The sequence below is a fragment of the Aetokthonos hydrillicola CCALA 1050 genome (genome assembly GCF_017591665.1).
Taxonomy (GTDB): Bacteria; Cyanobacteriota; Cyanobacteriia; order Cyanobacteriales; family Nostocaceae; genus Aetokthonos; species Aetokthonos hydrillicola.
Map to the genome: position 1 here is coordinate 1 of NZ_JAAKGC010000037.1, position 57,671 is coordinate 57,671.

Genomic DNA, 57,671 nt, shown 5'->3' on the forward strand with positions numbered 1-57,671 from the left:
GCCTCGACGCTGGGTGTCCGGGACTGGAAGCTGTGCGCGAGATCAAGTGAAAAGTATAAAGTAAACAGTGACCAGTCACAAGTGAGCAAACACCAGGGAACAAGAACCAGTGAGCAGAGACTACGTCACAGTTAACAGTCACAAGGTAGCAGTCAAAAGTCACAAGTCACAAGTCACAAGTCAAAAGTTGCAAGTTACCAGATGCCACATGCCCCATGCCCCATGCCCTATGCCCCATGCCCCATGCCCTATGCCCCATGCCCCATGCCCCATGCCCCATAACCAACTGTTACAGACTATGACGTAATCGCAATATAAGACTGCAAGCAGTGTTACTATGCCGTAAAAACCTTGAGAGAGAAACCTTATGGCAGAAACACTTTCTGGACAAACTCCAATATTTGGCGGCAGCACAGGTGGCTTACTGACAAAAGCAGAGAGAGAAGAGAAGTACGCTATCACTTGGACTGCACCCAAGGATCACTACATCGAATTGCCTACTGGTGGTACTGCACTTGCACGTCAAGGGCAAAACCTGCTGTACTTAGCTCGTAAAGAGTATGCTATCTTTCTTGGCGGTCAGCAACTCCGGAAACAAAAAATCACAGACTATAAGATTTACCGGATTTATCCTAACGGAGAAATTCAGTACATTCACCCAGCTGATGGTGTCTTCCCTGAAAAGGTTAATCCTGGTCGGGAGAAAGTGCGTTACAACGACCGTAGAATTGGTCAAAACCCCAGCCAATCAAAGGTTAAATTCAGTGGCGTAGCCACATATGATGCTCCTTAACTAAGTAATTAGTAGTTAATCGATTGCCTAGAGACGCGATATATCGCGTCTCTAAGTCTGTCATTCAAAAAAATTATGATTTTTCCCGAATTTTCCGAATTTTCCGAATTAGCTTCCCATGGCAATTTTGTGCCGGTGTATCAGGAATGGATAGCCGACTTAGAGACACCTGTATCTGCTTGGTATAAAGTTTGTGCTGGTCGACCATATAGCTTTTTGTTGGAATCGGTAGAAGGTGGGGAAAAACTAGGGCGTTATAGCTTACTTGGTTGCGATCCACTGTGGATTTTAGAAGCAAGGGGTAATCGTACTACTCAAACAAATCGTGACGGTTCCCAAGTTGTATTTGAAGGAAACCCCTTTACAGCTTTAGCTAACTGTTTGGAACCTTATCTGCCAGTAAAGTTACCTCAATTACCACCAGGAATCGGTGGATTATTTGGGTTTTGGGGTTATGAATTGATTGAGTGGATAGAACCGCGTGTACCTATTCATCCACCCGATGAGAGAAATCTTCCTGATGGGTTGTGGATGCAGGTGGATCACTTGTTGGTTTTTGACCAAGTGAAACGGAAAATTTGGGCAATTGCTTATGCTGATTTGCGTGAGCAACAGAATTTGAGTACTGCGTATCAGCAAGCGTGCGATCGCGTTACCCAAATGGTGAGCAAATTATCTATACCTTTATCACCGGAAAATACTTTATTAGAGTGGACACCACAAAATAAGAGAACTGCAACATTAGAGGAGTATAAGAGTAACTTTACCGAAGCAGAGTTTTGTGCGAGCGTCCAAAAAGCTAAGGATTACATCAAAGCCGGAGATATTTTTCAAGTTGTTCTTTCTCAACGTTTAACAACAGAATATAAAGGTTCACCTTTTGCCCTTTACCGTTCCTTGCGCCAGATTAATCCTTCCCCTTACATGGCATACTTTCACTTCTATGATTGGCAAATAATCGGTTCTAGTCCTGAAGTGATGGTCAAAGCAGAACGAGATCCAGATTCCGGGATAATTGCAACAGTACGCCCAATTGCTGGCACACGCCGACGAGGAAAAACTTACCAAGAAGATGCAGCACTTGCTCTCGATTTGCTCGACGATCCGAAAGAAGTTGCTGAACACGTTATGCTGGTTGATTTAGGACGCAATGATTTGGGGCGGGTTTGCCAAAGTGGTACGGTGAAAGTTGATGAATTGATGGTAATTGAACGTTACTCCCATGTCATGCACATCGTGAGTAATGTTATAGGCAAATTAGCACCAGGTAAAAATGCATGGGATTTACTTAAAGCTTGTTTTCCAGCAGGTACGGTAAGCGGTGCACCCAAGATTCGTGCAATGGAAATTATCCACGAGCTAGAACCTTGTCGCAGAGGAGTATATTCTGGTGTTTATGGATATTACGATTTTGAAGGACAATTGAATAGTGCCATAACGATTCGGACAATGGTTTTGCAAAACAAGATATTAAGCGTACAAGCAGGTGCTGGTTTAGTCGCTGACTCTGAACCACAAAGAGAATATGAAGAAACTTTAAATAAAGCTAGAGGTCTTTTAGAAGCAATTCGCTGTTTACGATAAGTAGGGATTGGGGACTGGGGACTGGGGATTGGGGATTGGGGACTGGGAACTTTATTCTTTCCCTGCCCTGCTTCCCCTGCTCCCCCTGCTCCCTCTGCTCCTGTGCTCCTCTTGCTCCCTGCTCCCTCTTAAATTCAAAATGGATTGGATTAGCTTACTAAACACTCAACAAGCTGATTTCCTTCAACGACTGAAGAAAACAAAGACGAATAAATTGACCATATCTTTGCTGGAAAGTCAAGTTAAAAGTTGTTACAGCGAAGTAATGGTGTTTTGGGGCGAAACGTTGACAAAACTTTTGGAAATTGCCCATCAAAAAGCAGAGATTGTTGCCAAAAATCCTCCCCCAACACCGCCTGATTACCCTGATTCTTTTGATTCCGTAATATCCTTTCCCCAATACTTTCAACAACAAGTAGAAAATTATCTTTTGCGTGAGCAAATTGTTGAATGTGTGATGACTCAATGCTGGGGTACACTGGTGCAAAAAGTTTCTCAAGATACATTAAGCAATATTAAGTTAGATGATGAGGGAAACTTACGCAGTGAAAGCAAATTTACTTACTTACTTATAGATAACCCGAAAGTTAGTATTCAAGTTTGCGCAGTAGATGGAGAAAGCTTTACCAGTCTCAAGAAAAACAAAATTACCTGGTCAGTTAATCAAGAAGATTTAAACAATCACCAGATATTAATTTTTTTATGTTTATTTTATCCATTTAAGGGTAAAAGAGGTTACGAAAAACAAGCAGTTATTACCGGTTTTTTACCAACAGATAAAATTGAATTTACTGAACCAAAATTTTACATTACTCCAAGTAAGTTGTTTTATGCGGGGGGATTGTTTTGGTATTTAACATCACTAGTTAATAAAAAAAATACATCCTCAGTACATAAGGTGGTAATGGCAGAAACAATTCAAACATTGTCGCCAGACCATCCACTAAAAAGGATCGTAGGGGACTGGGAATGTTGGCAGACTTTACAAGGGCACAATAGAGGAATTAACTGTCTTGCTTTCAGTCCAGGGATAAACAACGGAGGAGAAACTTTACCTTTGGTTGCTAGTGGTAGTCGTGGAGAGACGAAGCTATGGGACTTAACTAAGGGAGAATTAATAGGTACATTATCAGAGTATCCTTGGACTTTAACTGGAGTCGTAGATGAATTAAATTCTCTTGCTTTCAGTCCTGATGGACAGACTTTAGTAAGCGGAGGAGCAGACTCTACAATTAAGATTTGGCACGTAGGCGCGCTAGATTTAATCGATATTCTCCATAAACATAATGGAATGGTGCGCTGCGTTGCTTTCACTCCAGATGGACATATGTTAGCAACTGGGGGCGACGACAGAAAAATTATGTTTTGGGATTTAATCCAACGTCGGGTAGCGATCGCCTTATCGTTAGATGACACTGCTCCTCATGCTTTGGCTTTTAGTCCAAATGGACAAATTTTAGTCACAGGCAGTTACCGTAAAATCAAAGTGTGGCGTATCTTATGGCAAAAAGGATTCACCAATTTAGCACTACCAGAGTTGCTACACTCGTTTAGCGGTCATTCTCACATTGTTCGTTCCTTAGCTGTAAGCCCAGATGGGAAAATTCTGGTCAGTGGTAGTCGAGATAAAACGATCAAAACTTGGCACTTAGAAACAGGTGAATTGATGCACACCCTCACGGGACATGCAGATGGAGTGTATGCGATCGCCCTAAGTCCAGATGGACAAATTATCGCCAGTGGTAGTTTAGATAAAACTATTAAGCTGTGGCATGTAGAGACAGGCGAACTGCTAGGTACTTTTACAGGTCACACTAATACAGTAACAGCATTAGCATTTACCTCTTCAGGAGAAATCTTGGTGAGTGGGAGCTTAGATAAAACTATTAAAATTTGGCACAAAAGTTAACCAGCGGTAATAGATCTATGAGTACATCTATCAAACCGAAGCTCAGTTTAGAAGAGTTTTTGCAACAGCCTGAAACTAAACCTGCTTCCGAGTATATTACTGGAGAAATTATTCAAAAACCAATGCCACAAGGTGAACATAGTCTGCTTCAAACTACCCTCTGTGAAATTATTAATGGAGTAACTAAAAGCCAAAAGATTGCTATGGCTTTTCCAGAGCTACGTTGCACATTTGGAAACAATTCAATCATCCCTGACGTTGCTGTATTTGGATGGGGCAGAATTCCATTAAATCCATCAGGTAGAATCATTAACCGCTTTGAAATTCACCCCGATTGGGCAATTGAGATTCTTTCACCAGATCAGAGACAAACCAAAGTGCTTGAGAACCTGTTGCATTGCTCACGAGCAGGTACTGAACTAGGATGGCTAATTGACTCAGAAGAAGAGAGTGTTCTGGCTATTTTTCCTGGTCAACGGGTAGAATTCTATAGAGGCGGTGCTCAGTTACCAATACTTAGTGGTATCGAGATGGAACTCACCGCAGAACAAGTTTTTAGCTGGTTAACACTGGGATAAAAAATCTCCCCACTAGCTCAATAGTCTGCAGGGAGATTTTTTGTGAGCGCTAAACCAGCATTCTTGGAATTAATGGTAATTCTTGAGATAAATTACCAGTTCGTAACCATTCTTCAAGTTCAGCAGGTGCTTTGACATTAGCAAGATATTCTCGCAATTTCGCGCCTTCAAGAATTTCTTTCTGTAAGAGATCTTGAGCAGTTTGTTCCAGCAAGTCTCGGTTTTGATTAAGAATAGCCAAAGCAATTTGGTGAGCATTATCTACTATTTGCTTCACCTCTCGGTCAATTTCCTCAGCTACTTTAGGACTAACCGGACGGCGTGGATTGCTGTAAACGTCAAGAAACTCTTGTTGAGTTTTCTCAAATGCTACCGGACCTAATTGATCACTCATACCATAAAGGGTAATAGTGCGTTCGGCTAAGTCAGTGGCTTTTTGAATATCGTCACTTGCGCCAGTGGATACTTTACCAAAGATAATTTCTTCTGCCGAACGCCCACCTAATAAAGTCGCAATACGACCGCGAATTTCATCTTCGATCATTAAAAAGCGGTCTTCTTCAGGCATTTGGATTGTATAACCTAAAGCACCTACACCACGAGGTACAACAGATATTTTTTCTACTTTACCAGCACCAGGCATCAAAGCACCAACGATCGCGTGACCGACTTCGTGATAAGCAACAGTCTTTTTCTCTCTTTCATTAAGTACACGAGAGCGTTTTTCTAAACCCGCGACAAGACGCTCAATGGCTTCGTTAAAATCTGCTGTGATGACTGCTTGACGATTTTGCCGTGCAGCAAGAAGAGCAGCTTCATTGACAAGATTTGCTAAATCTGCTCCAGCGAATCCAGGTGTGCGAGTGGCAATTATTCCCAGATCAACATCGTCAGACAATTTGACGTTTCTAGCATGAACTTTGAGAATTGCTTCACGACCGATTTTATCAGGACGATCCACAACCACTTGACGGTCAAAGCGACCAGGACGACGTAAGGCGGGGTCGAGGACTTCTGGACGGTTTGTTGCAGCAATGATAATTACGCCTGTGTTAGCATCAAAGCCATCCATTTCTGTGAGTAGCTGGTTGAGGGTTTGTTCACGCTCATCGTTACCACCCATGATTTGACCAGCGCCACCACGAGATTTACCCAGTGCGTCTAATTCATCAATAAAGACGATGCAGGGAGCTTGTTTTTTGGCTTGATCAAACATATCCCGGACGCGGGCTGCACCCACACCAACAAATAGTTCGATAAATTCTGAACCAGAAATGCTGAAAAAGGGAACACTCGCTTCACCAGCAATGGCTTTTGCTAAGAGTGTTTTACCTGTACCTGGTGGTCCCACCAGCAAAACACCTTTAGGTATTTTGGCTCCTAGACGGGTGTACTTATCTGCATTTTTGAGGAAATCGACGATCTCTTCAAGTTCGGCTTTGGCTTCATCTACACCAGCAACATCAGTAAATTTAACACCTGTGCTGCCCTCAGAGTAGATACGAGCCTTGCTTTTACCTACTGTAAGTGCAGCTGGTCCACCACCTTGACGATTGATTAAAAAGCCCCAAATCCCAAAGAAAATTAATGGTGGTGCAACCCAACTCAGTAGAGTGCCAATCCAGCCGTTTTCATTGGGGGGTGGCGCAGCAAACTCTACATTATTGTCACGGAGAATCTTAGGTAACTCGAGGTCAATTGCTACTGGTGTAGTAGCGAATACTTGTTCTTCAGGTTTGCCCTCTGGAGTTTGAGTTTTGACAGCGTACTCAATGCGATCGCCACCTACAACTGCTCGAGTAACTTTACCAGCTTGAACCGCCGTGATAAAGTCGCTATAAGGAATTTGTGGTAAACGGTTACCCAGAAAGCTAGGAACGATAAAATTAAGAAGTAAAAGAAAGGTCAGCAAAATTAGCAGGCTGCCTCCAAACTGCCTGATTCCAGGCGGTTTAATTTGCTTTTTGTTGTTATTAGTTTCAACAGGCATTTTTTATTATTGTTGGTTGTGTAGACAGAGCGAATGCGTGAGAAGGAGTCAGAAGTCAGCAGTCAGGAGTCAGAAGACCCATGAATTGTTTTTTTCTATCTCCACGACTAAAATCGGACGAGCTTCAGCCTCTAATTCTTCGACCAGTTTCAAGAATTCAATTCTGAATTCTGAATTCTGACTCCTGAGTTCTTCTTCGGTGACTTCTGTGTTCTTCACCTATTCTAGAAATCAGGGCATAGCACCAAATTTCGTACCTACCCTACTAAAAGAATGTGTATTGCCGTACAAACCATGGAAAATCAACTTGGATTTATTCTGAAAGTGTTTCTTCTTTCGACTGGAATCCCGTTCTTAATTAAGTACATTGGGCCGAGTCTATCTATTCCAGCGACACCAACAAGTGCTTTGATTATTGTCTTATTGCCAACAACTGTGATGGCGATCGCTCTTGGATGGAGATTTCAGCGACACCAAACAAACCTATAACCATAAATCGACAAAAAAGTCAAGTCATGAAGATTTATTAATTTTTAACAGGTCGCGCCCAGCAGTCTCCGAATAAAGGCGCACTTCTGTCGCCTTGGAATGGGCGCTCCGTAATTGGGTATTGGGGAAGATCCCAGTTCCCAATCCCAGGAATAGGGCTCTGTAAAATCCCCATCTCAATTCCTCCCAATACCCAGTCCCCAGTCCCCAGTCCCTAATACCCAGTACCCAGTCCAAAGTGTTATGAGACGGAACCAGCTAAAATCAGCTAACCTAGCTGCATTAGAAAAAATATCTGCGTGCTAACAGCCAGGAGTTAGGATTTGAATTTAGGTCAATGGATTGGCTTAATAGCCATTGTACTTTCCATCTACATTCTGTGGCAAATTAGGGAAGTACTTTTATTAATGTTTGCCGCAGTTGTATTAGCGACTACCTTAAATAGGTTAGCTAGAAGTTTCCAACGGTCAGGTCTTAAGCGTGGATTAGCAGTCCTGCTGTCAGTAGGCTTGTTTGTTATTGTAGTGGTTGGTTTTTTCTGGCTGATTGTACCGCCTTTTGCTGCTCAATTCCAAGAACTAACCTATCGGGTTCCTAAAGGGTTAGAGCGCTTGAATCATTGGCTTGACCAAATAGAAGCTCATGTTCCACGCCAATTAACTCCTTACATACCTGATATTGAGAGCTTGAGCAAACAAGCACAGCCGTTGATAAATCGAGCATTAGGAAGCTCTTTCGCCTTTGTTTCTGGCTCTTTGGAATTTGTCCTCAAGGTTTTGCTGGTGCTAGTTTGGACTGGAATGTTATTAGCTGACCCACAATCGTACCGGCGTGTATTTATACGCTTGTTTCCCTCATTTTATCGGCGACGGGTTGATGGAATTTTGGATCAATGCGAAATGTCGTTGGAGGGGTGGATCACAGGTGCTCTTATTGCTATGAGTGCAGTAGGATTGATGAGTTTAATTGGCCTGTCAGTTTTGCGTATTCCCTCAGCTTTAGCTTTAGCTGTTTTGGCTGGGTTTATGAACTTGATTCCCAACCTAGGTCCAACAATTAGCGTCATACCAGCGATGGCGATCGCGCTTTTAGATAGTCCTTGGAAATCCCTCGCTGTATTGGCTCTATACTTTGTTATTCAGCAGACTGAGGGTAATTTCATCACGCCCTTCGTCATGGCGCATCAAGTCTCACTGCTACCAGCCGTAACCTTAATCGCCCAGCTATTTTTCGTCACATTTTTTGGTTTTTTAGGATTGTTCTTGGCTTTACCCCTTACCGTAGTAGCAAAGATTTGGTTCCAAGAAGTTTTAATTAAAGATGTTTTGGATAAATGGGATAGTCAATCTAAAACAAAAACTGAGTTTGTCATTGTTTCTGATGATTCACAACAAGACAATTCTGTTGAAGATCCGTTAAATGAGCAACCGCAAGCAAAGTAGACATTATGTACATTAACGGATAATAATCGTTTCCAACTTTTCAAAGGGGGTAGGGTGTAGGGAAATCACGACGCCTATTCGTGGGATTGGAATAAGGACGCAGTGTTCAGATCTCGGTGCCTACGTAGCAGTTTCTTACAACTGTACACCACTAGAGCGCGAGGAACTGCTTTCATGGCTCGAGCAAGAGTATCCGCTATACAATGGTTGACGCGTGGTTGGATTTTCACAGCGAAACTGGTTTAATGATCAGTTTAGACATATATTCCTCATAAGCAGTTTCTCCTGAAAACAATGCAAGAATCGGTCAGCACTCAAGACAACTATCAACAAGGAGAGGAAGCTTTGGTTTTGCGGCTACTCACTCGCAAATTTGGTATCATTGAGCCTGAAGTTGAACAGCGTATTTGTAGCCTATCTAGAAGCCAGCTAGACGACTTGAGTTATATGCTTTTTAATTTCAAAGACTATACTGATTTCAGTAACTACTTGGCAAGCATCCCTAATAGAGATATGAATCCGCTATCTTAAAGCAATGCGAACAATTGCGGAAATCAACGACAAAATCAGTTGTAATCGTGCTGTAGTTTTGACCATAGAACAAATAAAAGCACGAGTTATAGAAATTGGTGTTACCAAAGCTGCCAAAGAAGTTGATGTTATAACCACCGGCACCTTTGAGCCAATGGAGTCTAGTGGTGCAATTATTAACCTAGGACACACTGATCCTCCGATAAAAATTCGCCGATGTTGGTTAGATGGAGTGCCAGCATACTCTGGTTTTGGGGCAGTAGACTTATATTTAGGCGCTAGCTGCGCGATAGAACAAATGGACGGTGAAGAAGTCCGAGAACGTGGTGGTGGTCATGTTATTGAAGATTTGATAGCAGGTAAACCTATACATGTAAGAGCGCAAGGACAAGCGACAGATTGTTATCCTAGAACAAGCTTTGAAACTACTATTACAAGCGAAACCATCAATCAGTTTTACTTATTTAACCCGCGAAATCTTTACCAAAACTTTATTGTTGGAGTGAATGGAGGCGATCGCCCACTCCACACATACCTTGGTCCATTACAACCACGTTTGGGCAACGCTGTTTATTCTAACCCTGGTGCTATTTCACCGCTACTCAACGACCCAGATCTGCAACTCGTTGGAATCGGCACAAAGATTTTTTTAGGTGGTGGTATTGGCTATGTAGCCTGGGAAGGAACTCAACACTTCCCCTTACAAAAGCGTTTACCCAACCGTACGCCAATAGGTCCTGCGGCGACTTTAGCTTTAATTGGTGATGCTAAGCAGATGGATTCTCGTTGGGTACGGGGCTGTTACTTCAAAAGTTACGGTCCCTCTTTGATGTTAGGAGTAGGCGTACCGCTACCCGTGTTAGAAGAAGAAGTTGTAGCCCGATGTGCAATCCAAGATAAAGACTTGGTAGCACCAATCGTCGATTTTTCAATTCCCCGTCGCGTCCGTCCTACCTTTGGGTTAGTCAGTTACGCCCAACTCAAGTCCAGACGTATCACTATTGAAGGCAAAACAGTGCGTGTTGCACCACTTGCTAGTATGTTTCTTTCTCGGCAAGTGGCACTCTTACTGAAAGAATGGATCGAATCCGGCAAATTTACTTTAACAGAGCCTGTAGCACAAATCCCAATGGAGCGGTCTTTCCTCCCTCAAGACCGCTGGACTGAATTTTAGATGGGCATGGGGCATGGGGCATGGGGCATGGGGCATTGGGCATTGGGCATTGGGTATTATTCTCTCGTCTGCTCCTGTGCTCCCCCTGCTCCCCCTGCCCCCCCTGCTCTCTTACTCCTGGGGTGGTTTTGTGCGCTTAATTGGCTTAGGAGTGGGGCCTTTGGGTACGGGGCGTGGGACTGGAGAGGCTGGAGCGGCTGCATCCCCTGTTTTGCGAATAGGACGCGGGGTTTCTCCTGTGCGTTTGGGGAAAGGTTTCTTCCCACCAGGACGACGACCTCCTCCTCCTCCTGGTCCTCTCTTCATAGGTGGTCTTCGTTTTTTGGGTAACTCGGCGATCACTTCACCGTGTTGGATCACCAAAGCGTCAGCTTCTCGTTTAATTTGAAAGTCCCAAAACTTTCCTACTGCTTTAGTTTGTAGCTGACCTTTAAGTTTTAACTTGAAATACTTGGCTTTATCAGTTTGTTTGCGAGCAGCTTGCTTGATTTTAATCACCAAGTTTTCATTTTCAAAGGATTGGTAAACCACTTCCCCGCGCACAGAAAAACCACCATCTGGAACTTCTGTCGAGGGAACGAGTGTCTCTACAGAGTCATTATTGTCTGTTTGGTCAACAGATGGAGGATTTTCCTCATTTTCTTCTGGAGATTGTTTAGCGAGGTTTTCTGGTTCCCAAACTCCTACAATTTGGATGTGTAATTTATCATTTTCTTGTCTAGTGCGAGGATAAACTACCCACAGATGTTCTTGTTCAAGATCCAAGTGATTCTTAACTAAACTCATAATCCGCCCAAGAAGGACGGCGTCGAGTAGTGTACCATCTGTAGTTAACAGTGTACCTTGAGTGAATTGGTCGTTACTGGCAAGATATCGACCTCTTACTAACCCAATAGCACGGTACTGCATTGGTTCACTAGGAGGCGGAATTGGTTGCTGTCGATTCACCAAGTTTGCATCATCACCAGTTTCATCAGATAAAACTGACAAATTCTCTTGTTGAGATTCGGCTGTTGGTTGTTCATTAGGAGCAACATTGTTAAGTTGCGCCTCTTCATGTGAAGCAGAAGTGTTGGACGATTCAGAAGACGGCATTAGGTCGGAATTCATAAAAACTCCCTGCGGCGGAGACACATCCCATTGTGGGATTTAACAAAGGCAACTGGAAAGAGCGTTTGTGCGACCCTTGTAAGTATATTTCCTTTCAAGATAGTCACTTGGGAACGCTCTATGTGATACTAGAGGTGCGAAGATAGTTCACGGCAGTTGCTATAACTTTGAAAGCCAGAGCAACGAACTACTTCCTTAACTCTATAAGAGTAAGGCGCTGCCTCAAATTTCGTATACACATATTAAATGTGTAATTTAGCGCCTTTACAGTAGTTTGGGAAGCATCCTAAAGCAATAATTTCGGCTGTTCCTTTTAAAGTCATCACTCAAAAATGCGCGCGGCATGGCTATTTGTTATAAAATTCACAAACATTACAGAGGATTCCGTAAAGTTTTTCAAAATTTTAGGTTTCTTGATTTTTGTAATAAACTTTTTCATTAGAGTACAGATAAGGAAGGTTTTGTGTCTGAACCTCGCACCCGGTGGATAGTTAGAATTATATTGGTGCTGGCAGTTATAGTTTTTTTTGGTGTTTCCATGATTCCTATCATTGAAGCACTGAATAAGCCAGTTTCAGAGCAAAAACAAAGTAACGTACAAAGTCAATCAAAACTTGAAGACGAAGCACGGGGTTTAGAACTGGTTTTGCAACGGGAACCAGAAAATCAAGCTGCACTCAAAAGCTTATTACAGATAAGGTTACTACTACTTAGGCAAAACAAGACTGACATGAGGTCAGTCATTGAACCCCTAGAAAAGCTGGCAAAACTGAATCCAGGGAATACACAATACACAGTACTACTTGCCCAGGCTAAATTAGGAATTGGCGACAAGGAAGGAGCTGCTGCTGCATACCGCTCAATTCTACAAACAAAACCAGGGGATATCAAAGCTTTGCAAGGAATGGTTGCTCTTCTGTTACAGGAAAAACGCCCACAAGCAGCAATTGGCTTGCTACAAGAGACGCTTTATTCCACTGCACCCAAAGCAAATAAAATTCAGCCAGGAAGTGTGGACGCGATCGCAGTACAAGTTCTCTTAGGTAACGTTTATGCATCTGAGAAACGCTACAATCAAGCTCTTACAGTTTACGACCAAGCAATCAAAAGCGACGCTCAAGATTTTCGTCCCGTTTTAGCAAAAGCTATGCTTTTCAAGAAACAGGGTAAAACAAACGAGGCACAGCCTCTATTTAACAAAGCTGCATTATTAGCACCAACTCAGTACAAAGACGAAATCAACAAAGCTGCATCTGAACCTACAACCCCAACCTCGCCTGCATCGTCACCGGATAGTACCCCCAAGAAATGAGGGAGCAGGGGTTATCAGTGAACAGTAAACAGTTATCAGTGATCAAGGCGTATAGTAGAAGGCTTAAACCCAAAAATAAACACATGATTCTTGGCTGATAACTGATAACTGTTTTAATACTTCCGTTCTTGTGGCTCAAACATAGTAATTGCTACTGGGCGGTATTGGATATCAATCCCGGCTGGTGAATAATACGCCATTGTGTGTTTGAGGAAGTTAGTATCGTCGCGCCCTGGATAATCCTCACGGAAATGCGCACCGCGACTTTCTTGGCGATTTATGGCTGAGGCTAAAATTGTACGACCAACTACCATCAAACTTTGCAGTTCTAAAGCTTCTACAATTTCTGTATTCCAGCAATCGCCCTTATCATCTAAATAGACTTGTGAATATTGCTTTTGTAATTCTTCCAATTTTTGCCAACCTTCTTGCATTAATTCCTCAGTCCGGAAAACACCGCAGTACTGAGTCATGCAATCTTGGAATGCTTCACGAATTTGATGAATGCGATATTGTCCTTGCTGTTCTAGCAAGGCTTGTATTTGTTGCTGAGCTTCAGTAATGTAGTGTTGATGATCGACAATTGGTAGTTTGCGGTTTTGTACAAATTGCGCGATCGCAGCACCGGTTCTCCGTCCATAAACAACGCATTCTAACAAAGAATTGCTGCCCAGACGGTTTGCACCATGTACCGAAACACAAGAAGTTTCACCAGCAGCAAAGAACGCGTCAACTAAACCATCGTCACTACTACGCACTTGACCATTGGTATTAACAGGTATACCACCCATACAATAGTGAATTGTAGGGCGTACTGGCATCGGCTGAGTCACAGCGTCTATACCTACTAGACGATGGGCTTCTTCCCAGCAAAAGGGAACGCGGCTCATAATTTTTTCTTTACCCATGTGTCTAAGATCGAGGTAGACAAATGGACCACCAGCACTACCATCGGGATGAATACCACGCCCAGCGCGAATTTCGTAGGCGATCGCTCTTGAAGTGATATCACGTGGAGCAAGTTCCATGCGACTAGCAGCATATGTTGCCATAAAGCGATCGCCTTCAGAGTTGATCAAATATGCTCCTTCTCCCCGCACTGCTTCTGAAATCAGCACCCCTACCGGGTAAAGTCCCGTAGGATGAAATTGGACAAATTCCATATCCTCTAAAGGCAAACCAGCCATAGCAGTCATTGCCAGACCATCACCAGTAGAAGCATAATCATTAGATGTGGTGTTATATACCCTACCATAACCACCAGTAGCAAACATCACTGCTTTAGCGCGCACGACTTCTATTTGCCCATCTAAGATATGGTACATAACAACACCTTTTGCCTGACCTTCTTCTAGAATCAAGCGCATCACGTACCATTCTTGATAAACATGCACACCATGACGTTGGAGGTTATTCACCAATTCATGCAAAATCGCATGACCAGTTTTATCAGCCGCGTAGCATGTGCGATTGTGAGAATGTCCACCAAAAGCGCGCTGAGCAATGCGACCATCGGCTAACCGTGAGAACAAAACGCCCATATGTTCTAGATCAATCACCACATCTGGGGCTTCACGAGTGAGAATTTCGACTGCATCTTGGTCTGCTAAATAATCGGAACCTTTGACTGTATCAAAAGCATGGGCTTCCCAAGTATCAGTAGAATCAACATTTTTCAAGGTTGCTGCAATACCACCTTGAGCTGCTACCGAGTGAGAACGAATTGGGTGAGTTTTAGCTACCACAGCCACATTCAAGTTAGCGTCAGTCCGAGCAATTTCTAACGCGGCGCGACATCCAGCCAATCCGCCACCAATAATAATTACATCATGTTCTAGCATAGTTACTAACAATTGTAAAAAGGAGTCAGGAGTCAGAATTCAGGAGACAGGAGGAGCCAATAAATGCATCTGGGTTTACCAGCGTAGGAATGTGGCGTTCAGAATGCACCACCCATAGAGGTAGGGTGTTTTAAGAAAAGTTTCAATTCCTTTCTCGTCCACAAGGGATCCGTTTTTAACCCAGTAAGCTGACGTGCATCTAAATTTGATATTTTAGAGCCTGGACGCCTTCGCTGTCTTAGACAACCCTGTCAAACTAGATACTGAACAGCTTATTCATTCTGACTCCTGACTCCTGACTCCTGACTCCTGACTCCTGAATTCTATCTGATAAATTTTTGTAAAAAGATGTTGTGAGAAAAGCATTTTTATGCAAAAAATCCCTGCCACCAGACAGGGATTTTGGTTGTTAATTATTTTAGAAACCCGCTAAGCACTAATAATTTAACTAGGTGATTGAACAGGTTGTTGCTGGGATACATTACCAGGGATTGGTTCCATCTTTGTTCCTGGTTGTACAGGAGACAATTCAATGTGATTTAACAAAGTTGTGACGAAGGCAAAAAGCAAGAAAGGTAGTGATAGCAAAACGATAAGTCCGACTGCTGCCAAAGCGTACACTGGTTGTTTAGCACCCATCAACGCCAAAGCTGACGCTAAACTTATGGTGATAGTAATCAGCCAAACAATTATTTGACCGTATATATCACCAAAAGTAAGGGTACAGACAAACCGATACTTTTGAATGTTATTTATCATAATTCTCCTCTAGCATCTCCTTAGGTTCTACGTTAGAGCTATGTTTGAGCTTTAGATAATTTCTAAAGATTTTTAAAATAATTGTAATATGACTTTACAATTTAAATCTTTCCTTTGGTAGAAGGATAAATTAAATTGTCGATTCAAGGTAATTTTATTATTGCATAAAAAAGCAGATTTCAGCAGTAATTAGTAGGAATTACAGTTTTTGGATATTTAGTTATTTTCTTAATAAAACTTTTTAATTTACCAGATTTCTCACTCAAATAAAAAGTAGGTAATGTTAAGTTTTATTGTCAGGTAACTTTAGTTGTTGAATTTTCCTTTCCAAATCTAAGTCATTACTACCGATAATGGTTTCGAGGTTAGCAATTCGCTGTTCTAAAAGCTCTATTTGGCGCTGCTGCAAATGTCTATTTTTTGATTTTTGGTCATCAGATCGCCAAATAGCAACGCTACTTAGAGAAGCACCACCAATAGCAGCTATTGGGATAACTACACCAGTTTCATTAGCAATTGAGACTGGGATACTCACAGCGACGATACCAACTGTCAGCCCCCAGATTTTGCTGATAGCAGCAACTCGCATGTCTTGATGTTGTTCTAAGTCTTTTTGTGTTCGGGACTTTGCCGCAGCGTTTCGCGATCGTTTAGCCATGAGGTTATTTTAGAACAGTGTCTAATCACCTTGGCATACATTTCTACAAAATTACTTCCTACAATCGATATAAGTATAATTGCTCATACGGTTTTTGTATGAGGACGCATAAGAATCCCGACCCTCTTCTTTCCTCCCCTTTCCAAGGGCAGGTTAGGAGGGGTAAAAATAATGTGTAACTTCACAATAAATTGGTATCAATACTCAGCCTTTTAATTTTCAGGCTACTACAATTCGACATCTTAATGATTTGCGCTATTTCCAGCTTTAAAAATTTGTTGTGCAGTTAAGTTCAATTCAGGGAATGTTGGTGATTCGATGCGCTCGTTTCCTCTGAATTTATTAACACGGTACTCATTGTCTTCTAAAGAGCAAATCAAAATAGTAGGTTGTTTAGGGTTACCGATAAACTCTCTAGCACCTTTAGCAGCATAATCCACGATCCAATATTCTGGTATTCCCATCTCCTCATAGTCAGCATATTTTTTGTGATAGTCATCACGCCAGTTACTACTTACTACTTCAACTACTAAAGGTATAGACTCAACTAAAGTAATAATTGATTCTTTTTTCCAAATAGATTCATTGACTAAGTTAGGTCGATTTAATAGCAATATGTCTGGGGAATAAGCTGATTCGCTTAGAGGTGGTTGAACAAAAACCGTTTTGGGGATAAAGTACGGCAGCTTTAAGCGCCGGTATTCTGCTACAATCTCTTCTACCAAAAAACCAACTATCTCTTCATGTTCACCGATTGGCAAAGGCATTTCTACGATTACTCCGTTATGTAGTTCATAGCGACGTTCTGAATTTACGGGATACCATGTCGCGAATTCTTTAACAGTTACGGGTTTTGGTAGAGCTTGTGCCATTTTTGTTTTTCCTCATTCTGTTATAGCCCGTAAATGGTAGACAGTTTCACAGGCTACTATTTATTGTAATTGGGGATAACTATTTGCCTCCTACCCCTGTACCTCATATACTTAAAAAGCGCTGTAATAGCGCCTCAATCTTGATAATTCCAGACAATGAGAGTTTCCAGGCATTTCGAGTACCTTTTCGGTGCCTTTAGATCCAAGGATTGATTTTGCGTTGCTTTCGTTTCGTCAAAAGCATTGATGAAAGAGACTATCTAAACACCTTCCTGGCTAAACCAAACATCTAAATCAGCCATTGCTTGAAAGTCGAGTAACGCTTCCCCAAGATTTTCTAATTGTTCCAAAGACAGAGTTTCGATGCGCGATCGCACATCTTGCGGTAATTCCCCTACCCGTCGAGTTAGTTGACGCACAACAAGCGATCGCTCTCTTTGTTCTCCTTCTTGCAGTCCTTCTTCCTTAATTTCCCTGTAAACTCTTGTTTCCTTGAGTGTAATTCCTAACATTTGTTCTACCTCCGTTCGAGTTAATTGCTCAAACTTGTACACCATTATTGTCGTCACCATCTCCATTATGGCGCGACTTACTCCTTCATTCGCCTCAACAGCAGAACGCTCAAGCAAATACCTCGCTTCCTGTGGTGCAAATTCATCCTCTACCGTAGTTAACACCATCAATGCGACCCATATAGGTAAAGAGCGAATATCTCCCAATTCATCCAAATATATCCGATGTACTTGGTCTCCATTGAGTTGATTCCGATGAGGATGAATATCACTTTGTTCGATACTGTGGGATGGGTAAATTATTACCGCTTCCCAATCGCTGAATCTGTCACGGTTTCGGTAGAAATATAAAGAGGATTCTGCAAATACTCTTTCATAGAGCTTTTCATCTTTTTGGAACTGCACTTCACAGAAATATACAACTCCTGCACCTTCATTTTCTGGTGGAAGAAACACACCATCAATCTCAAATTTTGGTTCTTTGACAGCGACAGAATCAAATCGATAAGCATTTGCATTACTCGGCGGATTTGTCAATAATTCAAATAGCAGAATGGGAGATTGTTGAAAGAGTTTGTAAAAGATTGAATCCCGACGCATGAAAGATTTTACTTAATTTATCTTTGAGCATAATTACTCAATTATCTTATGCCCGTAACTTTCTTCTAGTAGCTCTCCCCCAACTTTTATATGCCCCCTACGTCTGTGTTTGGCAGCAAAAACAAGTGACCCAATAAATAAGACTAGTGCAAAATTCAACGAAGGTTCTGGTGCTACTACTCTAGACTGAGTACTTCTTACCGCGACTAAAGTTAAATTTGCTTTGCGGTCAAAAGAACGTTGTAAAGAACCCTCAATAAAATCTGTCGCAAATTCTTGCGTTCCACCAAAACTAAAATCTTTATCTTCAGTGGTAAAGGTAACGTTTTGGCTTTTTTGGCTTGTGATAAAATCGCCGCCACCTTGAGTATTTAGATTTCCGGATAGAGAAAAGAAATCTAGGGCATTGTTTGGAATGCTGTTACTTGGGCTTGATAACAAGTCAGCAAGGAAGTTTTGCAGGTTGTTTTGCGGTACGTTAGTTGTATCTAATAAGAAGAAAGAAAGCTTCCCTGATGCGCTGGCGTTTTCTGCGGGTGGGTTATCTATTTGTGTTTCTAGATCTAAAGCAGATGCAAAGTTAAAAGAAAAGACTTTTCCTGGGTCTACATTGAAATTCCCAATAATTTTAGCTGTTGCGTCTGCTGTTCCGAAATAATCTTTGCTGTCACCATTAGCTACACTTGTAGCAGATGTAAAAACTTCTAATGGGTTCGGTGTAATATTTGCAACAGCTTTAATATTTTGAGCATTCACGATTCCGCCATTAGCAACAGCAGATACGTTACCCAAATTTTGGCTCTCGGTTGTCGAAAAGTTTTCAGTGAAGTCGAAAAGATCTAATGCTCCTTGGGAAGAAGAAAAAGTTGCAGCCTGACTAGGTGAAGTCAGGAGTGCAGAAGTAGCTAGTAATGGACTAACTAGTAGCAAAAACCTCTTAGCAAATCGTTTCATGGAACCTTTCTTATATATATTCACTCAATTAGCTGTGTGCTGTGGTAGGTGCAACTAACAACGTACTAACAGCATTATTGAGTCTAAGTATTTTTCCAACGACTCTTGCAGGTTCTACAGAAAAGCATTCCGCTATTCCATAAAGTACGCTGTTGTCTTTTTTTGCACCCAAAAAAAGATAATAACTACATTCTTAATCATTAATTTTAAGTGATGCTGCGGACTTTTTTTGTAAAGTTATTGCAAACATCTTGATAGGATATAGATAAGTTATCTACCAGAGTCTCAAGCGAGGAGTTTTCCTCTAATGGGAGTTTTTCATACGTTACACGGATGAATTCCTTACAAGTTGGAAACAACTATTATCCGTTAATACACATGATCTCTATTTTGTACAGTGGGTAACTGCTACAAGTTTGTGAGAATCACGGTGATTATAAAAAGATTGTAAACAAAAAAACAGTCTTACCCTTAAATGGCATGATGATATTGGGTTTTTAATCTGCTGAAATAATGAAATTGAAAAGCATAAGCATTGCTACACTGATAGCTCTGATTGCTAGTAGTGTAACGTCTTTGAATTCCAATTTGCTGATGCTGTCTCCCATCCAGAGGGTGTTAGCTCAAAGCACAGAAACTAAAACTTCAGAAGCAGTACGGCTGTTAGATTTGTGTAGAGAAAATATCAACAAGAATCAGCTTCAAGCAGCTTTGCAGTCGTGTCAACAAGCAGCAGTGACGGCTCAGGCGACGGGCGATCGCTCTACCCAAGCTAAGTCCCTTAGCAATTTGGGTTTAGCATATCAAAATACAGGAAACCTTCAACAAGCACTCAGCAATTATGAAGAAGCTTTAGCCGTTGCACAAGCAATCAAAGAGCGAGCGTTGGAAAGTAAAGTGTTACTAAACTTGGGAGAAGTTGCCTACAAATTAGGAGACACAACAAAGGCTAAAGTCTCCTTTGAGCAAGCATTAAAAATTTACCAAAGCATCGAAGACCAAAAGGGAGAGGGAGGTGCTTTAAATAATCTGGGACTCGCTTACCAATTATTAGGAGACTACAAACGGGCGATATATTACCACTCTCAAAGTTTGAAAATTGCAAGGGCTATTGGGAATAGAGAAGGGGAGGCAAAATCTCTAGGCAATCTGGGTAATGCTTACCAATCATTAGGAGACTACAAACGGGCGATATATTACCACTCCCAAAATTTGGAAATGGCAAGGGCTATTGGGAATAGAGAAGGGGAGGCGAAATCTCTAGGCAATCTGGGTAATACTTACCAATTATTAGGAGACTACAAACGGGCGATATATTACCACGGCGAAAGTTTGGAAATTGCAAGGGCTATTGGAGATAGAGAATGGGAGGCGAGTTCTCTTGGCAATCTGGGAGTGGCTTACCGTTACTTAGGAGACTACAAAAAAGCCATAGATTACCACAACCAAAGTTTGGTAATCAAAAGGGCTATTGGGAATAGAGAAGGGGAGGCTCGTTCTCTTGGCAATCTGGGACTGGCTTACAATTCATTAGGAGACTACAAAAAAGCCATAGATTACCACAACCAAAGTTTGGTAATCAAAAGGGCTATTGGGAATAGAGAAGGGGAGGCTCGTTCTCTTGGCAATCTGGGACTGGCTTACAATTCATTAGGAGACTACAAACGGGCAATATATTTCCACTTCCAAGGTTGGGCAATTGCAAAGGCGATAGGCGATCGACAATTCGAGGCAATTTCTCTCAATAATCTAGGACTAGCCCATCTCCGTTCTGGTAACCCAAAAGTTGCTGAGGAAAATCTCCGCACAGCAATTGCAGTATATGAATTAATCCGGAAAGACTTGGGTCGTAACGATGCTTTTAAAATCTCCATCTTTGAAGCACAAGCTCGTTCCTATCGTCTCCTGCAACAAGCCTTAGTTGCACAAAAACGTCAACCAGAAGCACTGTTAATTGCCGAACGCGGTCGCGCCCAAGCGTTAATAGAACTACTTGCTACGCGCCAACAACTTTCTAGTACATTACTTCCGCCAAGTCTTGAGCAAATCCAACAAATCGCCGAACAGCAAAACGCTACTTTGGTAGAATACTCCATTGCTTGGGATGACTTGTATATCTGGGTGGTCAAACCAACTGGCGAGATCTCTTTCGAGAAAGTTGACATTAAAAAAATTAATCTGGGTAAAGCAGCAGAAGATACACGGGTTACAGCAGCGAATTCGGCAGAAGGTCGAGGTGCTGCTCATGATCTGCTCTCAGGCTTAGTTGACAAAACTCGTTCTACCCTAAGCAGGACTTATAGCCCGACCCCTAAAATACCTACTTTAAGCTGTCGGGAAAACTATTGTTTGCAGCAAATGTACAAATTGCTCATTCAACCAATTGAAAAACAACTACCCACCAACCCCGACTCTCGTGTAATCTTCATTCCCCATGAATCCCTTTTTCTAGTTCCGTTTGCTGCTCTCCAAGACCAGAATCACAATTTCCTGATAGAAAAACATACTATCTCAATTGCCCCATCCATTCAAGTTCTCGATTTAATCCACCAACAAGCACTCAAATTACAATCTTCAGCATCTGCTGCTGAGAACTCACTTAGGGATGCTCTAATAGTTGGGAATCCCATGATGCCTAAACTAAAACCGTTACTATGGTCACAAAAAGAAGCCGAGATGATTGCCGAGTTGTTAAAAACTCAAGCACTGACAGGCAAACAAGCAACTTTAGCTGTGGTCAAACAACGGATGCAAAAGGCAAGAATTATTCACTTGGCTACCCATGGCTTACTCGATGATTTAAAAGATGTACAAATCCCAGGAAAAGTGGCACTTGCACCCTCAAATGGAGATGATGGTTTCCTCAGTGCAAATGACGTATTAAACCTGGATCTGAAGGCTTCGTTAGTAGTACTGAGTGCCTGTGATACAGGATGGGGTAGGATAACAGGAGATGGTGTGATTGGTTTGCCAAGAGCGTTTATTACCGCTGGTGTACCAAATATTGTTGTTTCGTTGTGGCAAGTGGGAGATAAGTCAACAGCATTTCTGATGCCAGAGTTTTATCGTCAGCTACAACACAACCATGATAAAGCACGTGCACTCCGGCAGGCGATGCTAGCAACAATGAAGAAGTATCCTAATCCTAGCGATTGGGCTGCATTTGTTTTTATTGGTGAAGCTGACTAAATCGTTTAGCAGGAGTTGAACTGGTGCAACAGAAAGTATTAATCTTAGCAGCAATCCCTCATGGTCTACGCCTGGATCAAGAAATGCGGGAAATAGAAGAAGCTATCCGACGTGCTGCTAGGCGAGACAAGTTTGAAATTCGGACGAGAACTGCTGTACGATCGCACGATATACGCAGAGCGATCGCAGAAGAACGCCCCCAAATAGTTCATTTCTGCGGACACGGGTTAAAGGATGGCAGTTTGTTATTAGAGGATGAAGCTGGAAATGATAAACCTCTTTCAGGGGAAGGGTTAGCGCAACTGTTTAAGTTACATGCGAATTACGTAACGTGTGTGCTGCTCAATGCTTGTCATTCAGCTAAGTCAGCCGAAGCTATTGGTCAGTACATTAATTATGCGATCGGCATGAACCGGGAGATGAAAGATAAACTAGCGATCGCATTCGCACAAGGTTTTTATGATGCTTTAGGCTACGAGATCCCAGATAATAATATAGATATCTTTGAAAGAGCATTTCAGGAAGGCTTAGTTGCCATTCAGCTAGAAGACATTTCCGAGGGAGAAATTCCAGTTCTCATTAAAATTAAAATGTTAAACCAATCAACATCCGTAGTTAATTCACAGATAAGTTCTGCTGCTAAAGCCAAGCAGGAACTTAATGATGTTGACATAGAAATTCTAACGGAACTTTTACAATTAAGTGGACGCGCTGCACCAGAAAGACGAAGAGCATTGAGTATAGAAATTGGAGTTAAACCAGGAGAACTAACTTCAATCTCACTGTTAGCAGAAAATGACTTTGCAGTAGAACTTATTGACCTGTTGCACAAAAGAAGATTAGAAACAGCGATTTGTAAACTTTGTAAAAAACTAGAGTCTGATTTCAAAGGAGGAGGATATAGTTCTAAGTTAGGAGCGATTATTGCTAAACTCAATTGTTAGTAGCTTAAATTTATAAAATAAGTTTTCACCAGTTTATTATGTCTCTGGAAGACCTGGATGATGCCGATATAGAAACCCTCAGACAACTTTTACAAAACAGTAGCCGTGCTGCGCCAGAACGACGAAGATCATTATGTATAGAAATTGGCTTTGATCCGAGTCATATAATTAATATATCGACAATTCCGGAAAGTGATTTTGCAATAGAACTGATTGATCAGTTACAGCAAAGAAAATTAAACAACTCGATTTATAAACTTTGTCAGGTGCTAAAGCCCGATTTTCGCGGAGGAGAATATGCACCTAAGCTAGAAAAAATTCTCTCTAAACTAAACAACAATTACAATACTGAACCCAGCAACTCAACTGCAACAGATCCAGTAGAAATACAGCACTTAAGCGAAGCAATCCCGCAACAGTCAGAGAATATAATATCTCATCCTACATCAACAGAAGTCGTTAAGGAAGTACACCCAGTCTTGCCCAATCGTTCTAGTTTACGCAAAATTTTAATGGTGAGTTTAGGCGTAACGGGTACATTAATAGGGCTACGGTTTTTTGCTGTCTTTCAGTCGATAGAGTTAAAGTTCTTTGACAATCTGATGCAAACTAGACCTGATGAAGGGATGGATAAGCGTCTGCTAATCGTAAAAATTACTGATAAAGATATTCTAGATCAAGATAAAAGGGGAGAGAGGGGAAAAGGTTCTTTACGAGATCCTTCTCTTAACAGCTTGTTAGCAACTTTAGAGGAGCATAAGCCAAGACTGATTGGGTTAGATTTATATCGCCCCTTTTCGGCAGATCCTAATGTACCTGATTTATTAAAGCGGTTACAACAAAAGAACGTTTTTGCTGTCTGCAAAACACCAGCTATCGAGGAGCAAAGCAATTCATCCCCAGAGCCGCCAAAAGAAGTCTTTCCCGAAAATATTGGTTTCAGTGATTTTGTATCCGATACAGATGGTGTAGTACGTCGCCATCTGATGCTTCAAGCTCGGATAGCTGGAACTACTTGTCTTACACAACAGTCTTTTAGCTTACTGCTAGCGCGTCGCTATTTACAACAAGAACTAGGAAAAAGAAGTCATTATCAAGATCCCTTCCAATCTGGAAATGACTTAGAGCTTGATGGTGTTGTCTTTCAGCCATTACAACCCTTTAGCGGAGGGTATCAGGATGTAGATAATCGTGGTTATCAGATATTGCTAAATTATCGCGCCACTAGTTCTGGGAAGATCGCCCAAGAGCTAACAGTGGAAGATATTTTAAATAAGCGATTTCGTGATGAGGATGTACGAGACAAAATTGTATTGATCGGGAGTGACGCTCAGCAGCAGGGAACGCCAGACCATTGGACTACACCTTATGGTACAGTCAATGGTGTTACTGTTCATGGACACATGATCAGTCAAATTATCAGTGCTGTACTTGATAGGCGATCGCTCTTGAGTGTTTTGCCACAGGGTGTAGAAATTATCTGGATTTGGGGTTGGGCGTTAGCAGGTGGTTTTCTTGCTTACTATTGGCGAGGATTGAAGATTTTACCAATAGCCCTCTGCTTTGTAATTTTAGTGCTATGTATATGTATTATTTGTTTTATCTGCCTCTGGATCTGTAGTCTTTGGATACCTCTAGTTCCACCAATTATAGCTTTTATAGGCACTAGTTTTACTGCTATTTATATAACTCGTTTTTACCGATTTCCTCCAAAAAATATAAGGTAATAAACCATGAATAAAAACATATCTGCTACTCAAAAAGCAATACTCGCTTCTATTGTTGTCTTGCTATTTGCTCATGTATTATTCAGTTTTTTACCAGTTCAAGCAGAACAATCACAAAACAGATTAGTTTTATTTGAAAAAATTAAACGTTTTTTCTTTGGTACTCGTCCTGGAGGAACACCTACAGGTCGTCAAAGAGGGGGAGCAGTACGTGGTCCCTGTTCTAATTTAGATAAAGATATTATCGCTTTAGTACCTTCAACTGCAGAAGGAATTCCGTTTACTGAGCAGACAATTAGTGAACGTCCCACATTTTGGTTTTATGTTCCTTATTCAGGACTGAATGCAGAGTTTACCCTTATTAATAGCCAAGGCAAAGATGTTTATTCGACAATTTTTGTTCTCAACCAGCAGCCAGGGATTATTAACTTAAAGCTTCCAGAGACAGTACGTCTGCTTCAGCAAGGTAACGAGTATCGTTGGAATTTTTCTGCAATTTGCAATCCTCAAAATCGTGCGAATGATGCTGTACTTAAGGGTACGCTAAAGCTGATTCCTGTGAGCCCCACTTTAAATAATCAGTTGAAAACAGCATCGGCCAAAAACCATGTATCAGTCTATACTGAGGCTAATTTGTGGTATGAAACCCTGACAACTCTGGCAGAACTTCGGTATAACGAACCACAAAATACACAGATAAAAGCAGAGTGGGATAATGTGTTGCGATTATTAATACATCCGCCCTCAAATGTTCCTGTTCCACAGACTTGGGTGACTTATTCCCTACCTAATTCCAATGAAAATAGCAGGAGCAATTAGCTTGAGGACTATTATGCAAATGAAAAGTATAAGACTCGCAACTTTGATAGCTTTATTTGCTAGTAGTACAGCTTTTTTTATTTCTTATTTGCTGACGCTTTCCCCAGTTACGAGGGTATTAGCTCAAAGCACAGAAAATAACAAAAACGAATCAGATCGTCTGTTGGATTTGTGTAGGGCAGATCTGAAAAAGAATGACTTTCAAGCAGCATTGCAATCCTGTCAAAAAGCAGTAATAATTGCTCAGGCGACGCGCGAGTACTCCACCCAAGCTAAGTCCCTCATCAATTTGGGTTTAGCATACCAAAACACAAGAAACCTACACCAAGCAGTCAGTCATTACAAACGAGCCTTAGGTATTGCAAGGGAGATTAGGGACAGACAACAGGAGGCAAAATCTCTTGGTAATCTGGGACTGGCTTACGATAATTTAGGAAACTACAAACAAGCTATATATTACTACAACCAACAACTGCCAATTGTCAGGGCGATTGTGGATAGACAACAGGAGGCAAAATCTCTTGGTAATCTGGGACTGGCTTACGATAATTTAAGAAAATACAAACAAGCGATAGAATACCATAGCCAAAGTTTGACAATTGCAAGGGCGATTGGGGACAGACAACAGGAAACGAAATCTCTTATCAACCTGGGAGTGGATTACGATAATTTAGGAAACTACAAACAGGCTATAGAGTTTCATAACCAAAGTTTGAAAATTGCAACGGATATTGGGGATGGATCACGGAGGGCAAAATCTTTTAGCAATCTCGGAGCGGCTTACTATGCACTAGGAAGCTACAAACAGGCTATAGACTTTTATAGCAAAAGTTTGGAAATTTCAAGGAATATGAGGAATAAACCAGGACAGGCTGCTTCTCTTGGCAATTTAGGACTGGCTTGCGATAATCTAGGACACCACGAAGGAGCGATAGAATATCACAACCAAAGTTTGACAATTGCAAGGGATATTAAGGACAAATTTACGGAGGCTGCTTCTCTTGGCAATTTGGGACTAGCTTATGATAGCTTAAGACAATACGAACAAGCGATAGAATATCATAAACAAAGTTTGACAATTGCAAGCGATATTGGGGATAGCGCACGCGAGGCTAATTCTCTTGGCAATTTGGGAAATGCTTACTATTCATCAGGAGACTACCAACGGGCAATAGATTACCACACCAAACAATTGGAAATTGTCAGGAAGATCGGGGACAGAGTAGGGCAGGCTAATTCTCTAAATAATATAGGACTGGCTCATCTTGATTCTGGCCACCCAAAAGCATCTGAAGAAAATCTCCGCGAAGCAATAGCAGTGTTCGAATCTCTCCGGAAAGACTTAGGCAGTAACGATGCTTTTAAAGTCTCGATGTTTGAAACACAAGCTATTTCCTATCGTCTGCTGCAAAAAGCCTTAGTTGCCCAAAATCGGACACAAGAGGCACTGTTGATTGCCGAACGTGGTCGCGCTAAAGCCTTGATAGAATTACTTACTCAACGTCAACAACTCTCTAATAAACCAGTTCCACCTAGTCTTGAGCAAATCCAACAAATCGCCAAACAGCAAAACTCTACTTTGGTGGAATACTCCGTTGCTAGAGATGACTTGTATATTTGGGTCGTCAAACCCACTGGGGACGTTACTTTCGAGAAAGTTGACATTAAAAAGACTATTAAAAACACGAGTTTGGCGCACGCAGCAGAAGATACACGGGTTGCAGCATCAGCCCAGGCAGAAGGTCGAGGTGTTGGTGATACGGAGATTAAAGGCTTAGTCGATGTTGATAAGACTTGTTCTACTCGGAGAAAGACTAATAGCACTATTCCGCAAGCACGTCCTTTAAGCTGTCGGGGAAACAATTGCTTGCAGCAAATGTACCAATTGCTGATTCAACCTATTGAAAAACAACTACCCACCAACCCTGACTCTAGCGTCATCTTCATTCCCCATGAGTCCCTTTTTCTGGTTCCATTTGCTGCTCTCCAAGACCAGAAGGGGAATTTCCTGATTGAGAAACATACTATCTCAATTGCCCCATCCATCCAAGTCCTCGAATTAATCCATCAACAAAAACTCAAATTACAACCCCCATCATCTACTGTTGAAAAATCTCTAGGGGATGCTCTCATAGTTGGTAATCCCACTATGCCCAAAGTACCCCCCAGAATTGGAGAGCCACCACAACCTCTAGAAGCACTACCAGGCGCACAAAAGGAAGCTAATACTATTGCCCAACTGTTAAAAACACAAGCACTCACAGGGAAACAAGCAACTTTAGCTATTGTCAAACAACGGATGCAAAAGGCAAGAATTATTCACTTGGCTACCCACGGCTTGCTGGATGATTTAGGAGATGCACAAATAATCCCAGGAAAAGTAGCACTTGCACCTTCAAAAGGTGATGATGGTTTGCTCAGTGCGAATGAAGTATTAAAGCTGAAACTAAATGCTTCTTTAGTGGTACTAAGTGCCTGCGATACAGGCTGGGGTAGGATAACAGGAGATGGTGTGATAGGTTTACCAAGAGCGTTTATTACTGCTGGTGTACCAAGTATTGTTGTTTCGTTGTGGCGAGTACCAGACCAATCAACTGCATTTCTGATGCCAGAGTTTTATCGTCAGTTACAACACAACCGTGATAAAGCACATGCACTCCGACAAGCGATGCTATCAACTATGAAAAAATACCCTAATCCTAGCGATTGGGCTGCTTTTGTTTTTATTGGTGAAGCTGACTAAATCGTTTAGCAGGAGTTGATCTGGTGCAACAGAAAGTATTAATCATAACACCAATCCCTCATGGTCTACGTCTAGATCAAGAAATTCGGGAAATAGAAGAAGTTATCCGACGTGCTGCTAGGTGAGACAAGTTTGAAATTCGGACGAGAACTGCTGTGCGATCGCAAGATATTAGGAATTTAAGGTTAAGATCGTAGTCACACTCGTAATTACATAGTGGAAAGTTTCATGATCCAGACCGTAAAGTTACGCAAAATTGGTAATTCAGTAGGGGTGACATTTTCTAAGGAGTTGTTAGAAAAACTCAACCTTTCCGAAGGGGATACCTTATTTGTGACGGAAACAGAACATGGACTCCAGCTTAGTCCTTATGACCCTGAGTTTGAGAAAGCGATGGTCATTTATCGGGAAGGTAGCCAGAAGTTTCGTCACGCGTTGAAGGAACTCGCTAAGTGAATCAGCCAACTTGGCTAACACAACAGATGGTGCTTTCTATCCATGAAGATTTAATTTCTCAATATGGCGGTTTATCTGGGGTGAGAGATCCTGCGTTATTAGAAGCGAGTTTAGCCCGTCCCCGGCATAAATTTTCTTATCAGCCGGAGGCTTCGCTCTTCGAATTGGCGGCGGCTTATGGCTTTGCTTTGTGTAAAAATCATCCCTTTATAGATGGCAATAAGCGTACAGCTTTTATGGCGATGTATGTTTTTTTGGGTTTGAATGCTTATAGTTTCAATGCACCGGAGCCGGAAATAGTATTAGTGATGGAGAGTTTAGCCTCTGGGGAGATTGACGAAAATGCTTTGCAGTTTTGGTTAGCAAAATATGCTGAGCAATTGCTGTAATGCGGTGCAAGGATTATTTCGGGTCTATTCACTGGGCGTTTATAACTGCTGGTGTACCAAGTCTTGTTGTTTCCTTGTGGCGAGTACCGGATCAATCAACTGCATTTCTGATGCCAGAGTTTTATCGTCAGTTACAACACAACCGTGATAAAGCACACGCGCTGCGACAAGCGATGCTAGCAACTATGAAGAAATACCCTAATCGTAGCGATTGGGCAGCATTTGTTTTTATTGGTGAGGCTGAATAATCATTTCCGTTGTAGAGGTTTGGAATTGATCTCTAACCTAATAATAGTTGATCTTCTTCATCTAAAGAAACGTAACATTCAGACAGTCTAGATTTATACTTCAATTTATCACTTAAAGGGATTTCATAGGCATTGATCAATTGTCTGAGAGCTTCAGCAGCACTTACACCTTTGCTTGCAGCTATTTCTTTTAGCTTAGCTTTTTCTTCCTTCGACATCAAAAATTGAAGGTATTCTTGTTTTGGAGGATTATGTAAAGTTTTGTTAGTCATACTTGATTATCTGTAGTTTTACTGGTATTATAATCTGAGCTGGGAAAAATCACCACCAGGAATAGCAATCCTATGTGGTGACCCAGTAAATACAAATATCTTCGGATATTATGACACAAATCACACTAGACTGCAACTCCCCCACATTATTCACCGACCTCCTCTCTCAACTAGAGAGTGCAATGGAACCAGAACAAGTACTAACGTTCCTCTACAAAGCAGTAGATGACCTGCAAAAAGCGATTGGCGAGAAAGCGTCGCAATATAAAGAAGAACTTGGGAAAAAGTTTGCTGCTTGGGTTCGCGAGCTAGGAATGTCTTTACCAGTAATCAACCAAGTGGTGAAAGCACAAGAAGCAGCAGCATCCCTGAAACCTCCCGTAGCAGAAGAATTAGATGTCCCTACACTTAAGAAATTAGCACGACCTAAAAACGCTGCTGCATTGGAGGCGATCGCACAATTAGACGAGTGCAGCATAGAATTAGCCGAAGATATCATTAAAGAGCATAGACTACCCAAACAACCCGAAAGCCCTTGGATATATACTGGCGCTGCTAATACAACAGATGGCAAACCCAGAGAATATAAGCTCCCAAGAGTATCTGAAACCATCGGGTTACAGATTGAAGCGAAGCAACAAGAAGATAATTTATCTCCTAGACAAATCCTAGAGCAAGCTCTAACCCAATATTTTGAAGCTAATCCAGTACAAAAGCTAACAATTCCAGCATTTAGTACAGATGTATTAGAAAATAGTGTGTTTAACGCAGCACAGAAAGAATGTACTGAGTATTTGCAAGCACAGGTAGAAAAGGTTGCCCCAGAGATTAAAAAAGGTGATGGCTTTTTATATCGAGGTAGCGAACAAATAAAGTACAGAGATGAGAGGGTAATCGTACTAGAGATACTTGAAAATGGTAGAGTTTTTGTGGGGTTGTTTGGGAGAAAAATTCGATTTGATTGCAGTATTACCGACTTGCAAAAATCTGGTTAACAACTGCGTAAAAGATTAGGTAGCGATCGCGCACTGAGGCTGAAGAAATTCAGTTAAGGTGAGTGGTAGTGGTAGGTTGGGTAGAGCGTCAGCGAAACCCAACGAAATCCTAAAAATGTTGGGTTTCGTCCCTCAAACGCCAGATTCCTACGGAGGGAGACCCTCCTGCAGAACTGGCTCCCCAACCTACGCAATTTTAGGTTTTAGGCTTTAACTCAACCATATTGTCCCAATACTGCTCGGTTAAGGAAAATCGTAGGTTGGGTAGAGCGTTAGCGAAACCCAATAAACCCTTGTCAATGTTGGGTTTCGTTCCTCAACCCAACCTACATTCGACTTCAACTTTTGGCTTAACCGAGCAGTATTGCATATTGTCCTATATACAAATTAAATGCGCAACAGCTTAGTTCTATATCTAAAGAGGATTTAGCTTGATCCAAAAGAAGCCCCACATCTGAATCCGGTACTCCGGATTGACTTGTGGGATGAATTTTGGGGCAATGACGAAACCGCCTCCGACCATAGTTGACTGCAACTCAACCAGGGAGTGAGGTGGTTGAGGAATTGCCAAGCTCTGGCATGGGTAATCCATCAATACATTCTTCCATGACTTGAGTCATAGTTTTATCCTTCCATGCAGCATATAAGCGTACCTTATTTAATCTACGCTCTGATATCCGAATCTTTAACTCTTTATTTTTCATTTTGTACCCCTATCTATCCCACACTTATGCTATCATAGATACAGTTAACAAAACAAGGGAGGTGATTCTTACGCTGCTAAATTACCAATACAGAGCTTACCCAGACACCAATCAAAAACTAGAACTTAACGAATGGTTAAGAATTTGCCGGTACTGGTACAACTGGCAGCTAGGAGATCGATTTAATTGGTGGGAATTAAACAGAAATTATGTAATTCTTCCTCAAGGAGAATACTGCTTAATTTCTTGCTCTGTTGCTCCTCCAAGTCTGAGAGACAATCCAGATTTTTACAGCCAGAAAAAGCTGTTACCAGAACTCAAAAAAGACTTAATCAAAGTTCGTCATTCTGGCGAGTTACTGGATTTTAAATCTGTACCATCTCAAACCTTGCAAGATGTCTCAGACAGAGTTAAAAAAGCGTTTGATAGGTTCATTCTTGGTGACGGTAACGGAAAGAAAAGCGGTAAACCTAGATTCAAAAACACGGTTAGTTTCCGCACCATGAAAATTGAGGCTTCTGCTGTAACCGTTGAACGAGTAGAGTCATACTGGTTATTCCTGTCAATTTCAAAGCTCAAGGGATGGCTGAAAGTAAGACTACATCGACCCTTACCCAATGGTTTCACCTTCAAAAATATTCTTTTAACCCGTAAAGCAGATGGTTGGTACACAACTATTTGTCTCGAAGATCCAACAGTACCAGTATTTAACCCTGACGAAATCACCCCTACTTGGGACAATTCTTTGGGCATGGATGCGGTACTCCATGAGGCTGATTACCTGGCAACCTCAGAGGGTGAAAAGCTACCCTCTCTTAAATCTTTCCGTAAGTCTCAAAGTAGACTAGCCAAGGTTTCTAAGCGTAAGGCAACTAAGAAAAGGGGTAGTGCTAACCGTCGGAGGCTAGCAAAAAGGGAAGCACGGGAACATCAACGTATCGCGCGTTCCCGTAAAGACCACGCTTATAAAACTGCTCATAAATTGGTGCGTACTGGGAAGAAAGTTTTCTTTCATGAAGACTTAAATTTACGCGGTCTTACCAAGCGCAATAAAACCAAAAAGGACGAGTCAGGAAAGTTTCTTTCAAATGGACAAAGCGCCAAATCAGGGTTAAATAAATCTTGGTTGGATGCTGGTTTTGGTCAATTCTTTACTACACTGGACTACATAGCCTCAAAAGCTGGAGCATCTGTAGTAAAGGTAAATCCTGCTTACACTTCACAGTTATTGTGCTATCGGGATGAACTTGTTTTCACCGATTGTTCAATCAGGACTTATTTTGACCTTCAAGAATTGCTTTATGTTGACCGTGATGTGAATGCATCCATTAACATAAAGCGTGTGGGGCTGGGACTGTTCCCCACAATAAAAAGCCGGAAAGGGAAAGTAGTTATTTCTACTGCGAAAGCTAGTACCTCGAAGGAAGTTCTGATAGCCCTTTTCAGGGTGTCAGAAGCCCACTGTGACCGCTTGCGGCACTGTGGGTAGTTCACCTTGGTGGTTTAAGCAAGAGTTTCAGAAAGCGTTGAAAATCTTGGATTCAGTGACTGCTATATAATTGGGTTTTTAGATGCTGCAACTCCAGCTTCGCTCCTCCGCAAGGCTATTAAAGTTAAATTGGTTTCTTTAGCAAAGGCTCGTTGAAAAGAACCCTTATAAGAAACTTTAGCAGCTTCTTGTATTCCTCCAACATTAAACTTCTTTTCTCCATTATTTAGGAGAATGTTTGGGCTTTTTTCGTATTTAATAGAATCATTATTACCTATAGTAATTAAATTTCCATTGAGAATAAAGAAGTCTAATGGACTCTTTTTTATGCTGGAAGTTGCGTTATCAGATAACAATGAGGAAAGAAAATTCTGAAGATTTTGTTTGGGTATATCAGTCGTATCAAATAATCTAAATGAAATATCTCCAGATACGTGGGATTTCTCTATTTTTTGATCATGTATTTTTGTTTGTAAGTCTAGAGTCGTCGAGAACTGAAACGAAAAGATTTTTCCTGCCTCTATATCAAAGTTAGCTATGATTGTAGCTATAGTCTTTGCACCTCCTGTATAGTCTCTACTATTGCCAAACGCTTGACTTACGGCAGAAGTAGATGCTGATGGTGGTTTATCTGTGACGTTTATAACTGCATGAAGATTTTGAGCTGCTACAACACCACCGCTGGATGTAGGAAAAGCGTCACCGTGATTCTGTTTTTCAATTATTGAAAAGGGTTTACTGAAATTCGAGAAGATTAATTCTCCTTGAGAGAAAGCAAAAGTACTAGCCAGGCTAGGCGTTATCACAGAATCAGTCATTAGCACATAATCCTTTTCTAGATAAGTGTGGATAAAAGAATTCAGGAGTCAGGAGTCAGGAGTCAGAATGAATTATGACTCCTTCTTTAAGGAGTTCGCTAAAAACGAGAATTCGCGTTTCTGCTTGAGTAATTCTTCAACAGCTTTTGCGATTTTTCCGAAAAACAGCGTGTTTTAGATCTTAGTTATCAACGAAGTGGTGGTTCTTGTTGAATTGCTGATTGGTGAAATTATATTCAGACGCGATCGCTCAGTAGCTGTAGCGCTTCCTGTCAAACGTTTTGAGACAAGCGTCGGAAGATTACCTGATGACTAGATGCTTATTTGGTATAAATTGTATCACAGTACTTTACATTGGCCATAATGCCTTAACAAATGGTCACATAGTACTAGCGCCACCATCGCCTCAACCATTGGTACTGCACGAGGTAACACACAAGGATCGTGTCGTCCTTTGGCTGCTAAAAGCGTCTCTTCACCTTCGCGAGTTACTGTCTTTTGTTCTTTTCTAATAGTTGCTGTGGGCTTAAATGCAACACGCAATATGATATTTTCACCGTTGGAAATTCCGCCTTGAATTCCGCCAGAACGATTAGTTAAAGTGCGAATTTCCCCCGCATCGTCAATATAAAACTCGTCGTTATGCTCAATACCAGTAAGCAGCGTCCCTCCAAAACCCGAACCAATTTCAAAACCTTTACTTGCAGGTAGAGACATCACAGCTTTGGCAATATCTGCTTCTAATTTATCAAATACTGGAGCACCCAAGCCTTTCGGTACATTTCGCGCTACGCACTCTACTACACCACCAACCGAATCACCCTGTCTGCCAATTTTCTCAATTAATTCAATCATCCGTTCTGCACTTTCAGTATCAGGACAACGGACAATATTGCTTTCTACTTCCTCTAAAGTTACAGTATTCGGATCAACAATCCCTTCTAAATCTTTGATCCGTTTAACGTAACCGATGATTTCAACATTGGCAACTTGATAAAGAATTTTTTTGGCGATCGCACCTGCGGCTACTCTTCCAATTGTCTCTCTCGCTGAAGATCTCCCACCACCTTGCCAGTTGCGAATGCCATATTTTGCATCGTAAGTTGCATCTGCATGAGAAGGACGATACTTTTGTTCCATCTCATCATAATCTTGGGAACGAGTATCTTTATTCCTTACCAGAATTGAGATCGGTGTTCCTAGAGTTTTTCCCTCAAACACCCCAGACAAAATCTCACATGCGTCTGCTTCCTTGCGAGGAGTTGTAATCTTACTTTGTCCTGGACGCCTTCTATCTAACTCCACTTGGATTTCCTCAGCCGAAATTTCCAGTCGTGGAGGACAACCATCGATGATAACGCCTACACCACCACCATGAGACTCTCCAAAAGTGGTGATACGAAACAGATGACCAAAGGTGTTACCCATGATAGTGAGGCAATATACTCGTCAGTATCTATGTTACTGAACTTTTGGCCAGTTGAAACGAAAATCTCTCTCAACTGTGAAAGAACAGCTTGAATAGCAATAGATCCGATTTCTAATTAATCTTCCATGTCAAGAATTGTCACCTATAGCCCTGCTTACACGATAGTTCCCACTTACGAGTGCTTTAATCGTTGTACTTACTGTAACTTTCGTACAGATCCGGGGAAAAGTCCGTGGCTGACACTTTCAGCAGCAGAAGAGCTTTTAAAGCCACTTCAAAGTCAAAATATCTGTGAAATATTGATACTCAGTGGTGAAGTTCATCCTAATTCTCCAGAGCGTCAGGCGTGGTTTCAGCGAATTTACGACTTGTGTGAATTGGCGCTTTCAATGGGGTTTTTACCACACACAAATGCTGGACCACTGAGTTTTGAGGAAATGCAACGGCTGAAGAATGTTAATGTTTCTATGGGGTTGATGCTGGAACAGTTAACGCCAAAATTGCTAAAAACAGTGCATCGTCACTCACCAAGCAAACTACCAGAAGTGCGATCGCAACAATTACAGTGGGCTGGAGAATTAAAAATCCCGTTCACGACTGGCTTACTATTAGGGATTGGCGAAACGGAAGATGATTGGTGGGAAACACTAGAAGCTATATCCCAGATCCATCAACGTTATCACCATATTCAAGAAGTTATCCTTCAACCCCACAGTCCAGGAAGCCAGCAAACCTTAAACGCACCACCTTTTAATCCTCATCAATTACCAGAAGTCATTTTTAAGGCACGTCGAATTCTCCCACAAGATATTACCATCCAAATTCCGCCGAATTTAGTTAAAGATGATCAATGGTTACTTGCTTGTCTAGAAGCTGGTGCGCGAGACTTAGGCGGAATTTCACCAAAAGATGAAGTCAATCCCGATTATCCTCATCCTAATGAGCAGTTGTTGAGAGAAATTTTACAACCGGCTGGATGGGAATTAGTGCCAAGATTGCCTGTGTACCCACAGTACGAGAGTTGGTTGTCGGTGGATTTGCAAAAATTAGTTAAGAAAAAATCATTGCAAAAAAAAGACATAATTGATGAATTGACTGAAAATCCAGTTCAAGTGAGTGATCGACTCAGCCGAGAGGAAATCTACAATCGATAGTTATAAGTTTACGCTCAAACCATAGCGCAGCTGATTTATATGTCTCGTTGGTTCAATACCGCAGGTCCCTGTCAACCTGATATTCACTACATGCTGTCGCCAACCAGTCGATTGCCTGATTTAGAACGACTGATTGAACAACGTAACTATTTTGTAATTCATGCACCTCGCCAAACTGGTAAAAGCACTGCAATGCTAGCGCTAGCAGAACAACTGACTTGTAGTGGACGCTATGCGGCAGTTATGGTATCTGTTGAAGTGGGAGCACCGTTCAGTCAAGAGCCTGGAACAGCAGAATTGGCAATTCTTGGTGCTTGGCGAGAGGCGATCGCTGTTCGTTTACCAGAAGACTTACAACCACCTGTTTGGCAATACGGGGAAATAGGACAAAGAATTCGATCAAGTTTACAGGCTTGGGCGCAAGCTTCACCAAGACCGCTAGTTTTATTTATTGATGAAATTGATTCCTTACAGGATCAAGCATTGATTTCGATTTTACGACAATTACGGGAATATGCTATTGGGCGCGATGCGGAAGCCGCCGCTGCGCGTACGCATGGATTTGTGTCTTAGATATGGAAAGATAACATTAGGAATTGAATTAAAAGTTTGGCGTGATAGGAGAAAAGACCCCTATTCGACGGGTCTAGAGCAGTTAGATTCCTATTTGGCACGATTAGGAGTAAATTTTGGTTGGTTAGTTATTTTTGATCGACGTAGTAACGCTCTACCTCTAGAAGAACGGTTGACAACTCAAGTTACAACTACGAGAAATGGACGTTCTATTACTGTTGTCAGAGCTTGACACCTATTTCCTCTTCCCTATTACCTTTAATTTATGGTGCAAGATTTTGCCTTTTTAAAACGCTTATACAACGTCTTTGACCCATTTCGACCTTTACCCGCAGGAGATCCAGCGTATGTGAATTGTAATGATGTGCGTGGAGATGGCGATATATTGGTAGGAATAGGCAAAGAAATATTGCTATCAGATAGGGTGACTTGTCAACTATATGCTGGTCATCGTGGTGCAGGGAAATCAACGGAACTATTGCGCCTTCAGGATTATTTAGATAAACAAGAATGCTTTGTTGTCTATTTTGCAGCTGATGAAGAAGATATTGAGCCAGAAGACGCGCAATATACGGATGTTCTTCTTGCTTGTACACGACGCTTATTAGAAGCGTTAAAAGATAACGCTAATCCAGCACCTTTACTAAACTGGTTAAAAGAACGATGGCAAGAACTAAAAGACTTAGCATTAACTAACGTATCTTTAGAAAAATTAACTGTAGAAGCTCAAATCGCTCAATTCGCCAAAATCACAGCTAGTTTAAGAACTGAACCCACTCTACGCCACAAAATTCGTGAACGAGTTAACCCACACACCTTAACTTTAATTGCTGCGTTAAATGAATTTATTAAAGATGCAACAAATAACTTACCCTCTGGATATTCTCAACTAGTTATAATTGCAGATAACTTAGATCGAATTGTGCCTATTCCACAAGAAGATGGACGCACCAATCACGATCAAATTTTTCTAGATCGTAGTGACCAACTCAAAAGCTTAAATTGCCATTTAGTTTACACAGTACCAATTTCTATCCTGTATTCTAATCGAGCAGCAGATGTAGCAAATACTTATGGTAATCCTCAAGTATTACCAATGATTATGGTGCAAACACCAGACAATCAACCCTACCAGCGAGGAATTAATAAAGTTACAGAAGTGCTGCAAAAACGTTTGAGTTTAATTGATCAAAATCGCTCTATTGTAGAAATGTTTCAGCAGCGCGAGGATTTAGAGAAACTATGTCTCATGAGTGGCGGTCATGTGCGCAATTTATTATTATTAATGAAGGAAGCAATTAAGTACACTGATACTTTGCCCATTCCCACCCGAGCCTTACAACGCTCAGTTAGTGACTTACGAAATACCTACCGGAATACTGTTTATGCCAATGAATGGCAAGCACTAGCAAAAGTACATAGTTCTAAGCAAATAGAAAATGATCCTCTATACCGAGGCTTATTATTTAATCGCTGTATCTTGGAATATCGCTACTTGAATGCAGAAGGAGAAAGCGAATGTTGGTATGATATTCATCCCGTAATCAAAGGAATTAAAGAATTTCAGGATGCTTTTAAACAACTTCAAAAGTAAAAACTAATAAGATAATATTCATGAATAAAGATAGTTTACAAAGGGCATCTTTTTTTTTGAAAAAAGTATCTCAAAATAAGTTTAACGTAGGTTGGGTTGAGGGACGAAACCCAACATTTATGGGGATCTGTTGGGTTTCGCTGTCGCTCTACCCAACCTACAATTCTACTTCTCATACACAAATTAAATAAGCAACAGCTTATGAAACTAGAATTAACTAATTGGGATAAAGATGTACCACCAGAAATAGAAGAGGAATATCAAGCCTTAGTTCGCACTCTTAAACTGACAGAAAACTTTGGCTTGATATTTATTCGCTGTTCTCCATCTCAGGGTAAGGAGTTAATTGCGCAAATCAAACAAGATATCCCTGATAAAAACATTGATCTTTTAAAATTAAACGAACCAGTAGATAATTTTTATAATTATTTAATTGACAAATTATATCTAAAAAATAAGATAGACATACTATTTATCGAAGGATTAGAGTGCTCATTTTATAAATATGAAGAAGTAAAAAAGCTAGCTGGTTGGAGTGCTAAAGATATTTACTTTTATAGCTGGAAGGGAGTACCCCCTGTTTTAATTAATCTTAATCAACAACGGGAAAGGTTTAGAGAAACATTTAATAATATATGCTTTGTTTTTATATTGCCTTTATTTGCTATTAAATATCTAATACAACGCGCTCCTGATTTTTTCGACTGGCGGTCTGGAGTTTTTGAATTTCCTACAAATAGAGAAAGCCTAGAACAAGAATCATTGCGCATTCTTCAGGAAGGAGACTCTCAGAAATACAAAATGCTAACTACTGAAGAAAGAAATAAAAAAATAGTAAAAATTCAAGAGCTAATAGCAGAAGAGCATAAGAGCGATCGTGATCTAGCGAATTTATACTCAGAACTAGGAAATGTACTTGCTGCTGGACAAGATTATTTAGAAGCAATCTCCTGTCACGACCAAGCTCTGAAAATTCAACCAGACCACTACTACGCTTGGAACAACAAAGGTATTGTACTCAATGATTTAGGACGATATGAGGAAGCTATCTCCTGTTATGACCAAGCTCTGAAAATTCAACCAGACCACTACTACGCTTGGAACAACAAAGGCTTTGTACTCGATGATTTAGGACGATATGAGGAAGCAATCTCCTGTTATGACCAAGCTCTGAAAATTCAACCAGACTACAACTACGCTTGGAACAACAAAGGTAATGCACTGAGGAATTTAGGACGATATGAGGAAGCTATCTCCTATTACGACCAAGCTCTGAAAATTCAACCAGACTACTACTATGCTTGGAACAACAAAGGCATTGTACTCGATGATTTAGGACGATATGAGGAAGCTATCTCCTGTTATGACCAAGCTCTCAAAATTCAACCAGACCACTACTACGCTTGGAACAACAAAGGTAATGCACTGAGGAGTTTAGGACGATATAAGGAAGCTATCTCCTGTTATGACCAAGCTCTCAAAATTCAACCAGACTACAACTACGCTTGGAACAACAAAGGTAATGCACTGAGGAATTTAGGACGATATGAGGAAGCTATTTCCTATTACGACCAAGCTCTCAAAATTCAACCAGACGACCACAAAGCTTGGAGCAACAAAGGCATTGCGTTGGATGATTTAGGACGATATGAGGAGGCTATCTCCTGTTACGACCAAGCTCTCAAAATTCAACCAGACTACCACAAAGCTTGGTATAATAAAGCTTGTTGTTATGCTATTCAAGGTAATATTGAACGGGCTATTGAAAATCTTCAACAAGCAATTAATCTCAATGCTAGCGAATACCAAGAGATGGCAAAGAGTGACTCAGATTTTGACATTATTCGAGAAGATGAACGATTTCAATCACTGATTCAGGAACAGCTACCAAGTAAGTTAGTAACGGATGAGTTGATGTTAGAATAATGGGATGATAAAAAGAGCGATCGCCTACTGCGCTCTACACCAACACGCTCATATAGCCGAACTTAAACCTTTGTGAGGTAGAAACAATCCTCAAACCTTGCAGGAAAAGAAAATTCACTACAGAGCATTTGTTGCGGAATTGTTAGGTTGGTAGCGTTGTGCAACCTGAATTAACATCCTTAGCGCTTGGTTCACTGATGCATCATCAGGGAAAGCTTGGGCGACATCTGGATCTAAAAGCACTAGGTTTGTCCCTGCACGATATCGCTCAAGATACTTTCCTCTCACACCCCCTTCCATCTGAGCAAAGTCATACTCAGAAAGTAACTCATCTTCCATTTCGTTCTCAAATTCCTTGTTCATAAAACCTCTGCTCGTTATAAATCTTCCAACACTGCTTGAAAGTCCTCAATTGTTAGCTCAATTTCTCGGAGAATTTCTCTGATTAGTGGACGTGCAATATCTCTCCCTGAATGATTCGGTACTGTAGTAGTTCTACCATCTGGGTGCTTGTAAAAGACATGACTTCCTTTCTGTCGCGCTTGTTCAAAACCCAGATGCAGAAGTACCTTTTCCATAGTCTTAAAGTTAACAATAGGAAGGCGGCTCATACTGCTACTTGAATCTGTTGCAATCCTACAAACTGAGGCAAATCTTCAATTGAGTCTTTGTACTCCTCTAAACACAACTCCAAAACTTCTTGAAGGTTTGCTTGGAGTTCGTCTAAGGTAGCTCCCTGAGTATGAGCGCCAGGAATACCGGGAATGATACCAACATATAATTTTGTTTCACTATCCCACTCAATGTAAGCTGTAAAGGTTTTCATGATTTACCCTAAGAAATTCAACGCTTTCTTATTTTCTAGCATTGCTTCTCCCTTACGAGCGTCAAGCATAGCAGCTATAATCCCAAACAAGAAGAAACTGTAGTACGTGATGAGTATAAATTACTATAATAGTAGAAGCCACCGAAAATAAAGCTACGATGAAAAATTAAGTAAGAAGCTTACGGCACGAGATTTTTTTACCTTGTAGTATTACCACTACCTGACCGATCCTAAGAAATATTGAGACACGAAGTACTGTGATGTAAAATAGGAAGAGATGGATTCGGGGGACCATTTTACTGGTCGTATACGCCTATAGAGACTATCTTTGGTAATCTCCAAGGTTTCAAGTCCAGCCAGCTCAAACAACTACAGCGGCTGTACCACCAACGCATACCAGGCGATCGCATCACTACGCCTGAGTTTTCACAGCGTTTGGCAGCAATCAGTTCTGAAATCAATCAGCCTGTATGTGCCTACATCAACCGACGTGGACAAGTGATCCGTGTTGGCGTAGGTACACCTCGCCAGACGCAAATACCACCACTGGAACTGCCTCGTTACGGTGCAGAACGACTCAGTGGTATTCGTTGTATAGCCACTCATTTAAAGCCAGAACCACCTAATGAAGTGGCGCTGACGGCTATGGCTATGCAACGGCTAGACGCCTTAGTGATGCTCAATGTTACTGGTTCAGGATTTCAGCGCCGAGGTGGTGGCGCTACTGGGTATGTAAAAGAAGCTTATTTAGCTCATCTTACACCGCAAGACTCTCGTGACTTAATCGCTAGTCCTGCCACTAAAAAAGTTTCCGATAATTTCTCCAGTAACAACGGGGCTAAAGAACAAGATAACAACGTCCCTTCCCCAAGCTGGAGCGTATCACCGCCTATGAGCCTAGATATGCTCTCACAGCAAGACTTGATTGATTTAGTGGAAGCACTAGAGGCAGAATTCCGCCGGGAGTTTGTTGCTCAAGAAGTAGACACTGACCAAGATCGTGTTCTAATTGTCGGTGTACAGACCGATAATATGACTCCTCAACAATTTCAAGACACCTTGGAAGAATTGGGGCGGTTGGTGGATACTGCGGGGGGAGAGGTTTTGCAGATGATGAGGCAGAAGCGATCGCGCATTCATCCTCAAACACTAGTAGGTGAAGGCAAGGTTCAAGAAATCGCCCTCGTTGCCCAGACGTTAGGAGTAAATCTTGTTGTCTTCGATCACGACCTCTCACCTGCGCAAATCCGTAATTTAGAATCTCAAATTGGCGTTCGAGTGGTTGATCGCACCGAAGTCATTTTGGATATCTTTGCTCAACGCGCTCAGTCTCGTGCTGGTAAATTACAGGTCGAGCTAGCACAGCTAGAGTACATGCTACCACGACTCACTGGTAGAGGTCAAGCAATGTCTAGGCTGGGTGGTGGTATTGGTACACGAGGTCCTGGTGAAACTAAACTAGAAACCGAGCGTCGTGCCATTGGGCGTCGTATCGCCCGTTTACAACAAGAAGTAAACCAACTTCAGGCACATCGCGATCGCTTGCGACAACGGCGACAACATCAAGAGGTTCCTTCTGTAGCTTTGGTCGGTTATACCAATGCTGGTAAATCTACCTTACTGAATGCTCTAACTAACGCCGAAGTTTACACCGCTGACCAACTATTCGCAACGCTTGATCCTACCACCCGCCGTCTGGTAATTCCTCACGCGACGAATGATGAACCTCAAGAAATTCTACTTACAGATACAGTGGGGTTTATTCATGAACTGCCTGCATCTTTAATGGATGCCTTTCGCGCTACCTTAGAGGAAGTTACAGAAGCAGATGCTTTAATACATCTGGTGGATCTCTCACATCCAGCTTGGTTAAGTCATATTCGTGCAGTTAGGGAAATTTTAGCCCAAATGCCTGTGACTCCTGGTCCAGCGCTGGTTGTTTTTAACAAGATTGATCAAGTTAATAGCGATGCCTTAGCTTTAGCGCAGGAAGAGTTTCCTTTGGCAGTGTTTATCTCAGCAAGCAAACGTTTAGGATTAGAAACCTTACGTCAGCGTCTTGCTCAGTTGATAGAATACGCTACCTCTTGCGAGTAAACACAACGATTCTTTATTGGTTTCACTAGATTCTTTAGGGGCGAACGGCTGTTCGCCCCTATGTTTATTATTCCAAAATTGGATCCTAAACCAATATGTATAGTTGGAAATACCTATAAAATTTTCAGGTTGTTTAAAATACTATCAGTGTTATTCCTGAGGCTGATAGTATTCTTTCTGAAATATTATCAGGTTATTACGCAACTAGTGCAACTAAACATAACTAGTATGGAAACCGCATTTGGTTGATTATTCTGTCAATCCTAATTGTAGACTAACAACCGAATGCCTTACTCATAATCGTAACACAGAAGTGTAATAAAATACTTTTTCTGTTGAAAATAAATGTATTTTTTTACACTAAAATCAGTATAGAGCTTATATTGATTCCAATCAATAGGCTTACTAATTTGAAAAAATGAACCAGAAGCGGGGATAAAGCACCGACGGCCAATTTCAACATTTAAAATTAAGAAAGATAAATGAAGTTGAGACCGTTATGGCTGCAAAAGTAGAAATTTATACTTGGAGAACTTGCCCGTTTTGCATTCGTGCTAAAAATTTATTGACAAACAAGGAGGTAAATTTCACAGAGTATAGTATTGACGGGGACGAAGTAGCAAGAAATAAAATGGCTCAAAGGGCAAACGGAAGACGCTCTGTGCCCCAAATTTTTATTAATGATCGTCATGTTGGTGGTTGTGATGATATCCACGCCTTAGATGCTCAGGGAAAACTAGATGATTTATTACAATCTACTCATAGCGTGTAGACTTTTAAGGGTATAGAAGAAAGAATACAGGAGTCAGTAGAAATCCTGTGTGACTAGTGCATGAATAATGAAAGTTGAAATCCTAATGTCATCAATTCTGACTTCTGACTCCTGACTCCTGTATTCTATTCATTTGAGTAACCTGACCATTATTAGGATATGGAGGCATAATACTTGAAACTCGCTTTTATCATTGATCCCATCCATCAGCTTGATCCGTGTCACGATACGAGTATCGCCTTGCTGGAAGCAGCACAAACTCTGGGACACGAAATTTGGGTGACTCAAGCAAATCTCCTAAGTGTCGTCGAAGGCAAAGCTTGGGCGGTATTAGAACGGTTAGAACTTGTACCAGTACAGCTGGTTGAGGGACGCTACGTAGCAGCGAATCCATGGTACAAGTTGAGCGATCACGCCCCCGTTTGCCTAGAAACAATGGATGCTGTATTCATGCGAATAGATCCACCAGTAACAGTCCCTTACCTATACGCGACTTACATTCTGGACTATATAGACCAAAATAAAACCTTAGTGATTAACAGCCCTCGTGGCATTCGGGCAGCAAACGAAAAAATGTATGCCCTTCAATTTACTAAAGCAATTCCAGAAACTATCGTAACCGCAAAGAAGGAGTTTATCAGGCAATTTGTTGAAGCTAAAGGCTCAGCAATACTCAAACCTTTAGGAAACAAAGGAGGAGAAGGCATCCTATTCTTAGAACCAAATGATCGGAACTTCAACTCGATCATCGAACTTAGTACGCTTCAAGGTCAAGTACCCGTCATGGTACAAACCTTTTTACCAGAAGCAAAAGAGGGAGACAAGCGGATTATTTTACTCAATGGCGAACCAATAGGTGCGCTTAACCGGCTTTCTGCGAAGGGTGAATTTCGTAACAACATGGCGACTGGTGGCACAGTAGCCCAAACTCAAATCACTCCGAGAGAATTGGACATTTGCGCCCAACTAGCCGAAACATTACGTAAAGACGGTCTAATTTTCGTTGGTATAGATGTTATTGGAGGTTACCTTACTGAAGTCAACGTCACCACTCCTACTGGTATTCGTGAAATAGATCGGCTCGATGGCACTTACCTCGGTCATCAAGTTATTAAATGGGTCGAGCAGTCAGCACAAAGCAAAAATTAAATACAAAGTTAGTTTTGTAGTCTGCAAGGTTCAGTCAGTAAGGATTGTTTCGTTTTTCTTATCTCCTATTGATCTATGTAATTTCCTTAACACCCTGGTAATCTTATTTTGTTACAAACAAATCGGAAATTACACCAGTACCATATAGCGAAATCAATTCGGTTTGAACAGGGTACTAACGAGTTTCGTCTAGTACATAACTCAGGAATATGAACCGAATAAGATCGTTGGGATTTTGGTAAAGTATTGAAATTGGTAGGTTGTAGGAACTTAAAATTCAATCCGAAGTTGCCTAATTGCGTGGGGGTGTACGCCGTCTTTGCAAAAACTCAGGAATATCCAATCCTGGTTTTTCTTTAGGCTCTGGAATGGATGTTGGCGGATTAACTGTTTGTGGATTAACTGTCTGTTGTTGTTGTTGTTGTATTGGTCGTCTTGTTGTAGGTGGTGGTGATACTACTCGGTTATTGACAGCACTTTGCTGTTGTGGGACTTGCATATCACCTGTAAATCCAGTAGCAATGACAGTGATTCTCACCTCTCCTTGAAGTCTGTCATCAATAACTGCTCCAAAAATAATATTGGCGTTGGGATCAACAACTTCATATATTGTTTCTGCTGCAGCATTCACTTCATGTAAGGTGAGATCACTACCACCGGTAATGTTAAATACAACACCTCTAGCTCCTTCAATAGAACTTTCAAGTAGTGGAGAAGAAATGGCTGCGATCGCCGCTTCTCTTGCTCTTGATTTTCCTGAACCAATACCGATCCCCATCAATGCTGATCCCGCGTCAGCCATCACAGCTCTAACATCAGCAAAGTCAACGTTTACCAATCCAGGAATTGTGATGATATCAGATATACCTTGTACCCCTTGACGCAGTACATCATCTGCATAACGAAATGCTTCTTGGACAGGCGTTTGCTCAGGGATCACCTCTAACAGCTTATTATTAGGAATGATAATTAGTGTATCTACTCTACTTTTTAAAGCTTCGATTCCTTGCTCAGCTTGGCTAGTGCGACGGCGTCCTTCAAATATAAATGGACGAGTCACTACACCAACAGTAAGTGCTCCCATTTCTTTGGCGACTTCCGCAACAATTGGCGCTGCACCAGTACCAGTTCCACCTCCCATACCAGCAGTAATAAAGACTAAATCCGCACCCTCTAAAGCTGTAGCAATCTCATCTCGTGATTCTTCAGCAGCTTTTTGACCAATAGCAGGGTTTCCACCTGCTCCCAAACCGCGCGTCAGCTTTTGTCCAATTTGTAATCGGCTAGTAGCTGAGGCTAAGGTAAGAGCTTGAGCATCAGTGTTGATTGTCCAAAACTCCACATTAGTCACATCTGAAGCGATCATCCGGTTGACAGCATTTCCACCGCCGCCACCTACACCAATCACCTTGATATTAGCAACTCGTCCGGGAACAATATCGCCAATGCGGGTGTCCTCGCTAGGAGTTTTCTTACTGTCGTGGCTTTGGCCAAAGTTTAGCCCAGAATTATTAAAAGGATTAGTGGTATTGATAGCCAGTGAGATTCCTGGTTGTCCTGGAGACTGGGAATTTTTATAAGTAAGCCCTTGGTTATTCTCAAGTGTCATTGCGTTTGTGAAAGGTAGATAAACGACTTTTTAAGGTGTTATTCACCTAAGAATCAACTATAGTTTGACGCTGCCACAGTCTATGGCACTTTTATGTCTTGTCCTTTTTATTGCCACCCTTTTGGGGATGGTAAGGGCGAAAGTTTGCTATAGGATAAGCCCCAATGGTAACTGCTCCTACAGCCAAGTCTCAAGAAGTATAGCTATATTTGCCTGAAATTAACCTGTATAACTTCCACAAGATATTAATATATTGACTACTATTTTGTTGATTTTGCTCATTAAACCTTTAGTATCTCATTGCCCTCGTTTTGTTGATCCTAGTCAATTATACTTGTAAAAAAGCTTACTACTATTTTAAGTGTTAGTTTTTTACTATCAATATTAATACCTGTTGTGTTGGTATAGGTTCCTTTGTCAGGGTTGTGAAAGTCCTGATCAATAGGCTGTTTGGCTGACTCTTATACTTTTTAGTTGGGTATGAGAAATACTATTTTAGTGACTAGCCTCATAAAATGGGCATTCACACAATAGTTTCTTTTTCTCAGAGCATCTCCTGTACTCTATTGCAGCAATATTCTACCTTCACAAAAAAGTAGATTTTTGCAAAATGGCTTGGTTTTGCTCATCAACTATCTGTCTAAAAGACGCCCTCATAGCCCCTCAAGCAGTATTCTTACGATAAAATACGTACAAACTCAACTTGAACACCAGGCGTTACGTCCAGTCAAATTTTAGTTAGGCAAACAAGCTTTTTCAGCAAAAATGCCATGAATTCGATTATCTAACATTTTGCATCTATCAATAAGATGCGATGGTAACAAAAACAGCAGCTTTTCATAGCAATATCAAATTTTACGATTATCCCCCCATTCTAATTAGAAGTTAGTGCCGATGTTTATATAGATTGCCGGAAATCCAAAAATCATAAAATATATCGATCAGCATAAGACTTCTTTATTAACTTCGAGTTTTGCATAAATTAAGCATGCCAATTGTTTTTAGCGAGGTTGAGGACTACTTTGTTTTTTCTGGTTCATTTGTACTAGAGGATATTCTGGGTTTTTCAAATCAATATACTCTATCTGACTGAGATTGAGTTGTACAGGTAGATGACGCATTTGTGCCATTACCCTGATTTTTTCGGATAAATGGAAGCTTGGTGTTCCCAGGTGTACCGTTCCTAGTTCTGTTTTCAAAATTAAATTTGTAGGATCTTGCCAATCAATTTCCATAACTTTTACCGAACTTTGACTCAAAGCCTGATAAAGTTCACTCCAATAGGGGCGGTATTGTTCTGGTAACCCAATAACCTTTAAATCGGGTAACCGTACACTCGAATGTAATAATGTGAATTTTTCTAAAGGCATCCAAACTCCACTGGAGTCTATTAACCCTACAACTCCTGTTTTCTTGTGAGTGTCACTATTTTTTTGCTCTTTAGAAGTTTCAGTCAACAGACTGGTTTGTGAAGAAGTCTCGTTTGGATGCTCTTTATTAGAAGAAGGAGGATTGACTAACTTAGTGGCTGCGGATGACTCTCCCGCACTAGCCAAAGCAAGTGTCTGGCTGGACTTATTTTTTGGGGTTTTCCCATCAGATGCAGAGGAATCATCAACGCCTGCTTGCTCTTCCGTTGTACGAGTCGGTAAGAGTGGTTTCGCTCCAGAAGGAACAGAACTACTGCTGGGGTTTGCATCTGAGCCGACTAAGGATCTAGAGCGCTTGTCGAGTGCGATCGCTACAGGTACTCGTTCCTTAATTTGAACTATTAACCCAGGAGGAAACAGGCGGCGACTGACATACGCTTGTTCAATCATAGGTTGATTTTTAAGAGATTCAGCCAGGCGAGATGGTTGAATTCTCAATAAAGACTGGGGATAAGATAGTACCAGTAGTGACTGAACCGCTTCATCAGAGAGTAATTGGTTACCCGAAATCACAACGTCGTGAGAGTCTGTTACCACCCAAATCGGCTGAACTGCTAGCCACAGAAGCCCACTTGCCAGACTACTAATTGCTATTGTTCGCCAGGTAGCTTGAATAATTTTTAACTGTCGCCTTTTACGTAATCTCTTACGCCGTCCTTCTAATTTTTTACTGGAAACTGATATGATGCCAGCCATTCAAACCCCTTTCACACTTTGAGCCCAAGTATTTGTTACACTCGTACTATTAAAATGACCTAAGTAAACGCGCTTGGCTAGGTATAGCCTCTTTTTTTGGAATTTTTTTCACATTTCATAAAACTTTATAGCAACTATAGCAGTCCTATTAGTCCTATAATCGCCCTATTTTAAAAGTGCTACTAGTAAGACTTCGGTGAGTCAAATCAGCACGAAGACTGAAAAATTAAGTAGACTGTCTTGAACACAAAAATTTCAAAATCGGAACCAATACAGAGTCACTGATCCCCAATCCTAAATCAGGAATTGTTTGCCATACTTCTTGACAAACCAATCCTAATATGCAAATACGAGTTCAACTCGAAACATTTTTTCCGTGAAAACTGTCATACTAAATATTTTCCTTTTTCCGAAGAATTAACAACCACTAATGTAGCTGATTTTTGAGGCAAGAGGTAATATTGAGGACATTTGATCAAATAAAATTTTTTGCTAGTGATTGCGAAAAATTAATAATCCCATATATACTCCTAGAGTATTGACAAAAAATTCACATAATAGTAGGTCACTATTACGTAGCTCTTGACCAAAGTGCTGAAGTCAGTCACTGTCCTAGAAACTACTCTGCGGCAGACTAAGAATTTTAGCGTCTGGTAGCTTTTTTTGGTCAACAATGGAAAGCCCTATAAAATTCATCTAAGGTTCAGTAAAAACTAGATTGCCAAAAGCCTGACAGTTGCTGTAAAAAGGACAAGCTAACTTAAATCAACGACAATACAATCTCTACCATCATACGGGTGTTTATTAAAAGGAAGATAGTCTCATAGAGTAGCTCATTGTATCTGTTGAACGGTGGTTTTAGGAAAGTAACGACCGGTCGCGCTTAGGATTAAGCGATAGGAGCCCGCAGCAAGTCTTTGAGGACTGCGCGCTCCAGGATTGGGTATAAACGATTAGTTGCTGAGAAACACATTCTTTCCCAGTACCCAGTACCCAGTACCCAGTACCCAGTACCCAATCCCCAATCCCCAATCCCCGTAAGATCTAGGCTCTGCTAGTAAATCTCCAGCACTATGCTTTCAAAGGTACAACTTCTGCCTTGAATCATGTGTCTAGATATTTAGGGAGAGATTATTTGTATCTATTTATACAAATAATTGGCATTATAACTTACATGAGAACAACACTGAACTTGTCACGCTTTTTCAAAGCCTGTAACCCTAGTAAAACAATAGTTATGGGTGACGCGTTTGATCGGCAGTACTACATAGATTTCTCTGAGGTACGTGGTTGCAAAATAGTTGAAGAATTGCAACGAACTATTACCCGTATTTCCCCGGATGACCCAACTTGCCAGTTATTTACAGGTCATATTGGCTGCGGTAAGTCAACGGAGTTGCAACGGCTAAAGACAGAATTAGAGATAGCTGGGTTTCATGTGGTTTATTTTGAGTCAAGTCAAGACTTGGATATGGCGGATATCGATGTTAGCGATATTCTATTGAGCGTAGCCCGCCAAGTGAGTGTTAGCTTAGAAGCAATTGATATCAAAATTAAACCTGGTTACTTTGCTAATCTCTTTAGAGAAATTGGGGATTTTTTGCAAACTCCTATTGAGTTATCAGGACAAGTAGAATTATCTTTAGGTATTGCTAAACTTACTGCAAAAACCAAAGATAGTCCGCAGTTACGGACTCAATTAAGACAATATTTGGAACCTCGGACAAATAGTATTTTACAAGCCATTAACGAAGAGATATTAGACAAAGCTATTGAACGTTTAAAGGCTAGGGGTCAAAAAGGACTGGTTGTTATTATAGATAACTTGGATAGAGTCGATATGCGTCCTTTAGCATCTGGGCGATCGCAACCAGAATATCTCTTTATTGACCGTGGTGAACAGTTACGTCGCCTGAAATGCCATGTTGTTTATACAATTCCTCTCGCCTTAATTTTCTCTAACGAGTACGAAACACTAAAAAACCGTTTAGGAGGTGGTATTGCACCTAAAGTTTTGCCGATGGTACTCGTACGACAAAGAGATGGTAATGACTACGAACCTGGGATGTTTTTGTTACGCCAACTAGTAATGGCAAGAGCCTTTCCAGAAATTCCTTGGAATGCAAGACTAGAATTAATCACAGAGTTATTTGATAAACCCGAAACTTTAGATAGACTATGTCGAGTTAGTGGTGGTCACATCCGTAATTTATTAGGATTACTTTACAGCTGCTTACAAAGGCAAGATCCACCTTTTTCACGGCATTGTTTAGAAGCTGTAATTCAGGATTATCGCGATGATTTGTTATTAGCAATTGATGAACAAGAGTGGCAATTGTTATATGAAGTTGTCATTCAGCAAAGCATTAAAGGCGAGTCTGAATACCAGAGCCTATTAAGAAGTATGTTTGTATTTGAATACCGCGATCCTTCCGGACGGTGGTTCGGTATTAGTCCAGCATTAGCAGAAACAGAAAAAGTTCAAGCTTGGCAGCAGCAACTCATAAAATAATAGCTGCACGAGTCAATAATCAATAGCAAAATACCAAAAGCTGTTGATTATTAACTCTTGAAGAAAATTAGGGAATAAGTGACAGAAAAATTTTTCATAAACCCTAATAGCCCAATTTCTATCACCAAACCCATAATACTTTCTTTTGATTTTCCGTAGTTTCTAATTATGAAAGAGTGTCATGTTATAGCAGAAATATCAACAGAAAATCAGCGGTCTTTGCAAACATTGCTGCGGGCAATTGCTTTATCAAAAGGGCAATTTTCCCTAATTTTTGTTCGGTGTAACTATGAGAGATTACGAGAGGAAATATTAGTTGATATTCACTCTTTGTCTAAGGATACGAATTTACACGAACTTGTTCTTTCACCATCAACAACTGCTCTACATACGACCATTATCAAAGAACTCTTTGACGATAATCCAAATCTGGCTACGGATTCTCAACCTTCAGCTGTAATGATTTTTGGTCTAGAGTCAATCATCAATCTTGAAGACCAAATTATTAATGTTAATCAAGTAAGAGATATCTATGCTGAAAGTTTTCAATTTCCATTAGTTTTCTGGCTCAAAGATCAGGTCGCAACATTGCTTTCTAGGGTGGCACCCGATTTTAAAAGTTGGGCTGCAACCACCATCAGATTTGAAATGGAACCAGAAGATTTAGTGGCTATGATAAGACATGAAACAGAACTTCTATTTGCTAAAGTTTTAGAGGTGGGTGCTCAAAGATTTTTATCTAATGCAGCCCTAGATTTAGATCCTAAATCATCTCAACACTGGGAAATTGAATTAGCCCGTAATGATTTACTTCGTTTATATGGTATTAAATTAGAACCGGAATTAGAAGCTTGTATTGAATTTGTGTTAGCACAAATTCATCACGCAAATGATCAAATAGACAATGCTTTGTCCCATTATCAAAGAAGCCTTGATTTTTGGCAGCACCAGGTAGAAACCTCATCGGCTCATCTTTTAAGAGAGGCTGTAGTGCTATTTCACCTAGGGCTATGTTATCGCCGGATGGCAGACTTATACCCAGAGCTTAATAAAGGCTACTGGCAAAAAGCGTTATCTTTCTTTAGAGAATGCTTAGAGGTATTAGAAGCATCTCAAAGAAAAGATTTAGTTGCCAAATTTATTTTAGCCGTTTGTGAAATGCTACAACGTTTACAAGCTTGGGAAGACTTACAAAAATTGGCTCAAGAGTCATTGGAACTGCATAAAACTTATGGAACAAAGGCTCAAATTGCTCAAGATTATGGTTTTTTGGCAACAGTGGCTGCATCTTGTTGTGATTGGTTGGAAGCTGATAAATTAGCTAACGCAGCGCTTGCGATCGCAGAGGACACTCCAGAAGTTTCGCGACAGCAAGAAGCTTGGTATCTTCTACTACTTGGGCGCGCACAAAGACATTTAGGTGATCCAGAGGAAGCTATCAATCATCTAGAATGGGCAAAGGTTGTGTGTGAACCTCAATACGAACCATGCTTATATATAGAGATTTTAGAAGAGTTGCGATCGCTTTACTTTTTTGCGCATCGTGACTATCTAGAAGCGTTCAACCTCAAACAAGAAAAAATTCAAATAGAACATCAGTATGGCTTTCGTGCATTCATTGGAGCTAGCCAATTACAGCCACAACGCTATAGAATTAACCCAATTTGTGGGGTGCAAATCTCACCATGTAGTGTTGAAGTTGCGCAAGAAATTATAAATTCAGGAAGACAGCAAGATGTTAATCGATTAATAGAAAGAATATCTCGTGCTGACTGCAAACTTACGGTTGTTCATGGTCCTAGTGGGGTAGGCAAAAGCTCAACTCTCAAAGCTGGTTTAGTACCAGCCTTAAAACAAAAAGTCATTGGCGATCGCCTGCCTTTGACGGTGTTTTTGTCTATTTATACGGATTGGCTTACCGGTTTGTTCTGTAGTTTAAATCACGCGATCGCACAAACAGATATCTCTCTTATTTCACAGATATCGTGTTCGAATATTTTAGAAAAATTACGTTTATTATCTGAGCGTAATTATACAATTATTTTAATTTTTGATCAAATTGAAGAATTTTTCTTTGTCAACACAGATATAAATCTCAGAATAGAATTTTATAAGCTATTGAGCGCTTGCTTAAACATTCCATTTGTAAAAATTATTTTGTGCTTACGAGAAGATTATTTACATTACTTATTAGAGTTTGAGCGACTAAGTAACGAGAAAATCGAACACACTTATGATATAGGAGTGATAAATAAAAATATTCTTGATAAAGATATTCGCTATTACTTAGGAAAGTTCTCCACTCAAGATGCTATAGAAATTATTCATAATCTAACTCAACGCTCTCACTACAAAGCCGAAAATGAACTTATTAATCAACTAGTCATAGATTTAGCTGGGGAACTTGATGAAGTACATCCAATTGAATTGCAAATAGTAGGTGTTCAATTACAAGTAGAAAAAATTACTACTCTTGAAGAATATAAAAGTTGTGGTGGCTCCCAAAAATTAGTAAAACGTTGGCTTGAAGAAGCTATTAAAGATTGTGGAGAAGAAAACCAAGAACTCGGTTGGAAATTACTCTTTGAGTTAACTGATGAAAAAGGCACTCGACCGCTCAAAACAAAAGCAGAATTAGGGGAGAGGGAAACTTTCTCATCATCTGCATTAGATATGATTTTAGAAATTATGGTGGGTAGTGGTTTAGTGGTGCGAGTTTTAGAAGAGTCGGGAGAGCGTTACCAGTTAGTGCATGATTATTTAGTTGAACCAATACGCCAAAAAAACAATTACTGTATAGTAGCCGAATTTAAAAAAGTCCAAATTGAAAAAAATAGAGCTGAAGTAGCACAAAAGCTTTCTCAAGAACAACTGTATTTGGTTTTGCAGCGGCGCTTGCGAGAAGCACGTTTAACAGGTATAGTTTTAGCGACAATGGTAGCGACAATAGGAGCATTATGGTGGCAAGCTAATGTACAAAAACAAGCCGCTGTTGTTCAAACTATAAGAGCTGAACGTAGTGAAACTAACTTAAAAATTAGTGGGCTTACAGCTGCTAGTGAAGCCTTATTTGCTTCAAACAAAGAGTTTGATGCTTTATTGGAAAGTTTACGAGCATTTCGGTTACTCAAACAAACAAATACAGTTCAGCCAGAGACTCGAATGCGGGTAGTTACAGCGCTACAGCAAGCTGTTTATGGCGTAGCGGAAATCAACCGTTTGGAAGGGCATCATGATATTGTGTGGGGTGTGAGTTTCAGCCCTGATAATCAACTATTAGCATCAGGGAGTACAGATCGGACAGTAAAACTTTGGCGTTCCGATGGAGGTTTACTCCAAACCCTTAATGGTCATAGCGATGCTGTTACAAGCGTGAGTTTCAGTCCTGATGGTAAGTTACTAGCTTCTGCTAGTCTGGATAAAACAATCCGACTCTGGCATAGAGACTCTATAAACGCTGAATTTGATCCATGGTCATATAAAACCATAGAAGGACACGGAGATTGGGTTTATAGCGTTAATTTCAGTCCTGATGGTAAGTTACTAGCTTCTGGTGGTAAAGATGCTAGCGTCAAGCTCTGGAGTAGCAATGGTAATCGGCTAAAAGTACTACGAGGACATACTGGCTGGGTTAACTGGGTAAACTTTAGCCCTGATAGTCAATTTCTCGCTTCAGCAAGTGAAGATCAAACAGTAAAAATTTGGCGACGGGACGGTACTTTAGCACAGACTTTGTTAGGGCACTCGAGTGGCGTAACTTATGTGGCTTTTAGCCCTGATGGTCAAATGCTAGCAACTGGTAGTAGAGACAAAACAGTAAAACTTTGGCGGCGGGAAGAACTTAAGAGCAGTAAAAATGGCTTTGTCTTTCGTCTGGTGAGAACCTTACAGCATAGTGGTACCGTTTGGAGTTTGAGCTTTAGCACTAATGGGCAGAATTTAGCTACCGCAGGCGATGACAAAAAGATCAGCCTTTGGAATATCAGTGAAAGAAACTCCTTAGAAAACCGCCCTTACAGAACTTTCAAAGGTCACAATGATGCTATTGCTAGCGTAGCTTTTAGCCCAGATAACAAACTGTTGGCATCCGGAAGCTATGATAAAAGCGTTAAACTTTGGCGTTTAGATCCTCCAAAACTCTCTATTTTGAAAGGTCATGAAGACAGGGTTTTGAGTGTTGCCTGGAGTCCTGATGGGAAAATATTAGTTTCAGGGAGTCGCGATCGCACTCTAAAACTTTGGCAAAGATACAGCAATACTAGTGGCGTAGAAACACGACTTTACAAAACTTTACTTGGACATACAGATAGAGTAGCAAGCGTTAGTTTTGATCCTCTGGGACAGATGTTTGTTTCGGGAAGCTATGACAAAACCTTAAAACTTTGGCGGCGTGATGGGTTGTTTCTCAAAACGCTGAGTGGGCATAGCGGTAGTGTGATGAGTGTCAGTTTTAGTCCTGATGGGCAGTTGTTGGCATCAGCGAGTAAAGATAAAACGGTGAAATTGTGGAATCGTGAAGGTAAGTTATTAAAAACTCTTAATGGACACCAAGGTTGGGTGAATAGCGTGAGTTTCACTTCTGATAGTCAGCTTCTAGCCTCCGCCAGCGATGATCAGACTGTAAAACTTTGGCGACGAGATGGTACTTTGTTAAAAACTTTTTCACCTCATGAGAGTTGGGTATTAGGTGTAAGCTTTAGTCCAACTGATAAATTAATGGCTTCTGCTAGTTGGGATAATACTGTAAAGCTATGGCGATGGGATGGCACGTTGTTGAAAACTTTGCTTAAAGGATATAGCGATAGTGTCAACGCCGTTAACTTTAGTCCTAACGGGGAAGTTTTAGCTGCCGCCAGTTGGGATAGTACGGTTAAGCTTTGGAGTCATGATGGCAAATTGATCAAAACTCTCAATGGGCATCGTGCACCTGTACTGAGTGTCAGTTTTAGCCCAGATGGTCAAACATTAGCATCAGCTAGTGATGATAAGACAATAATTTTGTGGAATTTAGATTTACATAACTTGCTTAGTCGTGGTTGTAACTGGGTGAGAGATTATCTTCAATCTAATCGCAATGTTGACCAGCGCGATCGCTCTCTTTGTAACTAAGAGGGAGCAGCCCCTGTGGGGAAGTCAAAAGTCACTCATTCAAAAGTCAAAAGTTACTGAGCCGGGGGAGCAGAGGAGCAGGGGAAGAAGTCCCCAGTCCCCAGTCCCCAGTCCCCAATACCCAATCCCCAATACCCAATCCCCAGTACCCAATACCCTATAGTTATTCCAACATTTCTTGCTGTAAAAATGCTAAAAAGGCTTGTAGCCTCATTCGTTCAATATAAGGCCAGCCTCCGAGAGATTCCATATCTTTAAGAAGTGTGTAGAGTCCTTGACGGTTGTCAGGCAAACTTTTTTGGAACGCTCCATCTCGGATCTGTTGGTGTAACTGTTCTAACTTTCGTAATATAGCCAAAAGGGCGATAACATCACCCTGACAATCTTGCACAGCATCATCGACTACGGAGGCGATCGCTTGCAGTTTATAAGACAAATTCTCTGAGTCAATATTTCTAACGTTGCTCATAGCTCCCTATTCTTGTAAATTGAGGTCACCTCAAATTTACCGGAGATTTTTGGGTTTCATGTAGCCATAAGGTAAACCAAAGGATAAATCCGGTTAGTGGGGGCAGTTTAATTCAAACCAGCGCTCGAATCCAACCCACTCTTGGGTTGCAATTGCCCAATGCCCCATGCCCAATGCCCAATGCCCCATGCCCCATGCCCAACAACGTATTATTTTGATAGATATTTTGATTTTGAGTTAAAAAAAATCGTATGATCTGGCTGACTTCCCTAATTACTACAGTCAGCACCCAACGCGTTTAGCTGTAAGCTTTAACAAAGGGAGACATTGAAGTACATTTAGCACAGAGAGAAGTTTGAACGGCTACTTTTGCCGTAGACACCTATTGGGTGACTTGTCAAGAGACATCACAGCTTCAGAGTTTT

The 57,671-nt window shown here is 41.1% G+C and carries 47 protein-coding genes and 1 pseudogene; 29 read left to right on the top strand and 19 right to left on the bottom strand.

Annotation, left to right across the window (positions count from 1 at the left end):
- Positions 1-367 precede the first annotated feature (367 nt).
- From G4P69_RS19025 to G4P69_RS19040, 4 genes are all read left to right on the top strand, one after another.
- Positions 368-793, top strand: a complete 426-nt coding sequence (locus G4P69_RS19025; protein WP_208346611.1) for a photosystem I reaction center subunit II PsaD — start codon at positions 368-370, stop codon at positions 791-793.
- Between the two features lie 75 nt (positions 794-868).
- Positions 869-2,377: an anthranilate synthase component I gene (trpE, locus tag G4P69_RS19030; protein ID WP_208350869.1), complete on the top strand. Its 1,509-nt coding sequence runs from the start codon at positions 869-871 to the stop codon at positions 2,375-2,377.
- A 139-nt stretch (positions 2,378-2,516) separates the two neighbouring features.
- Positions 2,517-4,286, top strand: a complete 1,770-nt coding sequence (locus G4P69_RS19035; protein WP_208350871.1) for a WD40 repeat domain-containing protein — start codon at positions 2,517-2,519, stop codon at positions 4,284-4,286.
- 17 nt (positions 4,287-4,303) lie between these two features.
- Entirely contained in the window at positions 4,304-4,864 is a 561-nt protein-coding gene (locus G4P69_RS19040) for a Uma2 family endonuclease (RefSeq protein WP_208350872.1), read from the top strand.
- 49 nt (positions 4,865-4,913) lie between these two features.
- On the opposite strand, the gene ftsH is transcribed toward G4P69_RS19040, so the two are convergent.
- Together ftsH and G4P69_RS19050 are read right to left on the bottom strand one after the other, a co-directional pair.
- On the bottom strand, positions 4,914-6,854 hold the full coding sequence (gene ftsH, locus G4P69_RS19045) for an ATP-dependent zinc metalloprotease FtsH (protein WP_208350873.1): 1,941 nt from the start codon (positions 6,852-6,854) through the stop codon (positions 4,914-4,916).
- Positions 6,855-6,923: 69 nt separating this feature from the next.
- Complete coding sequence (locus G4P69_RS19050) at positions 6,924-7,073, bottom strand: hypothetical protein (RefSeq protein WP_208350874.1); 150 nt, start codon at positions 7,071-7,073, stop codon at positions 6,924-6,926.
- Between the two features lie 75 nt (positions 7,074-7,148).
- Between G4P69_RS19050 and G4P69_RS19055 the strand changes: the two genes are divergently transcribed.
- The 4 genes from G4P69_RS19055 (at position 7,149) to G4P69_RS19070 (ending at position 10,490) form a co-directional block, all read left to right on the top strand.
- Positions 7,149-7,343, top strand: a complete 195-nt coding sequence (locus G4P69_RS19055; protein WP_208350875.1) for a hypothetical protein — start codon at positions 7,149-7,151, stop codon at positions 7,341-7,343.
- Positions 7,344-7,666: 323 nt separating this feature from the next.
- The gene (locus tag G4P69_RS19060) at positions 7,667-8,785 is read left to right on the top strand and encodes an AI-2E family transporter (RefSeq protein ID WP_208350876.1); all 1,119 of its coding nucleotides are present in this window, start codon (positions 7,667-7,669) and stop codon (positions 8,783-8,785) included.
- Between the two features lie 294 nt (positions 8,786-9,079).
- Complete coding sequence (locus G4P69_RS19065; RefSeq protein ID WP_208350878.1) at positions 9,080-9,316, top strand: DUF4351 domain-containing protein; 237 nt, start codon at positions 9,080-9,082, stop codon at positions 9,314-9,316.
- Positions 9,317-9,320: 4 nt separating this feature from the next.
- The gene (locus tag G4P69_RS19070) at positions 9,321-10,490 is read left to right on the top strand and encodes a homocysteine biosynthesis protein (protein WP_208350879.1); all 1,170 of its coding nucleotides are present in this window, start codon (positions 9,321-9,323) and stop codon (positions 10,488-10,490) included.
- 111 nt (positions 10,491-10,601) lie between these two features.
- Here G4P69_RS19070 and G4P69_RS19075 read toward each other — a convergent pair whose 3' ends face one another.
- On the bottom strand, positions 10,602-11,600 hold the full coding sequence (locus G4P69_RS19075; protein ID WP_208350881.1) for a hypothetical protein: 999 nt from the start codon (positions 11,598-11,600) through the stop codon (positions 10,602-10,604).
- Positions 11,601-12,063: 463 nt separating this feature from the next.
- Between G4P69_RS19075 and G4P69_RS19080 the strand changes: the two genes are divergently transcribed.
- The gene (locus G4P69_RS19080) at positions 12,064-12,912 is read left to right on the top strand and encodes a tetratricopeptide repeat protein (protein ID WP_208350882.1); all 849 of its coding nucleotides are present in this window, start codon (positions 12,064-12,066) and stop codon (positions 12,910-12,912) included.
- A gap of 113 nt (positions 12,913-13,025) precedes the next feature.
- Here G4P69_RS19080 and G4P69_RS19085 read toward each other — a convergent pair whose 3' ends face one another.
- The 6 genes from G4P69_RS19085 to G4P69_RS19110 all read right to left on the bottom strand — a co-directional run bounded on the left by G4P69_RS19085 (position 13,026) and on the right by G4P69_RS19110 (position 19,108).
- A complete protein-coding gene (locus G4P69_RS19085; protein WP_208350883.1) occupies positions 13,026-14,753 on the bottom strand; it encodes a succinate dehydrogenase/fumarate reductase flavoprotein subunit in 1,728 nt (575 codons plus the stop codon).
- Positions 14,754-15,197: 444 nt separating this feature from the next.
- Positions 15,198-15,512, bottom strand: a complete 315-nt coding sequence (locus G4P69_RS19090; RefSeq protein ID WP_208350884.1) for a hypothetical protein — start codon at positions 15,510-15,512, stop codon at positions 15,198-15,200.
- A gap of 283 nt (positions 15,513-15,795) precedes the next feature.
- Positions 15,796-16,170: a hypothetical protein gene (locus G4P69_RS19095; RefSeq protein WP_243902992.1), complete on the bottom strand. Its 375-nt coding sequence runs from the start codon at positions 16,168-16,170 to the stop codon at positions 15,796-15,798.
- Between the two features lie 242 nt (positions 16,171-16,412).
- Complete coding sequence (locus G4P69_RS19100) at positions 16,413-17,042, bottom strand: Uma2 family endonuclease (protein ID WP_208350885.1); 630 nt, start codon at positions 17,040-17,042, stop codon at positions 16,413-16,415.
- A gap of 260 nt (positions 17,043-17,302) precedes the next feature.
- On the bottom strand, positions 17,303-18,154 hold the full coding sequence (locus G4P69_RS19105) for an Rpn family recombination-promoting nuclease/putative transposase (protein ID WP_208350886.1): 852 nt from the start codon (positions 18,152-18,154) through the stop codon (positions 17,303-17,305).
- Positions 18,155-18,187: 33 nt separating this feature from the next.
- Positions 18,188-19,108 carry a hypothetical protein gene (locus G4P69_RS19110; protein WP_208350887.1) on the bottom strand — a complete coding sequence of 307 codons (921 nt, stop codon included), beginning with the start codon at positions 19,106-19,108 and terminating at the stop codon, positions 18,188-18,190.
- A 513-nt stretch (positions 19,109-19,621) separates the two neighbouring features.
- Between G4P69_RS19110 and G4P69_RS19115 the strand changes: the two genes are divergently transcribed.
- The 8 genes from G4P69_RS19115 (at position 19,622) to G4P69_RS19150 (ending at position 29,623) form a co-directional block, all read left to right on the top strand.
- Positions 19,622-22,297 (top strand): CHAT domain-containing protein, encoded by a 2,676-nt coding sequence (locus G4P69_RS19115; protein WP_208350888.1) that lies wholly within the window; start codon positions 19,622-19,624, stop codon positions 22,295-22,297.
- A gap of 23 nt (positions 22,298-22,320) precedes the next feature.
- On the top strand, positions 22,321-23,241 hold the full coding sequence (locus G4P69_RS19120; protein WP_310834066.1) for a CHAT domain-containing protein: 921 nt from the start codon (positions 22,321-22,323) through the stop codon (positions 23,239-23,241).
- Between the two features lie 38 nt (positions 23,242-23,279).
- Positions 23,280-24,968 carry a CHASE2 domain-containing protein gene (locus G4P69_RS19125; RefSeq protein WP_208344926.1) on the top strand — a complete coding sequence of 563 codons (1,689 nt, stop codon included), beginning with the start codon at positions 23,280-23,282 and terminating at the stop codon, positions 24,966-24,968.
- Positions 24,969-24,974: 6 nt separating this feature from the next.
- A complete protein-coding gene (locus G4P69_RS19130) occupies positions 24,975-25,787 on the top strand; it encodes a DUF928 domain-containing protein (RefSeq protein WP_208344925.1) in 813 nt (270 codons plus the stop codon).
- Positions 25,788-25,806: 19 nt separating this feature from the next.
- Entirely contained in the window at positions 25,807-28,530 is a 2,724-nt protein-coding gene (locus tag G4P69_RS19135) for a CHAT domain-containing protein (protein ID WP_208344924.1), read from the top strand.
- Between the two features lie 228 nt (positions 28,531-28,758).
- On the top strand, positions 28,759-28,986 hold the full coding sequence (locus G4P69_RS19140; protein WP_208344923.1) for an AbrB/MazE/SpoVT family DNA-binding domain-containing protein: 228 nt from the start codon (positions 28,759-28,761) through the stop codon (positions 28,984-28,986).
- Entirely contained in the window at positions 28,983-29,375 is a 393-nt protein-coding gene (locus tag G4P69_RS19145) for a type II toxin-antitoxin system death-on-curing family toxin (RefSeq protein ID WP_208344922.1), read from the top strand. The genes G4P69_RS19140 and G4P69_RS19145 overlap by 4 nt, the downstream gene beginning before the upstream one ends.
- Complete coding sequence (locus tag G4P69_RS19150) at positions 29,375-29,623, top strand: CHAT domain-containing protein (RefSeq protein ID WP_208344921.1); 249 nt, start codon at positions 29,375-29,377, stop codon at positions 29,621-29,623. Before G4P69_RS19145 ends, G4P69_RS19150 begins: the two co-directional genes overlap by 1 nt.
- A 32-nt stretch (positions 29,624-29,655) precedes the next feature.
- Here the strand turns inward: G4P69_RS19150 and G4P69_RS19155 are convergent, their stop codons facing one another.
- Positions 29,656-29,895 (bottom strand): hypothetical protein, encoded by a 240-nt coding sequence (locus G4P69_RS19155; RefSeq protein ID WP_208344920.1) that lies wholly within the window; start codon positions 29,893-29,895, stop codon positions 29,656-29,658.
- A 110-nt stretch (positions 29,896-30,005) separates the two neighbouring features.
- Between G4P69_RS19155 and G4P69_RS19160 the strand changes: the two genes are divergently transcribed.
- The gene (locus G4P69_RS19160; protein ID WP_208344919.1) at positions 30,006-30,890 is read left to right on the top strand and encodes a hypothetical protein; all 885 of its coding nucleotides are present in this window, start codon (positions 30,006-30,008) and stop codon (positions 30,888-30,890) included.
- Positions 30,891-31,426: 536 nt separating this feature from the next.
- Here the strand turns inward: G4P69_RS19160 and G4P69_RS19165 are convergent.
- Positions 31,427-31,594 (bottom strand): hypothetical protein, encoded by a 168-nt coding sequence (locus tag G4P69_RS19165; RefSeq protein ID WP_208350890.1) that lies wholly within the window; start codon positions 31,592-31,594, stop codon positions 31,427-31,429.
- A 61-nt stretch (positions 31,595-31,655) separates the two neighbouring features.
- Between G4P69_RS19165 and G4P69_RS19170 the strand changes: the two genes are divergently transcribed.
- Positions 31,656-33,083: an RNA-guided endonuclease InsQ/TnpB family protein gene (locus tag G4P69_RS19170; RefSeq protein WP_310834065.1), complete on the top strand. Its 1,428-nt coding sequence runs from the start codon at positions 31,656-31,658 to the stop codon at positions 33,081-33,083.
- A 62-nt stretch (positions 33,084-33,145) separates the two neighbouring features.
- Here the strand turns inward: G4P69_RS19170 and G4P69_RS19175 are convergent, their stop codons facing one another.
- Both G4P69_RS19175 and aroC read right to left on the bottom strand, forming a co-directional pair.
- Complete coding sequence (locus tag G4P69_RS19175; RefSeq protein WP_208341021.1) at positions 33,146-33,901, bottom strand: hypothetical protein; 756 nt, start codon at positions 33,899-33,901, stop codon at positions 33,146-33,148.
- A 339-nt stretch (positions 33,902-34,240) separates the two neighbouring features.
- The gene (aroC, locus tag G4P69_RS19180; RefSeq protein WP_208341029.1) at positions 34,241-35,329 is read right to left on the bottom strand and encodes a chorismate synthase; all 1,089 of its coding nucleotides are present in this window, start codon (positions 35,327-35,329) and stop codon (positions 34,241-34,243) included.
- Between the two features lie 126 nt (positions 35,330-35,455).
- On the opposite strand from aroC, the gene cofG reads away from it, so the two are divergent.
- The 5 genes and pseudogenes from cofG to G4P69_RS19200 all read left to right on the top strand — a co-directional run bounded on the left by cofG (position 35,456) and on the right by G4P69_RS19200 (position 40,577).
- On the top strand, positions 35,456-36,484 hold the full coding sequence (cofG, locus tag G4P69_RS19185) for a 7,8-didemethyl-8-hydroxy-5-deazariboflavin synthase subunit CofG (protein ID WP_208341031.1): 1,029 nt from the start codon (positions 35,456-35,458) through the stop codon (positions 36,482-36,484).
- 39 nt (positions 36,485-36,523) lie between these two features.
- Positions 36,524-36,997: pseudogene (locus G4P69_RS19190) on the top strand (ATP-binding protein); the annotation flags it as partial.
- A gap of 43 nt (positions 36,998-37,040) precedes the next feature.
- Positions 37,041-37,289, top strand: coding sequence for a hypothetical protein (locus G4P69_RS40260; RefSeq protein ID WP_310834062.1), 249 nt, complete (start codon positions 37,041-37,043; stop codon positions 37,287-37,289).
- A gap of 33 nt (positions 37,290-37,322) precedes the next feature.
- On the top strand, positions 37,323-38,651 hold the full coding sequence (locus G4P69_RS19195; RefSeq protein ID WP_208341033.1) for a P-loop NTPase family protein: 1,329 nt from the start codon (positions 37,323-37,325) through the stop codon (positions 38,649-38,651).
- Between the two features lie 201 nt (positions 38,652-38,852).
- On the top strand, positions 38,853-40,577 hold the full coding sequence (locus G4P69_RS19200; RefSeq protein ID WP_208341035.1) for a tetratricopeptide repeat protein: 1,725 nt from the start codon (positions 38,853-38,855) through the stop codon (positions 40,575-40,577).
- Between the two features lie 117 nt (positions 40,578-40,694).
- Here the strand turns inward: G4P69_RS19200 and G4P69_RS19205 are convergent, their stop codons facing one another.
- Genes G4P69_RS19205 through G4P69_RS19215 form a run of 3 tightly spaced genes read right to left on the bottom strand, consistent with a single transcriptional unit; the run spans position 40,695 to position 41,403 of the window.
- The gene (locus G4P69_RS19205) at positions 40,695-40,940 is read right to left on the bottom strand and encodes a hypothetical protein (protein ID WP_208341037.1); all 246 of its coding nucleotides are present in this window, start codon (positions 40,938-40,940) and stop codon (positions 40,695-40,697) included.
- 14 nt (positions 40,941-40,954) lie between these two features.
- A complete protein-coding gene (locus G4P69_RS19210; protein ID WP_208341039.1) occupies positions 40,955-41,188 on the bottom strand; it encodes a type II toxin-antitoxin system HicA family toxin in 234 nt (77 codons plus the stop codon).
- The gene (locus G4P69_RS19215) at positions 41,185-41,403 is read right to left on the bottom strand and encodes a type II toxin-antitoxin system HicB family antitoxin (RefSeq protein ID WP_208341041.1); all 219 of its coding nucleotides are present in this window, start codon (positions 41,401-41,403) and stop codon (positions 41,185-41,187) included. Before G4P69_RS19215 ends, G4P69_RS19210 begins: the two co-directional genes overlap by 4 nt.
- 315 nt (positions 41,404-41,718) lie before the next feature.
- Here G4P69_RS19215 and hflX point away from each other — a divergent pair, with 315 nt between their 5' ends.
- From hflX to gshB, 3 genes are all read left to right on the top strand, one after another.
- The gene (gene hflX, locus G4P69_RS19220; protein ID WP_208341123.1) at positions 41,719-43,500 is read left to right on the top strand and encodes a GTPase HflX; all 1,782 of its coding nucleotides are present in this window, start codon (positions 41,719-41,721) and stop codon (positions 43,498-43,500) included.
- Between the two features lie 499 nt (positions 43,501-43,999).
- The gene (gene grxC / locus G4P69_RS19225) at positions 44,000-44,272 is read left to right on the top strand and encodes a glutaredoxin 3 (RefSeq protein WP_208341043.1); all 273 of its coding nucleotides are present in this window, start codon (positions 44,000-44,002) and stop codon (positions 44,270-44,272) included.
- Between the two features lie 174 nt (positions 44,273-44,446).
- A complete protein-coding gene (gshB, locus tag G4P69_RS19230; protein ID WP_208341045.1) occupies positions 44,447-45,421 on the top strand; it encodes a glutathione synthase in 975 nt (324 codons plus the stop codon).
- A gap of 292 nt (positions 45,422-45,713) precedes the next feature.
- Here gshB and ftsZ read toward each other — a convergent pair whose 3' ends face one another.
- Both ftsZ and G4P69_RS19240 read right to left on the bottom strand, forming a co-directional pair.
- Complete coding sequence (gene ftsZ, locus G4P69_RS19235; RefSeq protein ID WP_208341047.1) at positions 45,714-47,030, bottom strand: cell division protein FtsZ; 1,317 nt, start codon at positions 47,028-47,030, stop codon at positions 45,714-45,716.
- Between the two features lie 1,001 nt (positions 47,031-48,031).
- Entirely contained in the window at positions 48,032-49,156 is a 1,125-nt protein-coding gene (locus tag G4P69_RS19240; RefSeq protein ID WP_208341049.1) for a cell division protein FtsQ/DivIB, read from the bottom strand.
- 1,174 nt (positions 49,157-50,330) lie between these two features.
- Between G4P69_RS19240 and G4P69_RS19245 the strand changes: the two genes are divergently transcribed.
- Positions 50,331-51,668 carry an ATP-binding protein gene (locus G4P69_RS19245; protein ID WP_208341051.1) on the top strand — a complete coding sequence of 446 codons (1,338 nt, stop codon included), beginning with the start codon at positions 50,331-50,333 and terminating at the stop codon, positions 51,666-51,668.
- A 168-nt stretch (positions 51,669-51,836) separates the two neighbouring features.
- A complete protein-coding gene (locus tag G4P69_RS19250) occupies positions 51,837-56,777 on the top strand; it encodes a WD40 domain-containing protein (protein WP_208341053.1) in 4,941 nt (1,646 codons plus the stop codon).
- 163 nt (positions 56,778-56,940) lie between these two features.
- Here the strand turns inward: G4P69_RS19250 and G4P69_RS19255 are convergent, their stop codons facing one another.
- Positions 56,941-57,246: a hypothetical protein gene (locus tag G4P69_RS19255; protein WP_208341055.1), complete on the bottom strand. Its 306-nt coding sequence runs from the start codon at positions 57,244-57,246 to the stop codon at positions 56,941-56,943.
- Between the last annotated feature and the right edge of the window lie 425 nt (positions 57,247-57,671).

Coding starts and splice junctions, on each gene's coding strand:
- G4P69_RS19025 (WP_208346611.1), top strand. CDS start 368: ATGGCAGAAACACTTTCTGGACAAACTCCAATATTTGGCGGCAGCACA.
- trpE (WP_208350869.1), top strand. CDS start 869: ATGATTTTTCCCGAATTTTCCGAATTTTCCGAATTAGCTTCCCATGGC.
- G4P69_RS19035 (WP_208350871.1), top strand. CDS start 2,517: ATGGATTGGATTAGCTTACTAAACACTCAACAAGCTGATTTCCTTCAA.
- G4P69_RS19040 (WP_208350872.1), top strand. CDS start 4,304: ATGAGTACATCTATCAAACCGAAGCTCAGTTTAGAAGAGTTTTTGCAA.
- ftsH (WP_208350873.1), bottom strand. CDS start 6,854: ATGCCTGTTGAAACTAATAACAACAAAAAGCAAATTAAACCGCCTGGA.
- G4P69_RS19055 (WP_208350875.1), top strand. CDS start 7,149: ATGGAAAATCAACTTGGATTTATTCTGAAAGTGTTTCTTCTTTCGACT.
- G4P69_RS19065 (WP_208350878.1), top strand. CDS start 9,080: ATGCAAGAATCGGTCAGCACTCAAGACAACTATCAACAAGGAGAGGAA.
- G4P69_RS19070 (WP_208350879.1), top strand. CDS start 9,321: ATGCGAACAATTGCGGAAATCAACGACAAAATCAGTTGTAATCGTGCT.
- G4P69_RS19075 (WP_208350881.1), bottom strand. CDS start 11,600: ATGAATTCCGACCTAATGCCGTCTTCTGAATCGTCCAACACTTCTGCT.
- G4P69_RS19085 (WP_208350883.1), bottom strand. CDS start 14,753: ATGCTAGAACATGATGTAATTATTATTGGTGGCGGATTGGCTGGATGT.
- G4P69_RS19090 (WP_208350884.1), bottom strand. CDS start 15,512: ATGATAAATAACATTCAAAAGTATCGGTTTGTCTGTACCCTTACTTTT.
- G4P69_RS19095 (WP_243902992.1), bottom strand. CDS start 16,170: ATGGCTAAACGATCGCGAAACGCTGCGGCAAAGTCCCGAACACAAAAA.
- G4P69_RS19100 (WP_208350885.1), bottom strand. CDS start 17,042: ATGGCACAAGCTCTACCAAAACCCGTAACTGTTAAAGAATTCGCGACA.
- G4P69_RS19105 (WP_208350886.1), bottom strand. CDS start 18,154: ATGCGTCGGGATTCAATCTTTTACAAACTCTTTCAACAATCTCCCATT.
- G4P69_RS19110 (WP_208350887.1), bottom strand. CDS start 19,108: ATGAAACGATTTGCTAAGAGGTTTTTGCTACTAGTTAGTCCATTACTA.
- G4P69_RS19115 (WP_208350888.1), top strand. CDS start 19,622: ATGAAATTGAAAAGCATAAGCATTGCTACACTGATAGCTCTGATTGCT.
- G4P69_RS19125 (WP_208344926.1), top strand. CDS start 23,280: ATGTCTCTGGAAGACCTGGATGATGCCGATATAGAAACCCTCAGACAA.
- G4P69_RS19130 (WP_208344925.1), top strand. CDS start 24,975: ATGAATAAAAACATATCTGCTACTCAAAAAGCAATACTCGCTTCTATT.
- G4P69_RS19135 (WP_208344924.1), top strand. CDS start 25,807: ATGAAAAGTATAAGACTCGCAACTTTGATAGCTTTATTTGCTAGTAGT.
- G4P69_RS19140 (WP_208344923.1), top strand. CDS start 28,759: ATGATCCAGACCGTAAAGTTACGCAAAATTGGTAATTCAGTAGGGGTG.
- G4P69_RS19150 (WP_208344921.1), top strand. CDS start 29,375: ATGCGGTGCAAGGATTATTTCGGGTCTATTCACTGGGCGTTTATAACT.
- G4P69_RS19155 (WP_208344920.1), bottom strand. CDS start 29,895: ATGACTAACAAAACTTTACATAATCCTCCAAAACAAGAATACCTTCAA.
- G4P69_RS19160 (WP_208344919.1), top strand. CDS start 30,006: ATGACACAAATCACACTAGACTGCAACTCCCCCACATTATTCACCGAC.
- G4P69_RS19165 (WP_208350890.1), bottom strand. CDS start 31,594: ATGAAAAATAAAGAGTTAAAGATTCGGATATCAGAGCGTAGATTAAAT.
- G4P69_RS19175 (WP_208341021.1), bottom strand. CDS start 33,901: ATGACTGATTCTGTGATAACGCCTAGCCTGGCTAGTACTTTTGCTTTC.
- aroC (WP_208341029.1), bottom strand. CDS start 35,329: ATGGGTAACACCTTTGGTCATCTGTTTCGTATCACCACTTTTGGAGAG.
- cofG (WP_208341031.1), top strand. CDS start 35,456: ATGTCAAGAATTGTCACCTATAGCCCTGCTTACACGATAGTTCCCACT.
- G4P69_RS40260 (WP_310834062.1), top strand. CDS start 37,041: ATGGATTTGTGTCTTAGATATGGAAAGATAACATTAGGAATTGAATTA.
- G4P69_RS19195 (WP_208341033.1), top strand. CDS start 37,323: ATGGTGCAAGATTTTGCCTTTTTAAAACGCTTATACAACGTCTTTGAC.
- G4P69_RS19200 (WP_208341035.1), top strand. CDS start 38,853: ATGAAACTAGAATTAACTAATTGGGATAAAGATGTACCACCAGAAATA.
- G4P69_RS19205 (WP_208341037.1), bottom strand. CDS start 40,940: ATGAACAAGGAATTTGAGAACGAAATGGAAGATGAGTTACTTTCTGAG.
- G4P69_RS19210 (WP_208341039.1), bottom strand. CDS start 41,188: ATGAGCCGCCTTCCTATTGTTAACTTTAAGACTATGGAAAAGGTACTT.
- G4P69_RS19215 (WP_208341041.1), bottom strand. CDS start 41,403: ATGAAAACCTTTACAGCTTACATTGAGTGGGATAGTGAAACAAAATTA.
- grxC (WP_208341043.1), top strand. CDS start 44,000: ATGGCTGCAAAAGTAGAAATTTATACTTGGAGAACTTGCCCGTTTTGC.
- ftsZ (WP_208341047.1), bottom strand. CDS start 47,030: ATGACACTTGAGAATAACCAAGGGCTTACTTATAAAAATTCCCAGTCT.
- G4P69_RS19240 (WP_208341049.1), bottom strand. CDS start 49,156: ATGGCTGGCATCATATCAGTTTCCAGTAAAAAATTAGAAGGACGGCGT.
- G4P69_RS19245 (WP_208341051.1), top strand. CDS start 50,331: ATGAGAACAACACTGAACTTGTCACGCTTTTTCAAAGCCTGTAACCCT.
- G4P69_RS19250 (WP_208341053.1), top strand. CDS start 51,837: ATGAAAGAGTGTCATGTTATAGCAGAAATATCAACAGAAAATCAGCGG.
- G4P69_RS19255 (WP_208341055.1), bottom strand. CDS start 57,246: ATGAGCAACGTTAGAAATATTGACTCAGAGAATTTGTCTTATAAACTG.